At 69.0% G+C, this 57,671-nt stretch carries 49 protein-coding genes and 1 tRNA gene (1 of these 50 running past the window's edge); 30 read left to right on the top strand and 20 right to left on the bottom strand.

Going from position 1 to position 57,671, the window contains the following annotated elements; genetic code table 11:
* A protein-coding gene (locus MFF22_RS22000) for a phytoene/squalene synthase family protein (RefSeq protein WP_238252737.1) crosses the window boundary here: on the top strand, positions 1-442 show its 3' end. Its footprint begins 635 nt before the window's first position; 442 of the gene's 1,077 nt are visible here — the last part of the coding sequence; its start codon lies off the left edge, out of view; the stop codon is at positions 440-442.
* Positions 443-458: 16 nt separating this feature from the next.
* Here MFF22_RS22000 and hemC read toward each other — a convergent pair whose 3' ends face one another.
* Entirely contained in the window at positions 459-1,382 is a 924-nt protein-coding gene (gene hemC / locus MFF22_RS21995; protein ID WP_238252736.1) for a hydroxymethylbilane synthase, read from the bottom strand.
* A gap of 192 nt (positions 1,383-1,574) precedes the next feature.
* Here hemC and MFF22_RS21990 point away from each other — a divergent pair, with 192 nt between their 5' ends.
* Together MFF22_RS21990 and MFF22_RS21985 are read left to right on the top strand one after the other, a co-directional pair.
* On the top strand, positions 1,575-2,489 hold the full coding sequence (locus MFF22_RS21990; protein ID WP_238252735.1) for a metallophosphoesterase: 915 nt from the start codon (positions 1,575-1,577) through the stop codon (positions 2,487-2,489).
* 148 nt (positions 2,490-2,637) lie between these two features.
* Positions 2,638-3,090, top strand: coding sequence for an ABC transporter ATPase (locus MFF22_RS21985; protein ID WP_238252734.1), 453 nt, complete (start codon positions 2,638-2,640; stop codon positions 3,088-3,090).
* A 9-nt stretch (positions 3,091-3,099) separates the two neighbouring features.
* Here MFF22_RS21985 and MFF22_RS21980 read toward each other — a convergent pair whose 3' ends face one another.
* On the bottom strand, positions 3,100-4,632 hold the full coding sequence (locus MFF22_RS21980) for an acyl-CoA carboxylase subunit beta (protein ID WP_238252733.1): 1,533 nt from the start codon (positions 4,630-4,632) through the stop codon (positions 3,100-3,102).
* 138 nt (positions 4,633-4,770) lie between these two features.
* A tRNA-Val gene (locus MFF22_RS21975) sits at positions 4,771-4,845 on the bottom strand.
* Between the two features lie 180 nt (positions 4,846-5,025).
* On the opposite strand from MFF22_RS21975, the gene MFF22_RS21970 reads away from it, so the two are divergent.
* A complete protein-coding gene (locus MFF22_RS21970; RefSeq protein WP_238252732.1) occupies positions 5,026-5,355 on the top strand; it encodes an Rdx family protein in 330 nt (109 codons plus the stop codon).
* 58 nt (positions 5,356-5,413) lie between these two features.
* Positions 5,414-7,624, top strand: coding sequence for a sensor histidine kinase (locus MFF22_RS21965; RefSeq protein ID WP_370877531.1), 2,211 nt, complete (start codon positions 5,414-5,416; stop codon positions 7,622-7,624).
* A 253-nt stretch (positions 7,625-7,877) separates the two neighbouring features.
* On the opposite strand, the gene MFF22_RS21960 is transcribed toward MFF22_RS21965, so the two are convergent.
* Genes MFF22_RS21960 through MFF22_RS21925 form a run of 8 tightly spaced genes read right to left on the bottom strand, consistent with a single transcriptional unit; the run spans position 7,878 to position 19,042 of the window.
* The gene (locus MFF22_RS21960) at positions 7,878-9,023 is read right to left on the bottom strand and encodes an ABC transporter permease (RefSeq protein ID WP_238252731.1); all 1,146 of its coding nucleotides are present in this window, start codon (positions 9,021-9,023) and stop codon (positions 7,878-7,880) included.
* The gene (locus tag MFF22_RS21955) at positions 9,020-10,036 is read right to left on the bottom strand and encodes an ABC transporter permease (protein WP_238252730.1); all 1,017 of its coding nucleotides are present in this window, start codon (positions 10,034-10,036) and stop codon (positions 9,020-9,022) included. The genes MFF22_RS21960 and MFF22_RS21955 overlap by 4 nt, the downstream gene beginning before the upstream one ends.
* A complete protein-coding gene (locus MFF22_RS21950) occupies positions 10,033-11,928 on the bottom strand; it encodes an ABC transporter substrate-binding protein (RefSeq protein WP_238252728.1) in 1,896 nt (631 codons plus the stop codon). The genes MFF22_RS21955 and MFF22_RS21950 overlap by 4 nt, the downstream gene beginning before the upstream one ends.
* The gene (locus tag MFF22_RS21945) at positions 11,925-12,794 is read right to left on the bottom strand and encodes a hypothetical protein (protein WP_238252727.1); all 870 of its coding nucleotides are present in this window, start codon (positions 12,792-12,794) and stop codon (positions 11,925-11,927) included. The genes MFF22_RS21950 and MFF22_RS21945 overlap by 4 nt, the downstream gene beginning before the upstream one ends.
* The gene (locus MFF22_RS21940; protein ID WP_238252726.1) at positions 12,794-14,635 is read right to left on the bottom strand and encodes an ABC transporter ATP-binding protein; all 1,842 of its coding nucleotides are present in this window, start codon (positions 14,633-14,635) and stop codon (positions 12,794-12,796) included. Before MFF22_RS21940 ends, MFF22_RS21945 begins: the two co-directional genes overlap by 1 nt.
* Positions 14,632-16,554, bottom strand: coding sequence for a glycosyltransferase (locus MFF22_RS21935; RefSeq protein WP_238252725.1), 1,923 nt, complete (start codon positions 16,552-16,554; stop codon positions 14,632-14,634). The genes MFF22_RS21940 and MFF22_RS21935 overlap by 4 nt, the downstream gene beginning before the upstream one ends.
* The gene (locus MFF22_RS21930; protein ID WP_238252724.1) at positions 16,551-17,810 is read right to left on the bottom strand and encodes a glycosyltransferase; all 1,260 of its coding nucleotides are present in this window, start codon (positions 17,808-17,810) and stop codon (positions 16,551-16,553) included. Before MFF22_RS21930 ends, MFF22_RS21935 begins: the two co-directional genes overlap by 4 nt.
* Positions 17,807-19,042 (bottom strand): glycosyltransferase family protein, encoded by a 1,236-nt coding sequence (locus tag MFF22_RS21925; protein ID WP_238252723.1) that lies wholly within the window; start codon positions 19,040-19,042, stop codon positions 17,807-17,809. The genes MFF22_RS21930 and MFF22_RS21925 overlap by 4 nt, the downstream gene beginning before the upstream one ends.
* Before the next feature lie 242 nt (positions 19,043-19,284).
* Between MFF22_RS21925 and MFF22_RS21920 the strand changes: the two genes are divergently transcribed.
* Positions 19,285-20,577: a glycosyltransferase family 87 protein gene (locus MFF22_RS21920; protein ID WP_238252722.1), complete on the top strand. Its 1,293-nt coding sequence runs from the start codon at positions 19,285-19,287 to the stop codon at positions 20,575-20,577.
* Here MFF22_RS21920 and MFF22_RS21915 read toward each other — a convergent pair.
* Positions 20,543-21,373, bottom strand: a complete 831-nt coding sequence (locus MFF22_RS21915; protein WP_503128769.1) for a carotenoid 1,2-hydratase family protein — start codon at positions 21,371-21,373, stop codon at positions 20,543-20,545. The two genes, MFF22_RS21920 and MFF22_RS21915, sit on opposite strands and share 35 nt — an antisense overlap.
* Positions 21,370-22,929: a 1-hydroxycarotenoid 3,4-desaturase CrtD gene (gene crtD, locus MFF22_RS21910; protein WP_238252717.1), complete on the bottom strand. Its 1,560-nt coding sequence runs from the start codon at positions 22,927-22,929 to the stop codon at positions 21,370-21,372. Before crtD ends, MFF22_RS21915 begins: the two co-directional genes overlap by 4 nt.
* 101 nt (positions 22,930-23,030) lie before the next feature.
* Between crtD and MFF22_RS21905 the strand changes: the two genes are divergently transcribed.
* The 15 genes from MFF22_RS21905 (at position 23,031) to MFF22_RS21835 (ending at position 37,874) form a co-directional block, all read left to right on the top strand.
* Positions 23,031-23,900, top strand: coding sequence for a polyprenyl synthetase family protein (locus tag MFF22_RS21905; RefSeq protein WP_238252715.1), 870 nt, complete (start codon positions 23,031-23,033; stop codon positions 23,898-23,900).
* 14 nt (positions 23,901-23,914) lie between these two features.
* Positions 23,915-25,048: a methyltransferase gene (locus MFF22_RS21900; protein WP_370877543.1), complete on the top strand. Its 1,134-nt coding sequence runs from the start codon at positions 23,915-23,917 to the stop codon at positions 25,046-25,048.
* A 98-nt stretch (positions 25,049-25,146) separates the two neighbouring features.
* Complete coding sequence (gene bchC / locus MFF22_RS21895; protein WP_238252712.1) at positions 25,147-26,085, top strand: chlorophyll synthesis pathway protein BchC; 939 nt, start codon at positions 25,147-25,149, stop codon at positions 26,083-26,085.
* Positions 26,082-27,086 carry a chlorophyllide a reductase iron protein subunit X gene (locus MFF22_RS21890; protein WP_238252711.1) on the top strand — a complete coding sequence of 335 codons (1,005 nt, stop codon included), beginning with the start codon at positions 26,082-26,084 and terminating at the stop codon, positions 27,084-27,086. The genes bchC and MFF22_RS21890 overlap by 4 nt, the downstream gene beginning before the upstream one ends.
* A gap of 5 nt (positions 27,087-27,091) precedes the next feature.
* Positions 27,092-28,621 (top strand): chlorophyllide a reductase subunit Y, encoded by a 1,530-nt coding sequence (gene bchY / locus MFF22_RS21885; RefSeq protein ID WP_238252710.1) that lies wholly within the window; start codon positions 27,092-27,094, stop codon positions 28,619-28,621.
* A complete protein-coding gene (gene bchZ / locus MFF22_RS21880; protein ID WP_238252709.1) occupies positions 28,621-30,087 on the top strand; it encodes a chlorophyllide a reductase subunit Z in 1,467 nt (488 codons plus the stop codon). The genes bchY and bchZ overlap by 1 nt, the downstream gene beginning before the upstream one ends.
* A gap of 28 nt (positions 30,088-30,115) precedes the next feature.
* Positions 30,116-30,337: a hypothetical protein gene (locus MFF22_RS21875; RefSeq protein ID WP_238252708.1), complete on the top strand. Its 222-nt coding sequence runs from the start codon at positions 30,116-30,118 to the stop codon at positions 30,335-30,337.
* A gap of 160 nt (positions 30,338-30,497) precedes the next feature.
* Entirely contained in the window at positions 30,498-30,734 is a 237-nt protein-coding gene (gene pufB / locus MFF22_RS21870; protein WP_238252707.1) for a light-harvesting antenna LH1, beta subunit, read from the top strand.
* 10 nt (positions 30,735-30,744) lie between these two features.
* Positions 30,745-30,933: a light-harvesting antenna LH1, alpha subunit gene (pufA, locus tag MFF22_RS21865; RefSeq protein ID WP_238252706.1), complete on the top strand. Its 189-nt coding sequence runs from the start codon at positions 30,745-30,747 to the stop codon at positions 30,931-30,933.
* Between the two features lie 68 nt (positions 30,934-31,001).
* On the top strand, positions 31,002-31,826 hold the full coding sequence (gene pufL / locus MFF22_RS21860) for a photosynthetic reaction center subunit L (protein ID WP_238252705.1): 825 nt from the start codon (positions 31,002-31,004) through the stop codon (positions 31,824-31,826).
* A gap of 147 nt (positions 31,827-31,973) precedes the next feature.
* The gene (gene pufM, locus MFF22_RS21855) at positions 31,974-32,954 is read left to right on the top strand and encodes a photosynthetic reaction center subunit M (protein WP_238252703.1); all 981 of its coding nucleotides are present in this window, start codon (positions 31,974-31,976) and stop codon (positions 32,952-32,954) included.
* 10 nt (positions 32,955-32,964) lie between these two features.
* The gene (pufC, locus tag MFF22_RS21850) at positions 32,965-34,077 is read left to right on the top strand and encodes a photosynthetic reaction center cytochrome PufC (protein ID WP_238252702.1); all 1,113 of its coding nucleotides are present in this window, start codon (positions 32,965-32,967) and stop codon (positions 34,075-34,077) included.
* Between the two features lie 210 nt (positions 34,078-34,287).
* Complete coding sequence (locus tag MFF22_RS21845) at positions 34,288-34,440, top strand: DUF3096 domain-containing protein (protein WP_238252701.1); 153 nt, start codon at positions 34,288-34,290, stop codon at positions 34,438-34,440.
* A gap of 219 nt (positions 34,441-34,659) precedes the next feature.
* Entirely contained in the window at positions 34,660-37,380 is a 2,721-nt protein-coding gene (gene ppdK, locus MFF22_RS21840) for a pyruvate, phosphate dikinase (protein ID WP_370877532.1), read from the top strand.
* Between the two features lie 239 nt (positions 37,381-37,619).
* On the top strand, positions 37,620-37,874 hold the full coding sequence (locus tag MFF22_RS21835; protein ID WP_238252700.1) for a hypothetical protein: 255 nt from the start codon (positions 37,620-37,622) through the stop codon (positions 37,872-37,874).
* 315 nt (positions 37,875-38,189) lie between these two features.
* Here the strand turns inward: MFF22_RS21835 and meaB are convergent, their stop codons facing one another.
* Entirely contained in the window at positions 38,190-39,176 is a 987-nt protein-coding gene (gene meaB, locus MFF22_RS21830) for a methylmalonyl Co-A mutase-associated GTPase MeaB (RefSeq protein WP_238252699.1), read from the bottom strand.
* Positions 39,177-39,500: 324 nt separating this feature from the next.
* Between meaB and MFF22_RS21825 the strand changes: the two genes are divergently transcribed.
* The 9 genes from MFF22_RS21825 (at position 39,501) to MFF22_RS21785 (ending at position 50,360) form a co-directional block, all read left to right on the top strand.
* Positions 39,501-40,529, top strand: a complete 1,029-nt coding sequence (locus MFF22_RS21825; protein WP_238252698.1) for an alpha/beta hydrolase — start codon at positions 39,501-39,503, stop codon at positions 40,527-40,529.
* Between the two features lie 141 nt (positions 40,530-40,670).
* The gene (locus tag MFF22_RS21820) at positions 40,671-41,009 is read left to right on the top strand and encodes a hypothetical protein (RefSeq protein ID WP_238252697.1); all 339 of its coding nucleotides are present in this window, start codon (positions 40,671-40,673) and stop codon (positions 41,007-41,009) included.
* 214 nt (positions 41,010-41,223) lie between these two features.
* Positions 41,224-42,255, top strand: coding sequence for an alpha/beta hydrolase family protein (locus MFF22_RS21815; protein ID WP_238252696.1), 1,032 nt, complete (start codon positions 41,224-41,226; stop codon positions 42,253-42,255).
* 107 nt (positions 42,256-42,362) lie between these two features.
* Positions 42,363-42,518, top strand: coding sequence for a hypothetical protein (locus tag MFF22_RS21810; RefSeq protein WP_238252695.1), 156 nt, complete (start codon positions 42,363-42,365; stop codon positions 42,516-42,518).
* Between the two features lie 138 nt (positions 42,519-42,656).
* A complete protein-coding gene (locus MFF22_RS21805; RefSeq protein WP_238252693.1) occupies positions 42,657-43,310 on the top strand; it encodes a protein-L-isoaspartate O-methyltransferase family protein in 654 nt (217 codons plus the stop codon).
* A 305-nt stretch (positions 43,311-43,615) separates the two neighbouring features.
* Positions 43,616-44,935: a TolC family outer membrane protein gene (locus MFF22_RS21800; RefSeq protein WP_370877626.1), complete on the top strand. Its 1,320-nt coding sequence runs from the start codon at positions 43,616-43,618 to the stop codon at positions 44,933-44,935.
* A gap of 147 nt (positions 44,936-45,082) precedes the next feature.
* The gene (locus MFF22_RS21795) at positions 45,083-45,754 is read left to right on the top strand and encodes a PopZ family protein (RefSeq protein ID WP_238252691.1); all 672 of its coding nucleotides are present in this window, start codon (positions 45,083-45,085) and stop codon (positions 45,752-45,754) included.
* Positions 45,755-45,841: 87 nt separating this feature from the next.
* Entirely contained in the window at positions 45,842-48,559 is a 2,718-nt protein-coding gene (locus MFF22_RS21790) for a valine--tRNA ligase (RefSeq protein ID WP_238252690.1), read from the top strand.
* 283 nt (positions 48,560-48,842) lie between these two features.
* Positions 48,843-50,360: a Do family serine endopeptidase gene (locus MFF22_RS21785; protein ID WP_238252689.1), complete on the top strand. Its 1,518-nt coding sequence runs from the start codon at positions 48,843-48,845 to the stop codon at positions 50,358-50,360.
* 90 nt (positions 50,361-50,450) lie between these two features.
* Here the strand turns inward: MFF22_RS21785 and MFF22_RS21780 are convergent, their stop codons facing one another.
* The 6 genes from MFF22_RS21780 to hpnA form a co-directional block, all read right to left on the bottom strand.
* Positions 50,451-51,158 carry a phosphorylase family protein gene (locus tag MFF22_RS21780; protein ID WP_238252742.1) on the bottom strand — a complete coding sequence of 236 codons (708 nt, stop codon included), beginning with the start codon at positions 51,156-51,158 and terminating at the stop codon, positions 50,451-50,453.
* Positions 51,159-51,410: 252 nt separating this feature from the next.
* The gene (gene shc, locus MFF22_RS21775) at positions 51,411-53,408 is read right to left on the bottom strand and encodes a squalene--hopene cyclase (protein WP_238252688.1); all 1,998 of its coding nucleotides are present in this window, start codon (positions 53,406-53,408) and stop codon (positions 51,411-51,413) included.
* Positions 53,409-53,449: 41 nt separating this feature from the next.
* Positions 53,450-54,736, bottom strand: coding sequence for a hydroxysqualene dehydroxylase HpnE (hpnE, locus tag MFF22_RS21770; protein ID WP_370877625.1), 1,287 nt, complete (start codon positions 54,734-54,736; stop codon positions 53,450-53,452).
* Positions 54,736-55,587: a presqualene diphosphate synthase HpnD gene (gene hpnD, locus MFF22_RS21765; protein WP_238252687.1), complete on the bottom strand. Its 852-nt coding sequence runs from the start codon at positions 55,585-55,587 to the stop codon at positions 54,736-54,738. Before hpnD ends, hpnE begins: the two co-directional genes overlap by 1 nt.
* Entirely contained in the window at positions 55,584-56,480 is an 897-nt protein-coding gene (gene hpnC, locus MFF22_RS21760) for a squalene synthase HpnC (RefSeq protein ID WP_238252686.1), read from the bottom strand. The genes hpnD and hpnC overlap by 4 nt, the downstream gene beginning before the upstream one ends.
* Positions 56,477-57,505 (bottom strand): hopanoid-associated sugar epimerase, encoded by a 1,029-nt coding sequence (hpnA, locus tag MFF22_RS21755; RefSeq protein WP_238252685.1) that lies wholly within the window; start codon positions 57,503-57,505, stop codon positions 56,477-56,479. The genes hpnC and hpnA overlap by 4 nt, the downstream gene beginning before the upstream one ends.
* Positions 57,506-57,671 lie beyond the last annotated feature (166 nt).

Genomic DNA, 57,671 nt, shown 5'->3' with positions numbered 1-57,671 from the left:
GGCCGAGGTCGTCGCCCGCGTGCTCGCCGAGGCCGACCGGCTCTATGCCTGCGCGGAACCGGGCATCGCGGCGCTGCCGCCGCGCTGCCGCCCGGCGATCCGCGCCGCCTCCCGCATCTATGCCCGGATCGGCCGTGAGGTCGCGCGGAACGGCTATGACAGCGTGACCTGCCGGGCGAGGGTCGGCGGCCTCGCGAAGCTCGGCCATGCCCTCGGCGCCGCGGTGCCCCGCCCGACCGCCGGTCGGCTGGCTGACCCGCCTCTTGTGCAGACGGCGTTCCTCGTGGCGGCGGTCGTGGCCCATCCGGCGCCCCGGCCTTCGGCCGGTCTGCCGTCGTGGTGGGACCTGCGGGGACGGGTGCTTCACGTCCTCGATCTGATCGAGCGCCTCCGCGAGCGCGAGGCCTTCGCGCAGACCGCTCAATCAGAGATCGCGCGATAGGTCGACGGGGCACCCCCTATTGGAGGTGCCGCGCATAGGTGTCGCCGGCCTGGGCCTTGAGGGCCGCGCCGGCCTCCCGGCCAATGCGCTCCGCGTCGGCGATCGGACCTTCGCCCGAGGCGGCCCAGTGGCGGCTGCCGTCGGGGAGGAAGAGCAGGCCGTCGAGCCGGAGCATCCCGTCCGCGATCCGCGCCAGGGCGGCGATGGGCGTCCGGCAGGAGCCGTCGAGTTCCGCCAGGAGGGCGCGTTCCGCGGCGATGGCGGTGGTCGTCGTCTCGCAGGCGATGGGGGCGAGCAGCGCCCGGATCTCGGAATCGTCCGCCCGGCATTCGATCCCCAGGGCGCCCTGGGCAACGGCCGGCAGCATGGTCTCCACCGGCAGAATGCTGCGGGCCATGTCCTGAAGGCTCAGCCTCTGGAGCCCCGCAAGGGCCAGAAGCGTGGCGTCGCACTCACCGGATTCCAGCTTCCGCATCCGGGTGTTGGCATTGCCGCGCAGGGGGACGACCCGCAGGTCCGGCCGGTGCATCAACACCTGGGCCGCCCGCCGCAGGGACGAGGTGCCGACCCGTGCGCCCTCGGGCAGGGCGAGGAGGGTCTCGGCATGGGGGGAGAGGAACGCGTCGCGTGGATCGTCCCGCTCGAGGATGCAGGCGATGGCGAGCCCTTCGGGCAGCCATGTCTCGACATCCTTCATCGAATGCACCGCGACATCGACCGTATGGTCGAAGAGGGCCTGCTCCAGTTCCTTGGTGAACAGGCCTTTCCCGCCGATCTCCGAAAGGGGCCGGTCGAGGATCTTGTCCGCGACGGTCGTGACGACGACCAGTTCGGTCTCGAGGCCGGGATTGGCGGCCACGATCTTGTCCCGGACCATGCCCGTCTGGGCCAGGGCCATCGGGCTGCCGCGGGTGCCGATGCGCAAGGGGCGGTTCAGCATGTCTCGGGTGCGTCGCTTTCACGGACAAGGGGCTCGCCGGACCTTATAGAAGGCCTCGGCCGGCATCCATGACCTTGAGCAATCCGGTTCAGCCGTCGTCAACCGGCGGATGCGACTATCCGACCGCACGCCTCTGCGGTGTGACGCCCCGATGGGATCCGCGAAGCCCATGACACAGGACGGAACCCAGCCATGCTGATCCTGCCGAGCCGTCGCCAGGTTCTGACCGGGCTCGGCGCAGCGGTGGGTGTCGTGGGAGCCACCGGGGTCTATGCCTTCGACATCGAGCCCCTGCACCGCCTGATCGTCACCCGCTACGCACCGGATCTGCCCGGCTGGAAGGACGGGCCCGCCCTGCGCATCGCGGTGCTGGCCGACTTCCACGTCTGCGAACCGTTCATGCCCTTCGACCGGGTGGCGGAGATCGTCGAGACGACCAACGCCCTCAAACCCGACCTCATCCTGATGCTGGGCGACTACCCGGCCGGGGAGGTGGCGTGGCGCAAGCTTCCCCTGGCGGAGTTCGCAAAGCTCGCCGACACCCTGCGCGCGCCGCTGGGAACCTACTCGATCCTCGGCAATCACGATTGGTGGGACGACGAGCACACCCAGGTCTCCCTGGGCGGGACGCCGCAGGTCCGCCGGCTGCTGGAAGCCCGGGGGATCCCCGTCCTCCAGAACGATGCCCTACGCCTCACCAAGGACGGCAAGCCGTTCTGGATCGCCGGCCTCGGCGATCAGGAGCCGTTCAAGGGCCGAATGGAGGGGATGGACGACTTGCCCGGTACCCTTGCCAAGCTGACCGACGAAGCGCCGACGATCCTGATGGCCCACGAGCCGCATATCTTTCCGCAGGTACCTGACCGGGTGGCGCTCACCCTGTCCGGCCACACCCATGGCGGCCAGGTGCGCCTCTTCGGCCGCTCGCCGGCCATCCGGCGGATCGCCGGGCACGACCTCTCCTACGGCCACTGTACCATCGGGGGTCGGCACCTCATCGTGTCCGGCGGCTTCGGCGTCAGCCGGCTGCCCGTCCGCTTCGGCGTCCCTCCGGAAATCGTGATGGTGGAACTGGGACGATCCACTCCAGGCCCGGCCGCGGCCTGAGGCACCGTCACGGCGTGTTGTCCGTGGGAGGCGAGGCCCTTCACATCAAAGCCGTCAATGCGAGCGCAGTGATGTTGGGCGGTGAGGGAAGGGGCGACTGCGCCGTCGCGTCCATCCCATTTCCCGCAACGCGCGCTAGATTGATGGCATGCGCGCACTTCTTCTCCTTCCGATGCTCTGCCTCGCGGCTGGTGCCGCCCGGGCGGACGAATGCGAGACCTTGGTCTCCAAGATCGTGACCGAGACCGGGGCCAAGGTCGACCAGCAGCGGCCGGACTATGCCAGCTTCACCGCCGGCCCCGACATGACGCTGACCCTGGCCTGCGGCACGCCCGACCTGTCATCCGTCGGAGCGCAGTATCGCGGGGCCAACCCGCCTGAGGATTACTACGCGACCTTCGGCAAGGCCGGCCATGCCGTGACCGGCATCGACGCCACGACGATCACCGAAGCGGCCCACAAGGCGAAGGAGACCGCCAGCCGCATGCGCCACAGCAACGTCGACCTCGGCGGTGCCCGGGTGACCTGCTCGGCGATGGTCTCCCCCGACAAAGGGCCCCTGACGCTGTGCGCGGTGATCGAACACAGCGACAGGAGCTGACTATCCCGCTCAGAGCGGGATGTTGTCGTGCTTCTTCCAGGGCTGTTCCATCTTCTTGGTGCGCAGCATGCCCAGCGCCCGGGCGATACGGCGCCGGGTCGAGTGGGGCATGATCACCTCGTCGATGTAGCCCCGCTCGGCCGCCACGAACGGCGAGAGGAAGCGGCCTTCGTACTCGGCGGTGCGGGCGGCAATCTTGTCCGGGTCGCCGAGCTCGTTGCGGAAGATGATCTCCACCGCGCCCTTGGCGCCCATCACCGCGATCTGCGCGGTCGGCCACGCATAGTTCACGTCGGCGCCGACATGCTTTGACGCCATGACGTCGTAGGCTCCGCCGAACGCCTTGCGGGTGATGATCGTCACCAGCGGCACCGAGGCCTGGCTATAGGCGAAGAGCAGCTTGGCGCCGTGCTTGATCAGGCCGCCGTATTCCTGCGCCGTGCCCGGCAGGAAGCCCGGCACGTCCACGAAGGTCACGATCGGGATCGAGAAGGCGTTGCAATACCGAACGAATCGCGCCGCCTTCCGGGACGCGTCGGAGTCGAGCACGCCCGCGAGAACCAGGGGCTGGTTCGCCACGAAGCCGACCGTGCGGCCCTCGATCCGGCCGAACCCGGTGATGATGTTGCGGGCGTAGGCCCCCTGGATCTCGAAGAAGTCGCCCTCGTCCACCACCCGGCGGATCAGTTCGCCCATGTCGTAGGGCTTGTTGGGATTGTCGGGGATCAGGGTGTCGAGCGACATGTCGAGACGGTTCACGTCGTCGAAGGACTCGATCTCCGGCACGCCGTCGATGTTGTTGGCGGGGAGGAAGTCGAGGAGGCGGCGGATCTGCAGGATCGCCTCCACGTCGTTCTCGAACGCGCCGTCCGCGATGGAGGACTTGGACGTGTGGACCTTGGCGCCGCCGAGTTCCTCCGCCGTGACGACCTCGTTGGTGACGGTCTTCACCACGTCCGGCCCGGTGACGAACATGTAGCTCGTGTCGCGGACCATGAAGATGAAGTCGGTCATGGCCGGTGAGTAGACGTCGCCGCCAGCGCAAGGGCCCATGATCACCGAGATCTGCGGGATCACGCCCGAGGCCATGACGTTGCGGCGGAACACTTCACCGTAACCACCCAGCGCCGCCACGCCCTCCTGAATGCGTGCGCCGCCGGCGTCGAAGATGCCGATGATCGGCGCGCGCATCTTCAGCGCCATGTCCTGCACCTTCACGATCTTGGCGGCATGCGTCTCCGAAAGGGAGCCGCCGAACACCGTGAAGTCCTTGGAGAAGAGGAAGACTGTGCGGCCGTTGATGGTGCCCCAGCCCGTCACGACGCCGTCGCCGGGGATCTTCTGGTTCTCCATGCCGAAATCGGTGGAGCGGTGCTGCACGAACATGTCGAATTCCTCGAACGACCCGTGGTCGAGGAGGAGTTCGATGCGCTCCCGCGCCGTGAGCTTGCCGCGCTTGTGCTGGGCCTCGACGCGCTTCTCGCCCCCGCCGAGCCGCGCTTGGTCGCGACGCTCGGCAAGCTTGTCGAGGATGTCTTTCATGGTCGTCGTCCGCCCCTGGCCTGCCCAGCCGCCCGGTAGACCCGGATCGATCTTGAGCGTTTGCTGTCGAAGCGGCCTTAGCACGGGCATTCGGCCCGGCAAACCGATGCGAACGCTCACTGTGCGGGGGGGAGGTGATGGTGGACGGTGCAGGGATCGAACCTGCGACCTTTCCCGTGTGAAGGGAACGCACTACCGCTGTGCTAACCGTCCGTTCCGCAGCCCGATGGCGGCATGCTTGCCGTGCACGGAGCGCTCCGCGAAGGCCGGCCGAGGCCGCCCCGCGATCGGATAGCGGGCTTCTAGGGCGGTCTCCCCCACCCCGTCAAGCCGGGCAGGCGAGGATTGCAGGCCGCGGTTGACTTTCCTCGCTTGCGGGTGCGCTGTGCGGCCATGGGTGAGGTCGAAACGGGTCCGGTTTCGGGGGAGGCCACCGTGGGGGCTGCGACGCCGCGGCTTCGCGTGGCCATCACCTATTGCGTCCAGTGCAACTGGCTTTTGCGGGCCGCCTGGATGGCCCAGGAACTCCTTTCCACCTTCAAGGACGACCTTGCGGAGGTGTCGCTCGTCCCGGCGACGGGCGGAGCGTTTCGCATCGAGGCCGGAGGCACGCTCCTGTGGGAGCGGGTTCGGGACGGCGGCTTTCCGGACGTGAAAGCCCTCAAGCAACGGGTCCGCGACCGGCTCGACCCGGCCCGCGATCTCGGCCATATCGACAGGTGATGATGGTATCCTTCGCGCCAGGACGCAGCGTCAGCCGAAGTCCCGGAGCGTGCAGGCGGTGAGCCCGCGGCACGACCCCGAGAATGCCGCCGCCCTGCCGCCAGCGCGCCGGTCCAAACTCGCGCGCCGCCTCCATTGGTTCGGCCGGAACGGGTTTTCGACGCAGGTCTATCTGGTCGCGCTGGTGGTGGCGCTGATCGGCCCCAGCCTGCTGTTCACCGCCATCCTGCTGATGCGCTACGCCTCCGCCGAGCGGGCGCGGTTCGAACAGGATGCCCGGGAGAACGTGCGGGGCATCAGCCTTTCCCTCGACAGGGACGTGGCCGGGCTGGTCTCGGTCCTGCAGACCCTGGCGACGTCCCCCCGGCTGCGAGACGGTGACTTCGCGGCTTTCGACTCCCAGGCGCGGCTCGTGCGCGGCTCGATCGACCTCGACGTGCTCCTGCGCCGGCCGAACGGGCAGGAGGTGGTGAACACCGGCGTGCCCCGGGGTGCGCCCTTGCCCGTGGCGCCGCTGCCGATCGATGGGGAAATCGGAAAGGGTCAGGTTCGCGCACTGGTCAGCGGATACGTCGCGGCGATGAACTCGGACGATGCGAGCTACGCCGTAGGCGTCCCGGTGATGGTGGACGGCGAAGTCGCCTACATCCTGAGCTTCACCGTGCCCCTGTCCCGCCTTCAGGGCATCCTGGCCCGGGAGGTGGTGCAGGGTTGGACAACGGGTATCTCGGACCGGAACGGTATCGTCCTGGCCCGGCTGCCGGATCCCGGTTCCGTGGTCGGTCACCCCCGCCTCGCCACCCTCCGGCAGAGCCAGACCGGGACCGCGGGCGTCTGGGAGGGGCAGGACCGGCAGCGCCGGCCGGTGGTCGTCATCGAGGCGCGTTCGCGCCTCACCGGCTGGACGGTCGCCACCAGTATCCCGCAGACCATCGTCGACGCCCGCGTCCGGCGTTGGGTCTGGGCTTTTGCCGGATTCGGCCTGCTCGTCCTCGCGACCTCCTCGGTGCTCGCGGTGAGCCTGTGGTCGCGGGTCACGCGCCCCCTCCGGCAGCTCGCGGCGTCCGGGCCGGCGCTGGCCCGGGGCGAGGCGATCCCGCGGGTGGAATCGCCTGTCCACGAGATTCAGCGCCTTGGCACGGTCCTGTCGGACGCGTCGTTGCGGATCCGCACCCGTGAGGAGGAGCGCGACCGCGCCCTCGCCGAGACGAAGCTCGGCCTGTCGGCCCTGAGGGAAAGTGAGGCCCGGTTCCGTCACATGGCGGACTCGGCTCCCGCGCTCATCTGGATGACCGACGAGACCGGCGAGGTGAGCTTCGCCAACCTGCATTTCGACCACATGTTCGGGATGCCGGCCGCCGCCCTCGCCGGCGCCGGCTGGGAGCGGATCATCCACCCCGACGACCTCGAGACCTTCCGAGGCACCTTCGAGGAGGCGTTCGCCGCCCGCGGCCCCTTCCGCCTGGAGACCCGCATCATCGACCGGACCGGGGCCGTGCGCTGGCTGCGCTGTGAGGGCGTCCCCCGGCTCGACGATGGCCAACGGTTCCTCGGCTATACCGGCTGCAACGTGGACATCACCGACGCCAAGCTGGCGGAGGAGCATCTCCTCCTGCTGATCCACGAACTGAACCATCGGGTGAAGAACACCCTCGCCACGGTGCAGTCCATCGCGGCGCAATCCCTGCGCGGCCTCGACGGTCCCGAGGCCGAGACCGCGCGGGCGGCCTTCGAGGCCCGCCTCCTTGCCCTGGCCCGGGTCCACGACGTGCTCACCAAGGAAAGCTGGGAGGGGGCGGAGCTGTCGGCCGTGGTGGCGGATGCGATCCGGCCCCTCGATGGCGGCGGGGGCACAGTCTCTCGCTTCCGCGTCAGCGGTCCGCCCCTGCGGCTGCCGCCGCGGCTCGCCCTGTCGATCGCGATGGCGTTGCACGAACTCGGGACCAACGCCGTGAAGTACGGCGCCCTCTCCAACGAGGCGGGTACGATCTCCATCGACTGGACCGTGCGGCGCGGTGAGCAGACCATGCTGCTGATGCGCTGGCGCGAGAGCGGCGGCCCGCCCGTCACGAAGCCCACCCGCACCGGCTTCGGCTCCCGGCTCATCGAGCGCAGCCTCGCCCGGGAGCTCGCCGGCGAAGTGAACCTCAATTACGAGCCGACGGGTGTGGTCTGCATCATCGAAGCACCCATTCCTCCGCCGGGACTGCTGGAGCGGAAGACGGTGGCGGCTCCCGCGCGGATTGCTCCGCTGCCGCTCGCTGGGTGAATATTGAGGCGAATAGGGAGTAGCGAATAGCGAATAGCGGCCGTCGCGAATGGTCGGATCGCTTCCTCTCCTCCGTCATTGCGAGCGAAGCGAAGCGACCCAGGGATCCGCCACACTCGGAGACGTCCCGCTGCCCTGGATTGCTTCGCTGCGCTCGCAATGACCGAGACGCTTGATGACCTCACGGTTCCAAGGAGGCCTCTGAGGTCATCCCCCTTTTGCTATTCGCTACTCCCTACTCCCTATTCGCTCCTCACTGATACGGATCTGCCGCATCCCGCAGCCCGTCGCCCACGAAGTTGAAGGCCAGCACCGTCACCAGCACGGGCACCACCGGCAGGAGCAGCCACGGGTAGAGCTGGACGGCGGCGAGGTTCTGGGCGTCGTTGAGGAGCACGCCCCAGCTCGTCACCGGCGGCCGCAGGCCGAGGCCGAGGAAGGAGAGGGCCGTCTCGCCCAGGATCATCGTGGGAATCGACAGGGTCGCCGAGGCGATCAGGTGGCTCATGAAGTTCGGGATCAGGTGCCGGCCGATGAGGCGGGCCGGCGACGCGCCCATCAGCTCCGCCGCCTGGACGAAATCCTCCTCCCGGAGGGCGAGCAGCTTGCCGCGCACCGCCCGGGCGAGGCCGGGCCAGTCGAGCAGGCCGAGGATGATCGTGATCCCGAAGAAGACGAGGAGCGGGCTCCAGTTCGCCGGGAGGGCCGCCGAGAGTGCGAGCCAGAGCGGCAGTTCCGGGATTGACCGGACGATTTCGATCAGCCGCTGCACGGCGGCGTCGGCGAAGCCGCCGAAATAGCCGGCAATGCCCCCGAACAGGAGGCCGAGGGCGAAGGAGATCGCCACGCCCACGAGGCCGATCGTGAGGGAGATCCGGGTGCCGTAGACGATCCGCGAGAACAGGTCGCGCCCGAGGCGGTCGGTGCCAAGAAGGAACAGTGTGCCGCCCTCGGGCGGGCAGACGAGATGGAAATCGCTGTGGACGAGGCCGAGCCAATCGTAGCCATCGCCCCGGCAGAGAAATCGCAGGGGTTTCGGCGTGTCCGTCTCCGACCGGTAGTCCCGGCGGAACGTGTCGAGGTCGAGATGCGACCGGTAGGGATAGACGAAGGGGCCGACGAAGCGCTCCCCATGGAACAGGTGCACGCCCTGCGGCGGTGCGAAGAGGAAGTCGCCGTCGCGCCGGGCTTGCCCATAGGGGGCGATCATCTCCACGAAGGGGATCAGCGCATAGAGGAAGAGCAGGACCAGGGCGAAGGCGAAGGCGAGGCGATGGCGCACGAACTTCCGGGCGATCAGCCGCCACGCGGATGACGTGCCGGCAGGGTCGTCGGCCCGCTCGTCGGGCGTGAAGGGGGCCGGATCGACGAAATGCCGGCCCTGGAGCATCCCGCTCATCGGAGCCCCATGCGGATGCGCGGGTCGAGCCAGACCAGGGTGAGGTCCGAAATCAGCATGCCGACAAGGGTCAGGCCCGCCACGAACATCAGGATGAAGCCCGCCATGAACTGATCCTGGTTGCGCAGCGCTTCCAGGAGCAGGGGCCCGACGGTCGGCAGGCTGAGGACCAGCGACACCAGAACCGAGCCCGAGACGAGATGCGGCAGCAGGTTGCCGATATCCGCCACGAACGGGTTCAGCGACATCCGGAACGGGTATTTCAGCAGGGCGCGGGTGGGGGGCATGCCCTTGGCCCGGGCCGTCACCGTGTAGGGCTTGGCGAGCTCATCGAGGAGGTTCGCCCGCATCCGGCGGATCATCGCCGCCGTGCCGCCGAGGCCGATCACTAGGGTCGGTACGACGAGGTGGGCTAGGAGCGAGCGGATCTTCTCCCCGTCCCATGGCTGATTGGTGAGGGCGCTGTCGTAGAGTCCGCCGATGGACAGCCCGAACCAGCGGTTCGCGTAGAACAGCATGATCAGGGCGAGGAGGAAGCCCGGCACGGCGAGGCCGACATAGCCCAGCACGGTGACGACCGCGTCCCCCACCGTGTGCCGGTGCGTGGCCGAGTAGATCGCCGCCGGGATCGCCACGAGATGCACGAAGATCAGGGCCGTCACGTTGACGAGGAGGGTCAGCCAGAGGGCGTCTCCGACCACGTCGGCCACCGGCTTGTCGTATTCGAACGACCAGCCCCAATCACCCTCCAGCAACCCGGAGAAGCCCGCCGGGCCCGGCATCAGCCCGACCCAAATGAGGTATTGCTGCCAGACCGGGCGGTCGAGGCCGTATTGATGGATCAGCAACTCGGCCTTAGCGACCGAGCCGGCCTCACCGGTCGCCCGCAACTCCATGATGCGGTTCGTCAAATAATCCCCCGGCGGGAGCTTGATGACGAAGAAGATCAGTGCCGAGATCACCAGCAGGGTGACCGACATCGTCAGGAGGCGCCGGAGGACCTGGCCGATCATTCGGCCTGCGCCCGCTGATCGGCGGCGTCGTCCCAGAAGACTTCGTCCAGGCGTTGCACGCCGATCATCGCGGTGGGCTCCCAGGAGTAGAGGGCTTTGGCGGGCAGGTTGACCAGCCGGTCGGCGGTGACGACGGGCTGCAGGGCACCGGCCACCGTGCCGATCACCCAGGTGTTCCTGGCGTGGTTCATCAGCATCTCGCGCCAGATCGCGGCCTGCTTGCCGGCGTCGTCCGTGTCGCGCCATTGCCTGTCGAGGTCGATGAGGCGCTGCACCTCAGGGAGGTCGCAGGCTTCGCCGCTGCGCCCGTGGCTCTCGACGTTCAGGGACCAGCGCGGCCAGGAATAATGGTCCGGCTGCGCCGGGCTCAGTTCGGTCGGGGGCATGATCGCCGTCGGCACCGCGAGGTCGAGGCCTTGCGCCGCGACCATCACCGTCAGCCCGCCGAGCGACCGGCGACGGAGGTTGCTGCGCTCCTGCGGCTTGGCGACCAGGCGGATCCCGACCTCGCGCCAGAATTCCGCGATGAGGGTCAGGGCGTCGAGGATCTCGCCGGCCTCGCCGTCGCTCTCCACGACGATCTCCAGGGGGCGCCCGTCGGCCATCACGCGGATGCCTGTTCCGTCGCGCCGGTCGAGCCCGGCCTCGTCAAGTAAGCGGATCGCCTGAGCCGGATCGTAGGTCGCGTTCAGGGTGCGCAACTCGGGCGAGAAGAGCGGCGAGTCGGCCACCACCGTATCGTTGCCCTCCGTGCCGAGGCCGAAGAGCAGAGTGTTGTTGAGCGTCCGCCGGTCCACCGCCAGGGACAGGGCGTGGCGGAAGCGGATGTCGCGGTTCAGGACGCGAAAGGCCGGGTCGAGGGTGGTTAGGTTGGGATAGAGGGCGATTTCCGAACCACGCGCCACCGGCCACAGGTTGGTGCGGTAGCGGTGAACCTTCTCGCCCTCCTTGAGGCTCGGGATGTCGGGCATCGTCAGGCCGCGGAACATCAGGTCCGCCTCGCCGGCGTTGGTCTTGGCGACCATCAGCCCACTGGATGCCACGTCCATGACGATGCGGTCGATGTACGGAAGCTGCGTACCCGCCGTATCAAGCCGGTGGTAGCTGCGATTGCGCTCGAAGGCGAAGCGCGTCGCGGGCGAGCGCGTGCGGGGCACCCACGCCTGGAGCGTCGGGCAATCCGGGTTCATCAGTTCGTAGTTGTCGTCGAGCCTGTTGTGCAGGGCCGCCCAGCTGCGGAGCTTCTGGGCCTTGGCCGCCGCCTCCGCGGCCTCCTTGCCGACGTAGCGGGGGTGGAACGGCTTGAGGTAGTGCGCCGGCCGGTAGATCAGCGGGTCGCGGGGGGCGGCCAGGGCCGGCAGGAACATCGGGTTCGGCCGGTCCCAGGTGTAGCGGACGGTGCGCGGATCGGGATACTCGACCTGTGGCGGCTTGCCCTCGACGAGGAAGAAGGCGGGCGGCCCTTCCGGGCTCAGCTCCTTCTCGTTGGCGACATCTTCCCAGTAGTACCGGAAATCCTCGCTGGTGAATGGGTGCCCATCCGACCAGCGGTGTCCCTCCCGCAGGGTGAAGGTGAAGCGTCCGCCCTGGACATCGACACGTTCCAGCACGTCCGGCCGCAGGTCGAGGGCTGCGTCGTAGCCGACGAGGCGGGTGTAGCCGTAGACAGAGAGGTAGCGGACGTCCCGCGCCTTCGCGATCAGGGTGCGGACCGTGCCGCCGGCCTTTCCGAGGCGCCGGCCGTGGGCGGCGAGGTCGGCCACGAAAGGCGCCGCAGGTGGAGCGGGGACGTCCTCTGCAAACGCGCGGCGGGGAAGCAGCGAGGCCGCGGCGACGCCTGCGAGGAGGGTGCGTCTCGACAGGCCGGGCCCGTCTCGCCCTCCGCCGGTCACGACCCGCCCCCGTGCAACTGGACATAGGTCAGGCGGGCCGGCGAATATCCCGTGGCCCCGTGCATGTCGTCGAAGGCATGGGACCGGGCGATCAGGGAAGCGGCCTCGCGTGCGCCGGCATCCTCCGCGGGCTGCTCGAAGGGACGGCCGTTGCGGATCCATCGGATCGGCTCGGGGGCGCCGTCCAGGGTGGTGATCATCGCGATGGTGGGATAGGCGGGGCCGCCATGGGCGTGGATCCGGTGGGCCGCCACGTCGTCGTCGAACAGCAGGCGGGTGAGCCCGCGGGCATGGGCCTCGACCACCCGGCGGGCCTGGGAGACGTGATCGTCGAAGAACGCCACCGTCGCCGCAGGGTCGATCATCGACCAGTCGGCACCGGCCCAGTCATCCCGGCTGTAGCGGGCCCGGGGATCCCGGTACTGGAGCCCTGACAGGTCGGGGTCGTGGCAGAAGATTTGGGCGTCAGGACAGGCCTGCCGGATCACCCAGGTGGTCAGGCCACGGAACACCCCGGACTCGATGACGAAGCGCGGGCTCAGCACCCGCATCGCCCCGTAAAGTTGCAGGGCGCCGTTGAACCCGCTGCCGCCGCGCCGCTGGCGCACGGGCGCGGTGGGAATGAGATGCCAGAACGTCTCGACGATGGCCCGGACGTCCTCGTCGGCCCCGAGCCCGGAGGCACTCAGGTCCGCTCGCAGGGTGTCCGCCGCCGCATCGAGGAGCCGGGTGACCTCCCGGGGGGATGTCGGCCGATGGCTCCAGTCCGGGGAGGCGGGCACGAGATCGTAGCCGAGCCGGTCGAACAGGGGGCCGAGGACCTTCCTCCGCAGGCGTTCGAGGACGATGGGGGGCCGGGGCTGCATCAGGCCGCCTTCTGGGCGGCAAGGTAACTGAGGCGCACGCGGTGTCCCTCCTCGATCTCCACCATGGTGCCCGCCTCCTCCGGGGCGAGCCGGTACGGCTCCGGCCAGCGGACCGGGTTCGAGGCGTCCCCCGTCACCTTGCGGAAATCCAGGGGGTGGTCGAGGCTTGGGTCGGGAACGGCGGCGAGCAGGGCCCGGGTGTAGGGATGGACCGGCCGCCGGAACAAAGCCTCGCGGCCGGCTTCCTCGACGATCCGGCCCCGGCACATGACGCTGATCGTATCGGCCATATAGTCCACCACCGCGAGGTTGTGGGACACGATGAGGTAGGAGAGACCGAGCGCCTTCTGCAGATCCTTCAGCAGGTTGAGGATCTGTGCCTGGACCGAGACGTCCAGCGCCGAGACCGGTTCGTCCAGGACCAGGAGGCGTGGTTCGAGGCTCAGCGCCCTGGCGATGCCGATGCGCTGGCGTTGGCCCCCGGAGAAGGCGTGCGGGTACCGGTTCAGCGCCGAGGCCTCCAAGCCGACCATGGCCATCAGCTCGGTACACCGCGCCCTCCGGACGCCCTGCGGCACGCCGTGGATCTCCATGGGCTCGGACAGGATCTGCCGCACGGTCATGCGCGGATCGAGGGAGGCATAGGGGTCCTGGAATACGAACTGGACGGTGCGGCGATAGGCGAAGAGGGCCTCCCCCGACAGGGCGTGCACATCCCGAGGCCCGGCGCCCCCGTCGAACAGGATGCGCCCTTCATCGGGTGCCAGGGCCCGCATGATCATCTTGGCGACGGTCGTCTTGCCCGAACCCGATTCGCCGACGAGGCCCAAGGTGCGGCCGCCCTCCAGGCTCAGCGATACGTCGGCCACCGCCCGCACCGTCCGCGGCGGGGCGAAGAACCGGCCGGCCCGCAGGGTAAAGGTCTTGCTGACGCCCTCGACCTGCAGCACCGGACCTGACAGGCTCTGGGCCTCCCGGGCAGGGGGGATCGTCGCCCTGGCCGGGCGGATCGGGGTCAGGCGCTCGCCGGGCGCCATGTCGAAGCGCGGCACGGCCTCGATGAGCGCCTTGAGATAGGGATGGCCGGGCCGCCGCAGGACCTCGGTCTTGGGCCCCGATTCCACCAGCCGGCCCTGGTAGAGCACCGCCACGTCGTGAGCGATGTTGGCCACCACGCCAAGATCGTGGGTGATGAGCAGGATCGCCATGCCGGTCTCGTCCTGGAGCCGGCCGAGGAGGGCGAGGATCTGCGCCTGAGTGGTGACGTCGAGGGCGGTGGTCGGCTCGTCGGCGATCAGCAGGGCGGGCCGCATGATCAGGGCCATGGCGATCATCGCCCGCTGGCGCAGGCCGCCGGACAATTCGAACGGGTAGGTCCGCAGGGCCCGCTTCGGATCGGGGAAGCCGACCTTCCTCAGGGCCTCCGTCGTCCGGGCGTCGGACTCCTGGCGGTCGGCGCCGGTATGGACCCGGAGGGCCTCGCCGATCTGATCGCCCACCGTGTGGAGCGGCGACAGGCAGGTCATCGGCTCCTGGAAGATCATGGCGATCCGACGCCCGCGGATGGAGCGGATCAGGGAACCCTCTTCGCGCAGGCTCGCGAGATCGACGGGCTTTCCCTCGCCGGTGAAGAGCATCTGCCCGCGGGTGATCTCGGCCGAGCGCGGCAGGATCCGCAGGATCGCCTGCGCGGTGACCGATTTGCCCGAACCCGATTCCCCCACGAGCGCGAGGGTTCGGCCCCGGGGAATGTCGAGGGACAACCGATGAAGCGCCTCGAACCGACCCGAATCGGTACGGAAGGCGACGGAGAGGTCGCGGATCGACAGGAGCGCGTTCAACCGGCCCTCGGGCGTTCGGCTGATAGGGAGATAGGCGGCGGCATTCCCGAGTCCATCATCGAACCGAACAGGTCGCGCGGATCGTGCCACCGTACCGCCGGATGGTCGAGGAGGGGGAGGAGATCCGCGATGAAGTCCCACACCGCCTCGTCATGGGCGAGATGGTGGGTGAGGAGGCCGAGCCGTCCGGCCAACCCTTCCTCGGCATGGGCCGCGATGGCCGCGAGAATCGTCTCCGGATCGCGCAGGGAGCGCGTGCCCCGCCAGTCGATGACGTCGAGCGCGGCATCAGCGCGGGCAAGCCCGGGCACGAATGCTCCCCCCGCCGCGGAAAGACCTCCGTAGCCGAGGCGCGGGAGTTCGGCTGCAAGGTCCGGCGCGATCCGGTTCCAGGGCGGCACGAAGACCGGCAGGAGCAGATCCTCCGGCAGCCGCTCCCGGGCGAGGCGGTGGGCGTCCAAGGCGTCCCGGCACAGGTCGGTGAGGGGCCGGTGAGGGCCGAACTCGGCGGATTTCTGGCCGGGCGGCGCATGGTTCTCGTGGGCGAGGCCGTGCACCGCGAGGGTGACACCCTCCGACTGCGCCAACCGGCGATTCAGGGAGGCTTCGGTCCGCGCCGGGATCGCCGCGATAAGGATGGGCCGGCCGGCCGCAAGGGCGAGGAGCCGGTCGAGGGCGGGCGTGGCCGCCACCGCGTCGTCGTCGCGCCACCACAGATGCACCGACCGTCCGGCCTCGGCGGCGCGGTCGAGGGCCCTGCGGAGACGGTCTGCTTCTCTTCCCCGCGCCCTGTGGCGCTGATTGCGAAGCGCTTGCACGATGGCGACGGTGCGGGTGCTGCCATCGAGGGCGGGGCCACCGGGATTAGGTTGCGGGCTGCGGAGGGCCGAAAGGACCGCCGCGAGGAGGGTCTCCGGCGAGAGGGCGTTCTCCGGCACGATCCGGGCCAGGCCCATTGCGGCGAGGCGTTCCGCCCGCAACCGCTGTTCGGTCTCGCGGCCGGCCTCGAACGGGACGAGCACCGCCGGCGTCCCCGTCACCATCAGGTCGACGGCGGTGTTGTAGCCGCATTGGCTCACGGAGACTGCGGCCCCCGCCATGAGCGCGCGGTAATCCGGTCGCGCCCGCATCACCGTGTCCGGTGGAAGCCCTTGCGACAGGCGGGCCAGTTCGGCATCGGGCACGAAATGGCCGACGAGGATGCGCCAGCCGAGATCGGGGCGCAGCCGCGCGGCGGCGATGGCTGCCCGGAACAGGTCGAGCCCCGCTGCGCTCGATCCGGCCGCCACGAGGACGCCCTCCCGACGATCGGGCGCCTGGACCGCACCGCCCTCGTCCACATAGCCGGTATAGCGCAGCATCCCCGCGAGGCCGGGATCGACCGGCCACGATGCGTCAAGGGGTGCAAGCGCCGGATCGCCGTGGACGAGGACGGCGTCGTAGAGAGCCGCGACCCGCGCATGGGCCTCATCGACTTTGGACCGACGGTCCGGTGGCACGAGGATGTCGCGCACGGATGCGAGGATCAGCGGCCGCCCCGGCTGGTTACGGGCGGCCTGTACCAGCGCCATGAACTCGTCCGCGAGCCCCCGGCGGCCGAAGGGGAACAGTTCCGTAAGCACCGCGTCCGGCCGGAGGGTGGACAGGGTATCGAGGAGAAGCGCCTTGCGGTCCGCGAAGACCTGCGAGCCGGCCGTCTCGCCGTCAGGTCCGATCAGTCTCGCGAAATCGAAGCCCTGGATCCGCAGGGGCGGAAGCTGCACGAGACGCACGCTGTCGAGCCGCACCAGCGGCGCCAGGCGGCCCCCGGACACCAGGACGGTCTCGTGCCCCGCCGCCGCGAAAGCCCGGGCCAGGGCGGCGGCGCGGGTCAAATGGCCGGCCCCGAGGAGATGCGTGACGGCGATCAGGACCCTCACGCCGCCTCCTCCCGTGCGGTCAGGATGATGCCCGCCGAGGCAGCGAGGCGGCCCGCGATGAGAGTGATCCCGGCCGCCTCGGAGAAGTCCTGCACGAGCCGGTGGCGGGCGGCACGGCCGAGGCGATGCCTCCGCTCCGGCTCGGCAGCGAGGGCTTGCAGCGCCCGGGCGAGGGCTTCCGGTTCACCCGGCGGCACCAGCACGCCGTGCACCCCGTCGTCGATGAATTCCGGCGTCCCGGCGAAGGCGGTGGCGAGGATCGGGAGTTCCTGGCTCGCCGCCTCCATGAGGACGTTGGGCAGCCCGTCCCGGTCTCCCCCGGGCGCCGGCTTCGTCGGGAGCACGAACAGGTCAGCCTCACGCATCGCCGCGATGATGTCGGGTTGGGGAAGCGCGCCGCGGAAGGCGACCCGGTCCCCGAGTCCGTGCTCCTGCGCCAGGGTCTGCAACTTGCTGCGCAGCTCGCCGCCGCCGATCAGGGCGAGCCGCCAATGCAGTCCGGCGGGGAGGGCGGCCAGGGCCGCGAAGAGGTCGTCATGCCCCTTCTTGGCAACGAGCCGGCCGACGCAGAGTAGCCGCAGAGGTGCGACCGGATCGGACCCATCCCGCGCGGGGCGCATGGCGGGCGGATCCGGGAAACGTCCGAGATCGAGGCCGTGATAGGCCAAGCGAGTGCGGCCGGGCGCCAGGGCGTCGAGGCGCGCGAGCCCATCGCGGGTGCACGTCACCCCCCAGTCCGCCGCCGCGAGCTTCTCCGAAAGCTCCCATGCGGGGGTCGTCCAGATGTCCTTGGCGTGGGCGGAGAAGCTCCAGCCCCGGCCGGTGAGCAGGGACGTGTAGCGGACGACGCTGCCGGGCGTGTGCAGGAAGTGGACATGGAGGTGGCTCACCGCGGGATCGACCTCCCGGGCGAGGACCAGCGCCTGCCCGAGCCGCCGCAGCCGTGAGGCAGTCGGATCGCGCCGCAAGTCGCGGAGGAAGAGGCGGATGAGCGCCGCGAAGCGTGGCCGGCGGCAAGCCCAGGCCAGGCCCCGCAGGACCCGGCGGGGATCGTCCCTGAGGTATTCCGGCAGGTAGGCGACCCGGGCGGAGACCGCGGCGTGCATCGGGTGCCGGAACCGGTCCGTCGGCTTGCGCAGGGACCAGATGTCGATGGCTAGTCCCCGTCGTTCGAGGGCGAGGATCTCCTGGGCGATGAAGGTCTCCGAGAGGCGCGGGTAGCCCTTGAGCACCACGGCGATGCGCGGACCGCTCATGAGATGGCCCGGCAGGGCAGCGCGGACTCTACGGGCACCAGCCGCCGGACCCGGCGGACCACCGCCTCCAACCCATCGAGCAGACCCGGTACGACGACCCGGGAGGGCTCGGGTTGCCCCGGCAGGGCGCGCAGGGCGGCGGCCATCCGTTCGGGCTCCGTCCCGTCCTCTTCCATCAGCACGCGGACGAGGCCGAGCTTCTCCGCCGCGAGGGCCCGGATCGCCTGCTCCCGGCGAGGTTCGGTCCGCGGCACGAGGATGGCGGGGCGGTCGAAGGAGAGGATCTCACAGAACGTGTTGTAGCCGCCCATGGCGACGACTCCCGTCGCCTTGCGCATCAGGCATTCGATCTCGCTATCGAAGGTGATCGCACACACGCGGCCCTCCAGGGCGGCGATTCGCCTGGCGAAGCCTTCCCGGAGGCCGGGGTCCAGGAACGGTCCGAAGGCGACGAGGCAGGGCAGGGGAATGCCGGGATCGTGCTCGTGGGCGGCAATCACCCATTCGATCAGCGCCGCGCCGTCGCCGCCGCCGCCCGTCGTGACCAAGAGGAACGGCCCTGCGGCCATGACCGGCTCCAGACGGCCGGATCGGATCTCCGGAATCGGCCGGCGCAGATAGCCGGTATAAGTCAGCCGCCCGGCGACCCGGGCGGCGATGTCGGGCGGCAGCGCCAGCCCGGCCAGCGGCTCGTGGATTCGGCTGAGCCCGTAGACCCAGATCTCGTCGTAGAAGCGGTCCATCGCCTCGACGGCGCCCTTGCGCTGCCATTCGGGGGCCAGACGGTCGGCCTCGTCCAGGACGTCGCGCAGGCCCAGCACCAGCTTGGTGCCCCGCTCCGCTTCGCGCTCAAGGATCGGGATCATCTCGCCGTGGAAGCCGCAGGGCTCCTTGTCGACGATCACGATGTGCGGGCGGAACGCCTCCGCGGTCCGCGCGATCACCGCCATGCGCTCCGCCACGGTGTCGGACAGGAGGCCCGTCGCGCCGCTGGCGTAACTCCCGTCGGCGAGCTTCGTCACGGGGGGCAGGCGCACCGTCCGAACCTCCCGGGCGAAGGCGTAACGATCGACCACCGGCGATCCGGACACGATCACGACCCTCGCGCCGGGACAGGACGCGACGATGGCGTGCGCGATGGCCCGCGACCGGCGCAGGTGCCCGAGGCCGAACGTGTCGTGGCTGTAGATGAGGACGCGCAGGGTCGATGCCCCGTCCCTCCCGTCCGTCACGGGCGCCTCCGGCGGAAGAGACACCCGCCTTCGCACGGGATCGGCGGTGCTCCGCGGCGGGATTGTGCGGACGATGACCCCATTCCCCTGTCCGATGGGGCGCGTGCTCCCCGACGCACCTTCGCAACCATTGCAGCCACAACCAGGACGCACAAGTGTGACGGCGCGCGGATTTCCACCGTTAACGGCGCCGGAACCCTTCCCCCCTACGCTCTGCCCCTCTTGGACCGGGAGGGCCGCCCTTGCACGCCACCGTCTCGGATGCCGGCCGGAGCCGATTCGCCGCCCTGCGCGCCGATCTCGCCGACATCGTCCTGAACGATGCGCGGCTCCTGGCGTTCGGTCGCCGGGCTTCTTTGGTTCTCGTCCCGCTGACCCTGGCGATCGTCGTCGTGCTGTTCGGCACCGGTCCCGATCCGCGCCACAACTGGTATGGCGATTTCCTCGGCAACGACTTCACGCAGGTCTGGGTGGCGGGCCGGGCGGCGCTGGAGGGCCGGGCAGGCGAGCCCTACGATCTCAGCCGGCACCTCGCGAACCTCGCCGAGGCCTTCGGGCCGGAATGCCGCTTCGCGTGGCATTACCCGCCGGTCTTCCTGCTGCCGGCCGCGGCGATGGCGTGGCTCGACCCCCAGGCGGGCTACATCGTCTGGTGTGCTCTTTCGGCCGCCTTGTTTCTGTTGGCCATGCGGCTGGCGGCGGGGCGGATGGACATCGCCCTCATCGCCTTCGCCCACCCCCTGGTGTTCTGCAACCTGTCCTACGGGCAGAACGGTTTGTTCACGGCGGGGCTGATGACCCTCGGCCTCGTCGCTCTCGACCGCCATCCCCGGCTGGCGGGTCTGTGCTTCGGGCTCCTGGCCTACAAGCCGCAATTCGCGGCGCTCGCACCCTTGCTTCTCCTCGTCACGGGGCGGTGGACGGCCCTCGTCGCTTTGATCGGAACCGTGGTCGCGGCCTGCCTCGCCTCGGTGGCCCTGTTCGGGATCGAACCCTGGCTCGGCTTCTTGCGGACCTTGAGCACAACCAACCGCATCATCCTTCAGAATGCGGCGGCAGGGCTCGATCTCAATGCGAGCGCCTTCGGGGCGATCCGGCTAGTGGGCGGCTCCATCACCCTGGCCTGGGCCTTCCAGATCACCGTCTCTTTGGCGGTGCTGGCTTTCGTGGGGAGGGTCTGGCGGGGCGGGGCCTCGCCGGAGATTCGCGCCGCCGCCTTTCTCGCCGCAACGCCGCTGCTCTCGCCCTACGTGCCGGTCTACGACCTCGCGCCCCTGGTGCCCGCCACGCTGTTCCTCGGCGTCGCCGCCTGGAAGGCCGGCGGCCTCGCGGGGCCGGAGCGCGCCCTCCTCGCCGTCAGCCCCCTCGCGGCCCTGCTCCGGGTGGGGGCGGGGGCGACGGGGTTCTCCTTCGGCCTCGCCTTGGCGCTCGCGACCCTCGGGTGTGTCGCGTGGCGGGCACGCGTGTCCCTCCCCCGCACGGGCGGGAAGGACGGAGCTGCTAAAGCGGCCGCGGCATGCGGAACGGCAGCATGAGCCGCACCATCGGGTTGCGGAACCGGTCGAGCGATAGGCTCTCGTGGACGGCTCGGACGGGCTCGCCCGCCAGCGTCGAAGCGAGGAGCGAGCGCGAATAGAACGGCGTGTCCTCGAAGGTGGTGATGACCCGCGACCGGCCGTCATCGCTCCGGGTCTCCCGGGGCATCCGCCAGAACTTCGTCGGCGGGAGGGATGCACTGAGCGGCGGGCGGATGTCCCGGCGGGTGCCGTCGAAGGCGAACCCCAGGGACAGGTTACGCCCGTCGCCTGCCCGGTGCTTCACGTCGTAGAGGATCGCCGCCCCGTCGGGCAGTTCGGCCCGGCACCATGTCCAGCGGGTGAAGGCATCCTCCAGGGGTTCGTCGCCGTCGTTGGTGTCGAAGTAGCCGCTGCCCTGCCACGAGAGGCCGGGATGAGTCAGATCGACCTCAACTCGCGAGGCCGGCGCCATCGGCCACCAGCGGTGCCGGCCCCCGGGATCGAGATGGAACGGCCCGGCCGTGATGCCGGAGGGCCGCAGGCGGATCGTGCCGCGGATCCGCCGGGGCAGGGGCGCACCGCGCTCGTCGATGTGCACGGTGAGTTCGCTCCCGTCCCATTCCATGGAACTGGGGCCGATGGCGATGTGGTCGGCCCCCCGCGACAGCCGACCGGACTTCCGCTCCGTCATGGCGAAGCGGCCGGGGCGGCCATAGAGCACGACGTTCATCGCGCAGTGGTCGAACGGGTCCTTGTCCCGGCTCCAGGCGTAGTAGGGCGAGAACACGCTGCCGATGAAGGCGATGATCGTCAGGCCGTGGGTTCCGTCGTCGCTGACCGCATCGACGTACCACCACGCATAGCCGTTGCGCCCGACCGGCCCGTCGAACCGAGGTCGGCGAGGATCGCCTGCGCCGCGAGCCTCCCCGATTGCGCCGCCATCGGCACGCCCGGTCCCGGATGGACCGACCCCCCGGCCAGATACAGCCCCGGCACCTTCGTGCGCGAACCCGGACGCTTGAACGTCGCCGCCCAGCCCTGGGGTGCCCGCCCGTACAGGGCGCCCTGGCTCCCCGGGAACAGGGCCGCGAAGTCGTCCGGTGTCGTCACCACCGCCTGCGATTCCCGGGTCAGGGACAGGCCGCAGGCGTGCAGCCGCGCCTTCAGGTTGCTCTCGCATCGGGCGATCTCCGTGGCATCCAGGGGGCGCTCCAGGCCATCGGCGGGAGCGTTGACGAGCATGAGCAGGCGTTCCGCCCCGCCGGCGAAGGCGCCCTCGGCGCTCCGGTCCTGGGCGCAGACATAGACCGTCGGGTCCGTTGGCAGGCGGCGGTCGCGCAGGATCGTATCGAACTCGGCGCGGTAGTCCGGTGAGAAGAACACCGTGTGGTGGGCCAGGGGGAAGCCCGCGGTCTCCGCCCGCAGGCAGAACGTGACCGCCGAGAGCGATCGTTCGGACCGGGCGATCCGGTCGCCCGCGGGCGCGGCGGCCCGGCCGAGAAGCCCCGCCCCGAGCCCTGCCACGTCCCCGTTACAGACGACGACATCCGCCGGGAGGCGGCTGCCGTCCGCGAGCCTCACCCCCGATACCCTGCCGGACGTGACCTCGATCTCGTCCACGCCGACGCCGTAGCGGATCTCGGCCCCCCGTTCGACGGCGAGGTCGGCGAGGGCCGCGGCCAGGGCGCTGAGTCCCCCCTTCACGGTCCAGACGCCGGCCTGCTCCACATGGGCGACCAGCATCAGCGTCGCGGGGGCGGTGAAGGGCGAGGCGCCGCAATAGGTGGCGTAGCGCCCGAAGAGCTGCAGGAGGCGCGGATCGGAGAAGTAGTCCTTCAGACCCGCCCACAGGGTCGCGAAGGGCTGGATCCGCCACAGGTCGCCCATGCCGGAAAGGCCAACCCGCCTGGCGAGACCGGCGGGCCCGGTCCGGCCGCCCCGGATGAAGGGCCCTTCGAGGGTGCGGTAGACCTCCGCGGCCCGGCCGCAGAACCGGCGATAGCCTTCGGCCTCACGTCTTCCGGCGAACTCGCGGATCGCCTCCACCGAGGCGTCGATATCGGCGAACAGATTGAGGCGCTCGTCCCGGCTCCAGGCATGGCGGGCGAGGAGGCTGGCCCCCTGCAGGCTCAGGCGCTCCTCGAGCCGCGCGCCGCATTCCGCCAGCAACTCGTCGAACACCCACCGCATCGTGAAGACCGTGGGACCTGCCTCGATGCGCGTGTCCTCGACGGCCACGGATCGCATCTTGCCGCCGGGCGCCCCGGCCCGCTCCACCACGGTGACCGACAGGCCCGCCCGCGCAAGGCTGAGGGCCGTGGCGAGGCCCCCGATCCCGGCTCCGATCACGACGATGCGCGCGCCAGTCATCGCTTCGAAACCTCCCCCAATCGGGATTGATCTTGTCGCCCGGCAGTGTCAACTATAAGTGACACATAACGCTGACAACCCGTCATGACACGGAGGGCGATATGGAGCCCGGCTCGCGGATCGAATCGGCCCTGGACCGGGCCGTCGCCTATGCCGAAGCGCCCGGTGCGCCTCCGCTCCTGGCGGAGGCCATGCGCTACGCGGTCTTTCCCGGCGGCCACCGCATCCGCCCGCGCCTGTGCCTCTCCGTGGCGAGGGCCTGCGGCGATGACGATCCCGTGGCCGCCGATTCGGCAGCCGCGGCGATCGAGCTTCTGCACTGCGCCTCCCTGGTTCACGACGACCTGCCGTGCTTCGACGACGCACCGACCCGCCGGCAGAAGGACACCGTCCACGTCGCCTACGGCACGCCCATCGCCGTGCTGACGGGCGACGCGCTGATCGTGCTGGCCTTCGAGACCCTGGCACGGGGGGCATGGCGGCACCCGCGCCGTCTCGTCCGGCTCGTGAGCCTGCTCGGGCGGGCGGCGGGCTCGCCCATGGGCATTGCCGCCGGGCAGGCGTGGGAATCGGAGGCCCATGTCGATCTGAGCGCCTACCAGCAGGCCAAGACCGGCGCCCTGTTCGCGGCGGCGACGGTGGCCGGGGCCGCGGCGGCGGGGGCTGAGCCGGAGCCGTGGCGGCGCCTCGGCGAGGCGTTGGGCGAGGCTTATCAGGTCGCCGACGACCTGCGGGACGTCGCCTGCCGTCAGGAGGAGATTGGTAAGCCGGCCGGTCGGGATGCCACCCTCGGGCGGCCCAACGCGGCGGCGCTCCTAGGAACGGGGGGCGCCCTCGACAGGCTCGCGCGGCTTACCCGCGAGGCGGTGGCGGCGGTTCCCGATTGCCCCGGCGCCGACCGCCTGACCGCCGAGATCGAGGCGCAGGCCCGGCTGTTCCTGCCGGCGAGCCTGCGGCCGGTGTCGGCCTGAGCGGCGGCGCTGCCCTGACCGAGCCCCCTGCGGCACGGCGCCTGCCCATCGGCGAGCGCTGGCTGACCCTGCGTAATCGCCTGGTGGCGAGCCCATGCTTCCAGCGCTGGGCGGCGGGCTTCCCGCTGACGCGCCACATCGCCCGGCGGAACACCCGTACCCTGTTCGATCTCTGCGCGGGCTTCGTCTACGCTCAGGTCCTGACGGCCTGCATCCGCCTCGACCTGTTCGGAAAGCTGGCGGACGGCCCGGTGACGGGTGCCGACCTCGCGCTCCGCCTGGGACTGGCGCCGGACAAGGCCCGCACGCTCCTGCTGGCCGCCTGTTCCCTCGACTTGATCCGGGAACTGCCGGGGGATCGCTTCGCCCTCGCCGATCTCGGCGCGGCCGTCACCGGCAATCCGGGCATCGCGGCCATGGTCGAGCATCACGCGCTGCTCTACGCCGACCTCGCCGACCCCGTCGCCCTGCTGCGAGGCGAATCCGGGCCGACCGGACTCTCCCGCTACTGGCCCTATGCCGGCGGCGAGCCCGTCGGCAGTGAGGCGGCGGCGCCCTACGGCGCCCTGATGGGTACGTCCCAGGGAATGATCGCGCAGGACATCCTCGACGCCTGCGATCTGTCCGGCATCCGTCACCTGATGGATGTCGGGGGCGGGGAGGGGGCCTTCATTGCGGCGGCGGCGGCCCGGCTGCCGAACGCGCGCCTCACGCTGTTCGACCTTCCCGCCGTCGCCGAAAGGGCGCGGCTCCGCCTCGACCGGGCCGGACCGGGCGAGCGGATCGTGTGCCGCGGCGGCAGTTTCCACGCCGGTCTCCCCGAAGGCGCCGACGCCATCTCCCTCGTCCGAGTCCTGCACGACCACGATGACGGGGTGGTCCAGGGCCTCCTCCGCGCGGCCTTCGCTGCCCTCGCGCCGGGTGGCCGGCTCATCATCGCCGAACCCCTCGCGGGGACGCCGGGCGCCGAGCCGGTGGGTCATGCCTATTTCGGCTTCTACTTGCTCGCGATGGGGTCCGGTCGCCCCCGGACGGCGGAAGAACTGTCACACATGGCCCAGGCTGCCGGCTTCGAGCGGGTCAAAGAGCACAAAACCCGTCGTCCGCTGCTGGCGCGGGTGCTGCTCGCACACAAAAGCGGCATCTGACTGTTAAGACAGGTTGACGCGGAAAAGTGTCTATCTAGAATGACACTCGGAAGGCCGCCCCCGCGGTACTCCCAATGAGTCGGGCGGAAATTCCAGCCATGGACGCTCTCGCCGTCATCCTCGAACAACCGGAAAGGCTGGCGCTGCGGCGACTGACCCTGACCGATGTGGGTTCGGGCGACGCGGTGGTGGAAGTCGCCTGGAGCGGGATCAGCACCGGCACCGAGCGCCTGCTCTGGTCCGGCCGGATGCCGCACTTCCCCGGAATGGGCTATCCCCTGGTCCCGGGCTACGAGACCGTCGGCCGGGTGGCCGAGGCCCCGGCCGGTTCGCCCGTGCGGGTGGGCCAGTGGGTCTTCGTTCCCGGCGCACGCTGCTTCGGCCCAGTCCGAGGCCTTTTCGGTGGCGCCGCCTCCCACCTCGTTACCCCCGCCGAGAAGCTGCTTCCGGTGGACGCTGCGCTCGGCGAGCGCGCCTGTCTGCTGGCGCTCGCCGCCACCGCCCATCGGGCGGCGGGCGGGATCGGGGAGGGGGATCGTCCGCTGGTCGTCGGGCACGGGGTGCTCGGCCGGCTGATCGCCCGGGTCGCGGTGGCGATGGGCGCCGAACCGACCGTGTGGGAGACAGATACCGCCCGCCGGGATGGCGCCACCGGCTACGCCGCCCTCGCTCCCGAGGCCGATCCGCGCCGGGACTACGCCCGCATCGTGGATGCCAGCGGCGATGCGTCCGGCCTCGACAGTTTGATCGGGCGCCTCGCCCCCGGCGGCGAGATCGTGCTGGCAGGCTTCTACGAGGCGCCGCTCTCCTTCGCCTTCCCGCCGGCTTTCATGCGGGAAGCGCGCATCCGAATCTCCGCCGAGTTCCGCCCGGACGACCTCGCGGCGGTGAGCCGCCTGATCGAGGCCGGCCGCCTGTCCCTCGACGGTCTGATCACCCACCGCGCGCCCGCCGCGCGGGCCGAGGAGGCTTACCGGACGGCCTTCGCCGACCCGGCCTGCCTCAAGATGGTCCTGGATTGGAGGGACGCCGCATGAACGTTCAGCTGAACAAGCTTGCCCTGGCCCAGGCGTCGCAACTGCGCGACGAGGCCGCCATCGAGCCCGATCCCGTCTCCACCGCCCCGGCGAAGAAGGAGACGCAGATCATCGCGATCTACGGCAAGGGCGGCATCGGCAAATCGTTCACGCTCGCCAACCTCAGTTACATGATGGCCCAGCAGGGCAAGAAGGTGCTGCTGATCGGCTGCGACCCGAAGAGCGACACCACCTCCCTGCTGTTCGGCGGCAAGGCCTGCCCGACCATCATCGAGACTTCCACGAAGAAAAAGCTCGCGGGTGAGCAGGTCGCCATCGGCGACGTCTGCTTCAAGCGCGACGGCGTCTACGCCATGGAGCTCGGCGGGCCGGAGGTCGGCCGCGGCTGCGGCGGTCGTGGGATCATCCACGGCTTCGAGCTTCTGGAGAAGCTCGGCTTCCACGAGTGGGGCTTCGACTTCGTCCTCCTCGACTTCCTCGGCGACGTGGTCTGCGGCGGCTTCGGCCTGCCGATCGCCAGGGACATGTGCCAGAAGGTCATCGTCGTCGGCTCGAACGATCTGCAATCCCTCTACGTCGCCAACAACGTCTGCTCGGCGGTCGAATATTTCCGCAAGATGGGTGGCAATGTTGGCGTCGGCGGCCTCGTCATCAACAAGGACGACGGGACCGGCGAGGCGCAGGCCTTCGCGGAAGCCGCCGGCATCCCGGTGCTCGCGTCGATCCCGGCCGACGACGACATCCGTAAGAAGAGCGCGAATTACGAGATCATCGGCAAGCCCGATGGACGCTGGGGCGATCTCTTTTCCGGACTCGCCGCCAACGTGGCTGCCGCCGCGCCGCACCGCCCGACGCCACTGACGCAGGATGGGCTGCTCGGGTTGTTCTCCAGCGAGACGACCGGCCGCGACGTGGTGCTGGTTCCGGCGACCCACGAGGACATGTGTGGCGTCGCCCACGTGTCCAAGCCGTCCCTTGAAGTCGTGTACGACGAGGTCTGACGCGCATGGCCGTCTCCCTCGACATCGCCGAACTGCGGGCCCGCAAGGCGGCCCCCGCCATCGACCTCGCCGCCACCAAGGGCGACGGGCTCGGCTGCCACGCCGGCAAGGACGCGATGCGGGAGGCCGCCGAGGCGGCCGGAATGTCCGAGACCCTGGCGCAGCTGCGCGAGGATTACCCGCAAGGGCCCCACGACCAACCGCAGAGCATGTGCCCGGCCTTCGGGTCGCTCCGCGTCGGCCTGCGGATGCGCCGCACCGCGACGATCCTCTCCGGCTCGGCCTGCTGCGTCTACGGCCTGACATTCACCTCGCACTTCTACGGTGCCCGCCGGAGCGTCGGCTATGTGCCGTTCAACTCCGAGACGTTGGTCACCGGCAAGCTGTTCGAGGACATCCGCGAGGCGGTCCACGCCACCGCGAAGCCTGAGGATTACGACGCCGTCGTCGTCATCAACCTTTGCGTGCCGACCGCGTCGGGCGTGCCGCTGCGGCTCCTGCCGAAGGAGATCGACGGGGTCCGCGTCATCGGCATCGACGTGCCGGGATTCGGCGTGCCAACCCATGCCGAGGCCAAGGACGTGCTGGCCGGCGCGATGCTGAAGGTCGCCCGCGCCGAGGCCGAGCACGGCCCGGTTCAGGCGCCGAAGGGCGGTCGGTCCGAGCGCCCGACCGTTGCGCTGCTGGGCGAGATGTTCCCGGCCGACCCGATGGTGATCGGCAGCCTGCTGGCGCCGCTCGGCCTCGCGGCGGGGCCGGTGGTGCCGACGCGGGAATGGCGCGAATTGTACGGCGCCCTCGATTCCGCCGCAGTGGCGGCGATCCACCCCTTCTACACGGCGAGCATCCGTGAGTTCGAGGCGGCAGGCCGGCCCATCGTCGGCTCGGCGCCCGTCGGCGTCGAGGGCACGGCGGCGTGGCTTGAGCGGATCGGCGGCGCCTGCAACGTGTCTGCGCAGACCATCGACGCGGCCAAGGCCGGCATCCTCGCCGGGATCCGGGGCGCCCTTTCGGCCTCGCCGATCAAGGGACGGATCACGCTCTCGGGCTACGAGGGCTCGGAGCTTCTGGTCGCCCGCCTGCTCGTCGAGAGTGGCGCCGAGGTCCCCTACGTCGGCACCGCCTGCCCACGCACGCCGTGGTCCGAGGCGGACCGGGACTGGCTCGAAGCCCATGGCTGCGAGGTGCGATACCGGGCCTCCCTGGAGGACGACCTCTATGCCTTCGCCCATTTCCGGCCGGACCTCGCCATCGGCACGACGCCGGTGGTGCAGAAGGCCAAGGAGAACGCCACCCCGGCGCTCTACTTCACGAACCTCATCTCCGCCCGGCCGCTGATGGGTGCGGCAGGCGCCGGGTCGCTGGCGACGGTGATCAACGCGGCGCTGGCCAACAAGCCGCGCTTCAATGCGATGCGCGACTTCTTCGAGGGCGTCGGCACCGGCCACGCCGCCGGCGTCTGGCAGGAGGTGCCGCAGAAGAAGCTGTCTCCGAAGGCCGAAGGCCCGAAGAAGCCGATCGGGGAGATGGCATAATGCTGATCCTCGATCACGACAGGGCCGGCGGATACTGGGGCGCGGTCTACGTCTTCACGGCGATCAAGGGGCTGCAGGTCGTCATCGACGGCCCGGTGGGCTGCGAGAACCTGCCCGTCACCTCGGTGCTGCACTACACCGACGCCCTGCCGCCGCACGAACTCCCCATCGTCGTGACGGGCCTCGCCGAGGAAGAACTCGGCCGCCACGGCACCGAGGGCGCGATGAAGCGCGCCCATTCGACCCTCGATCCGGGGCTGCCCAGCGTCGTCGTCACCGGTTCCATCGCCGAGATGATCGGCGGCGGCGTCACCCCGGAGGGCACCGGCCTTCAGCGCTTCCTGCCCCGCACCATCGACGAGGACCAATGGCAGGCTGCCGACCGGGCGATCACCTGGCTCTGGCAGGAATACGGGGCGCGGAAGTTCGCCAAGAAGGGCATCCCGGCCCGCCCCGCCCGCAAGGAGGGCGAGAAGCCCCGCGTCAACCTGATCGGCCCGGCCTACGGCACCTTCAACATGCCGAGCGACCTCGCCGAGATCCGCCGGCTGGTGGAGGGCATCGGCGCCGAGGTGAACCTTACCTTCCCGCTGGGCTCGCACCTCGCGGACGTGCCGAAGCTCGTCAACGCGGATGCCAACATCTGCCTCTACCGGGAGTTCGGCCGTGGCCTCTGCGAGGCGCTTGAGCGCCCGTACCTGCAGGCGCCGATCGGCGTGCTCTCCACCACCAAGTTCCTGCGGGCGCTGGGTGAGATTTTGGGTGTCGATCCCGAGCCGTTCATCGAGCGCGAGCGGCACACCACGATCAAGCCGGTGTGGGACCTCTGGCGCTCCGTGACGCAGGACTTCTTCGGCACGGCGAGCTTCGGCATCGTCGCCACGGAAACCTATGCCCGCGGCGTCCGCCATTTCCTCGAAGAGGAGATGGGCCTGCCCTGCCACTTCGCCTTCGGCCGTTCGGCAGGACTCAAGCCCGACAACGCCAAGGTGAAGGACGCCATCGCCAAGAACCCGCCGCTGGTCCTGTTCGGCTCGTTCAACGAGCGGATGTACCTCGCGGAGGCCGGCGGCCGGGCGACCTACGTGCCGGCCTCGTTCCCCGGGGCGATCATCCGCCGGCACACCGGCACGCCGTTCATGGGCTACGCGGGCGCGACTTACCTCGTGCAAGAGGTCTGCAACGCCCTGTTCGACACGCTCTTCCACATCCTGCCGCTCGCCCGCGACATGGACAAGGTCGAGCCGACCCCGGCCCGCACCCACCGCGAATTGCCCTGGGATGCCGAGGCGCTGTCGGCCCTCGACCGCGCCGTCGAGGCGCAGCCCGTCCTCGCCCGAATCTCCGCCGCCAAGCGCCTGCGCGACGCGGCCGAACGCGCCGCCCGCACGGCCGGCGCCGACACCGTTGCCGCCGGCCATGTGACCGGCGCGCGCACTGACCTCAACGCGGGTGTCACCGCATGAGACGCTTTCCAAGAGAGGAGACCTGAGGATGCGTACGATGGCCCCGACCGCGCGCCAGCATCAGGAGGAACTCCAGTTCCGGCTGATCCTGGCCGCCACCTACCCCTTCTTCCTGGCGGCCGCCGTCTTCGGACGGATGGCGCCGGGCCGCGCCCCCGCCCGTCCCGGCCTGCCCGCGCCGCACCGCTCGGTCTTCGGCGAGGCCCGGGCCATGGCCGTCCAGGCCATCCCGTTCGCCTTCATGGGCTGAAGGTCGGCCGCGCTGACACCCTTCCGGGCGGCGGGCCTTCCGGTCCGTGGCCCCGACACGAGACGCTTCCGTCCGGTGACGCGGGGGAAGTGAGGCCGCTTTCTCCGCGGCAGCACCCGTCGTGCCGAGAGGCGCGGCCAATTCACGGAGGTCTTAAACCATGGCTGGTGGACCCATCACGACAGAAAGACCGAGCAGCCTGTCTGGGCTGACGGAACCGGAGGCCAAGGAGTTCCACGCGATCTTCCTGACGAGCTTCCTCATCTTCACGGCGATCGCCGTGGTCGCCCACATCCTCGTCTGGCTGTGGCGTCCGTGGCTGCCCGGACCGCAGGGCTACGCCTCCCTTGAGGGTGTCCGCGACGCGGCCCACGCCCTCGTCACGATGATCGGCTGAGGAGGATCGGATGCACAAGGTTTGGCTGCTTTTCGATCCGCGGCGCACGCTGGTGGCTCTGTTCACCTTCCTCTTCATCCTGGCGCTGCTGATCCACTTCATCCTGCTCTCGACGGACCGGTTCAACTGGCTGGAAGGCCCGAAGAACAACAAGGCCGCGAGCAACATTACGCTGGCCCTGCCGGAAATGCCGGCCTGATGAGACGACACGGAGGGGCGGTCCGCTGACGCCGCTGCCCCTCCGATTGCCGAACGGGAGGTCTCGCCATGGCGATGCTAAGCTACGAGCGCAAATACCGGGTCCGCGGCGGCACCTTGCTCGGCGGCGACCTGTTCGACTTCTGGATCGGCCCGTTCTTCGTCGGCTTCTTCGGCGTGACGGGCCTGTTCTTCACCGTGCTCGGCACGGCGCTGGTGATCTACGGCGCGGCCATCGGCCCGACCTGGAACATCTGGCAGATCAACATCGCCCCGCCGGATATCAGCTACGGCCTCAAGCTCGCGCCCCTGAAGGAGGGCGGGCTCTGGCAGATCATCACCATGTGCGCGCTGGGCTCGTTCGGGTCATGGGCTTTGCGCGAGGTCGAGATCTGCCGCAAGCTCGGCATCGGCTACCATGTGCCGATCGCCTTCAGCATGGCGATCTTCGCGTATTTCACCCTGGAGGTGATCCGTCCCCTGTTGATGGGCGCCTGGGGATACGGCTTTCCCTACGGGATTCTCTCGCACCTCGATTGGGTGTCGAACACCGGATACCAGTACCTGCACTTCCATTATAACCCGGCGCATATGCTGGCGGTGACGTTCTTCTTCACCACGACACTGGCGCTGGCCATGCACGGCGGCCTGATCTTGTCCTCGACCAATCCGGGCAAGGGCGAGATGGTCAAGACCCCCGAGCACGAGGATACCTTCTTCCGCGACACGATCGGTTACTCGATCGGCACGCTCGGGGTGCACCGCCTCGGCTGGTTCCTTGCGCTCGCCGCCGGATTCTGGAGCGCGGTCTGCATCGTGATCAGCGGTCCGTTCTGGACCCAGGGCTGGCCCGAATGGTGGGGCTGGTGGCTCAACCTTCCCGTGTGGCGCTGAGGATCATTGCACAGCCGGCATTTTCCAGCGCCGAACCGGCATCCTCTTCGGCGGAAAGTGCCCTGAAATCCCGCAGTCCGCGCGGGGCATGTCGCGGACGCTGCGAGCCGGGTCGGATCGACCGGCCGGCTTCGGGGGGATCGGACGATGGCGTATTACCAGAATTTCTTCACGCAGGTTCAGGTCCGGCCCCTGGAGCCGGAGATGGGGGTGCCCGTCGCCGTCAACGACCGCGTGGGCAAGCCGTTCAACAGTTACTTGTTCGGTCTTATCGGCAACAGCCAGGTTGGGCCGATCTACATCGGCTACATCGCCGCCCTGTCGATGGTTTGCGGGCTCATCGCCTTCGAGATCATCGGGCTCAACATGTGGGCCTCGGTGAACTGGGACCCGGTGCAGTTCGTGCGCCAGCTGCCCTGGCTTGCCCTGGAGCCGCCGCTGCCGAAATACGGCCTGCGGATCCTGCCGCCCTTGAACGAGGGCGGGTGGTGGCTCATCGCCGGCTTCTTCCTCACCACGTCGATCCTGCTGTGGTGGATCCATCTCTACCGGCGCGCGCGGGCGCTCAAGATCGGCGCCCACGTGCCGTGGGCCTTCGCCAGCGCCATCTGGCTCTACCTCGTGCTTGGCTTCATCCGGCCGATCATGATGGGCTCGTGGTCGGAGGCGGTGCCCTTCGGCCTGTTCCCGCACCTCGATTGGACGGCGGCCTTCTCGCTGCGCTACGGCAACCTGTTCTACAACCCGTTCCACATGCTCTCGATCACCTTCCTCTATGGGTCGGTGCTGCTGTTCGCGATGCATGGCGGGACGATCCTCGCCTGTTCCCGCTACGGGGCGGATCGCGAGATCGACCAGATCGTGGACCGGGGCACGGCCACCGAGCGCGCTGCCCTGTTCTGGCGCTGGACCATGGGCTTCAATGCCACGATGGAATCGATCCACCGCTGGGCGTGGTGGTTCGCGGTGCTCACGACGCTCACGGGAGGTATCGGCATTCTGCTGACCGGGACCGTCGTGGACAACTGGTACCTCTGGGCGGTCAAGCACGGCGTCGCGCCGTCCTACCCGCAAGTCTACGGGCCGATCGTCGATCCGGCCCATCTCAGCCCCGTCGTCAGGCCGTGAGGAGGGCGCCATGAAGACCGTTCTCTCCGTCGCCGGGGCCGCCCTGGCCCTCTTCCTCACCATCGCGATGTTCGGCGGGGCGGGCTGGACCCACCCCCCGATGGCCAACAAGCAGACCGGCTTCCGCGGCACCGGCATGGACCTCATCCGGACCAGGGCCGGCAACGAGGAACTCGCCGAGGCCAACCGGGCGCCCCCGCCGGCCGACCCCGCCGACGCGTCCGGCGACAAGGCGTCCGCCGTCTACGAGAACGTGCAGGTACTCGGCGATCTCTCGGCGGAGCAATTCAACCGGGTGATGGTGTCGATCACCGAGTGGGTCGCGCCGCAGCAGGGCTGCACCTACTGCCACAGCACCGAGAACATGGCCTCCGACGAGCTCTATCAGAAGCGCGTTGCCCGGCGGATGCTGCAGATGACCCAGTACGTCAACTCGACGTGGAAGGAGAACCACGTCCACGAGGCGGGCGTAACCTGCTACACCTGCCACCGGGGCAACCCCGTTCCGGCCAATATCTGGTTCGACACGCCGCCCCCGGGGGCCAGCAGCAAGTTCATCCCGCGCAACAACGGCCAGAACCGCGCTTCGGCCAATGTGGGCCTGACCTCGCTGCCCTACGGCGTCTTCGACGAGTACTACGCGAAGAAGGACCTTCCCGACTCCTTCGTCCGGGTCAACGCCACGACAGCCTTGCCCGAATCGAAGAGCAAACCGATCCAGGATGCGGAGCGGACCTTCGCGATCATGATCACCATGTCCCAGGCGCTGGGGGTGAACTGCACCTTCTGCCACAACACCCGCTCGGTGGCCCAATGGGAGACCAGCACCCCGAACCGGGTGCATGCATGGTACGGTGTGAAGATGGTCCGGGAACTGAACGCGGATTACATGCGGCCCCTGACCACGACCTTCCCGGCGGCCCGGCTCGGCCCGACGGGGGACGTGGCCAAGATTAGCTGCGCCACCTGCCACAACGGCGCCAACAAGCCGCTGAACGGCGCCAAGGTGATCGAGCCCTATCCGGAGCTCGCCCACCCGACGACGCAGGTGAGCCTGCCGGTGGGCGAAGCCAAGGACCCCATCCCGGGGACCACTACGCCGACCCCGAAGCCTCCGATGTAGCGTGAAGGTCGTGCTCCTCCCTCCGGGAAGGGTACGACGCTCCGTTGTCTTTGCGAGCGAAGCAATTCAGGGGTGCGCCACGGTCGGAAACGGCCCGCTTCCCTGAATTGCTTCGCTTCGCTCGCAATGACGAGGTGCTGTCCGGTGGCGGAACCATTCCCTCCCCACGGGCGTCATACGGTCACGGCCAAGCTTGACCGGGGACGCACCATGACGATCACTGTCTCGCACCTGCAGCCGATCATCGCGATCATTGCCGGCATCCTGATCCTCGTGATGCCGCGGCTGCTGAATTACATCGTCGCGATCTATCTGATTGCCGTCGGCGTCATCGGCCTCGGCCTTTTCCGCGGATTGTCATGACCCGCGGGCTAGCACGGGCGCGATCAGTTTCTTTGGGATAGCCCATCAGTCGGAATGCGGATTCGACGCCTGTCGCAGCCGCGAATGCCGGGCCGAATTCCGCCCGTGGTGGCCTATGCTGTCAGACGGGGGACTTTGTGGCGGAAACGCGGCTGATTGCCTGGGTCGTTCATCTTGCGTTGCGGTACAAGATGGTCCACCCCGCCGGGAAGGGCTCCGATGGCCCAGCGGCAGGCGATGAGCGGGATCGAGATGGCTGGTGACGCGAAGTGGGTCTACGCCTTCGGTGACGGGAAGGCAGAGGGCAAATCGCAGATGCGCGATCTGCTCGGCGGCAAGGGCGCGAACCTTGCCGAGATGTCCAACCTCGGGCTGCCGGTGCCCCCCGGCTTCACCATCACCACCGAGGTGTGCACCTATTACTACGATCACGGGAAGCAGTACCCGCCGGAGCTGAAGGACCAGGTCGCCGCCGCCCTCGCGCAGGTCGGCAAGCTCACCGGCCGCTCCTTCGGGGATGCGAAGGCGCCGCTCCTCGTGTCGGTCCGCTCGGGCGCCCGCGCCTCGATGCCCGGCATGATGGATACGGTGCTCAACCTCGGCCTCAACGACGAGACCGTCTCGGCCCTGGCCCGGGAAGCCGGGGACGAGCGCTTCGCCTACGATTCCTACCGCCGCTTCATCACCATGTACTCGAACGTGGTGCTGAACGTGGAGCACCACGCCTTCGAGGAGGCCCTGGAGCAGTACAAGGAGACGAAGGGCTACGACCTCGACACCGAACTCGGCGCCGAGGACTGGAAGACCCTGATCCAGACCTACAAGAAGATCGTCCGCGACGAGCACGGCTCGGACTTCCCGCAGGGCGCCGACGATCAGCTCTGGGGCGCCATCGGCGCCGTCTTCAACTCGTGGATGATTCCCCGGGCCAAGAAGTACCGCGAACTGAATAGCATTCCCGAAAGCTGGGGCACCGCCGTCAACGTGCAGGCGATGGTGTTCGGCAACATGGGCGACACGTCGGCGACCGGCGTCGCCTTCACCCGCAACCCGTCCACCGGCGAAAGGGCGCTCTACGGCGAGTTCCTGATCAACGCCCAGGGCGAGGACGTGGTGGCGGGTATCCGCACCCCGCAGAACATCACGGAGAAGGCAAGGACCGAGGCCAAGAGCGACAAGCCCTCCCTCGAGAGCGCCATGCCGGACTGTTTCGGCGAGCTGACCCGGATCTACGGGATCCTGGAAAGCCACTACCGTGACATGCAGGACATGGAGTTCACCATCGAGAAGGGGAAGCTCTGGATGCTCCAGACCCGCAACGGCAAGCGTACGGCCAAGGCGGCCCTGCGCATCGCCGTGGATCTGGCGGCCGAGGGGCTGATCACCCGCAATGAGGCCATCGGCCGGGTGGAGCCCTCCGCCCTTGACCAGTTGCTGCACCCGACCATCGACCCGAAGGCCGAGCGCAAGGTCATCGCCAACGGCCTGCCGGCCTCGCCGGGCGCCGCCACGGGCGAGATCGTGTTCAACTCGGAGGATGCCGAGGCCCATCGCAAGGCCGAGAGGAAGTGCATCCTCGTCCGTGTCGAAACCTCGCCCGAGGACATCCACGGCATGCACGCCGCCGAGGGCATCCTCACCACCCGCGGCGGCATGACCAGCCACGCGGCGGTCGTCGCCCGCGGTATGGGCAAGCCCTGCGTCTCCGGCGTCGGCACCATCCGCATCGACTACAAGGCGCAGACGATGACCGTCGGCGGCAAGGTCCTGAAGGCAGGCGACAAGATCACCATCGACGGGTCGACCGGCCAAGTGATCCTCGGAGAGGTGGCAATGCTGGAGCCGGAACTCTCCGGCGACTTCGCGACCCTGATGGAATGGGCCGACGGCATCCGCACCATGAAGGTGCGCACCAACGCCGACACCCCCACCGACGCCCGCACCGCCCGGAACTTCGGTGCCGAGGGAATCGGCCTGTGCCGCACCGAGCATATGTTCTTCGACGGTGACCGCATCATCGCCGTGCGCGAAATGATTCTGGCCGACGATGCCGAGGGCCGGAAGGCGGCGCTCGCCAAGATCCTGCCCTACCAGCGGCAGGACTTCCTCGAACTGTTCAAGATCATGTCCGGCCTGCCGGTGACGATCCGCCTGCTCGACCCGCCCTTGCACGAGTTCCTGCCACACACCGATCAGGAAGTCGGCGAGGTGGTGAAAGCCACGGGCGTGACCGAGGACAAGATCCGCCAGCGGATGCGCGAACTCTCCGAGCACAACCCGATGCTCGGCTTCCGTGGCTGCCGCCTCGCTATCGCCTTCCCGGAGATCGCGGAGATGCAGGCCCGGGCCATCTTCGAGGCCGCCATCCAGGCCGCCGAGGAGACCGGCAGCCCGGTGACGCCGGAGGTGATGGTGCCGCTGGTCTTCACCCGCGCCGAGTTCGATCTCGTGAAGGGCCGGATCGACGCCACGGCGAAGGCCGTCGAGGAGGAGAAGGGTGCCAAGCTCGACTATCAGGTCGGCACGATGATCGAGCTGCCCCGCGCCGCGCTCATGGCGGGCCAGATCGCCGAGACGGCGGAGTTCTTCTCCTTCGGCACCAACGACCTGACGCAGACGGCGCTGGGCATCTCCCGCGACGACGCGGCGACCTTCCTCGGGCCCTACACCCAGAAGGGCATCCTGGCCGCCGATCCGTTCATCACCATCGACCAGGAAGGCGTGGGCGAGTTGGTCCGCATCGGCTGCGAGCGCGGCCGGGCGACCCGGAAGGACATTAAGCTCGGGATCTGCGGCGAGCACGGCGGCGATCCGGCCTCCATCGCCTTCTGCCAACAGGTTGGGCTCGATTACGTGTCCTGCTCCCCCTATCGGGTGCCGATCGCCCGCCTCGCAGCAGCGCAGGCGGCCCTCGGGCAGGCCCAGGCCAGCGAGGGCTGACGCCCGGTACCGACCCTCGGAAAAGGCGGGTCCCATTTCCGCGACGGAGAAGGGGCCCGCCCGTCCGGCCAGGACGGGGAAACGGTCCGCGCGTCGGTGTCGATGAATAGCGCGGACAACTTCTCGTAGAAGGTACTGAACCTTTGCTGTTCCGGCACGTTACGTGTTAGCGACCCATCGCCTCCGCAGGAGCTTCGCCGGATCGTCCGGCCGGTGTCGTCGCGGGTGGATTCGGCCTCATGAGCGACCGTAGCACTCCCCCGCTGACCCTCGGCGACTGCGCCGTGGAGACTATCGTCCCTCGTGCGGCTGTCAGGGCCTATCTTGCCCTCAGCGCCGGCCTGGGTGCGACGATCACCGGCCTGATGTTGATGATGTCGGTCGCCGCCAACAGCGGTGGTGAGGCCGAGCGAATCGCTGACACCCGGAACGACGGCTACGCCCTTACCTTGGTCTCGGCCCTGGCCGTGAACCTCGCGAAGCCGTTGCGGTAGAACGCTGTCCGCTCCCCCAGCCTCGGCCACATACTGAAGGTGTGACGGCTAGTGCGGTGTAGGGTTGATTTGAGCCGCGTCACCGTCTTTGCGAGCGAAGCGAAGCAATCCAGGGCAGCGGAACCTAACCGGATGTGGCGGATCCCTGGATTGCTTCGCTTCGCTCGCAAAGACGGTGAAGCGTGCGATCCAGTTCAACCCGAAACCTTTCGAGCGTACCGCAACAGCGCCTCACGACAAGAGACGCGGCGAGGTCTGGCCACGCGATCAGATCGGTCCCAACCACGAACGGCCGTTAAGCGCGGGCGCGAACCGTCAGAGACCGATCATCTCAGCGATGGCCGCTGCCCCAGCCGCGGGCGAGACCTCCCCGCGGGACACGCCGGCTTCGGCTTCGGCCGTCCTGTGACGCACCTCGGCCGTGCCGACGAGGCGCTGGTGCAGGCGTTCGTGCACCAGGGCCCACATCCACTTCACATCCTGACCCCGCCGCTTCGCAGCGATCTCGCCGGTGGCGGTGAGCTTCTCCCGGTGGTCCACAATCTTCGCCCACAGGGCGTCGAGGCGGAGATTGTGGAAGCCGGAGATCGTCACCACCGGCGGCGTCCACGTCGCCGAGGCGGGGGTGAGGATGTGGAGCGCGGCGCGGTATTCCGAAGCCGCCGCGTTTGCCCGCCTTTCGGCCTCGCCTTCATCCGCCTTGTTGACGGCGATCATGTCGGCGAGTTCCAGAATACCCTTCTTGATGCCCTGCAACTCGTCGCCCGCGCCGGGGAGCATCAGAACGAGAAAGAAATCCGTGAGATCGGCCACAGCCGTCTCCGATTGCCCGACGCCGACCGTCTCCACGAGGATGACGTCGAAGCCGGCGGCCTCGCATAGCAGCATCGTCTCCCGGGTCTTGGCGGCCACACCGCCGAGGGTCCCGGACGATGGCGACGGCCGGATGAAGGCGTTCGGATCGTGCGCCAACCGGGCCATTCGCGTCTTGTCGCCGAGGATGGACCCGCCCGTGCGCGACGAGGAGGGATCGACGGCCAGCACCGCAACCCGATGGCCCGATGCGGTGAGATTCGAGCCCAAGGCGTCGATGGTGGTCGACTTCCCCACCCCCGGCACGCCTGTGATGCCCACCCGGATGGCGCGCCCCGTCTGCGGGAGCAAGGCGTCGATCAGCGCCGCTGCCGCCGCCCGGTGATCGGCGCGTTTCGATTCCACCAAGGTAATCGAACGGGCCAGGGCCGCCCGGTCGCCGGCGAGCAGCCGTTCCCTCAGGGCTTCGATGTCGATCGCAGGTGCCATGCCCCTTCATGGCCGGGGAAAAGCCCAGCGTCGAGAGGCACTTTCCGGCCTCCGCGGCGAAAGCCGGCGGACAGCTGCCGCGGGGTTACGGCAAATCCCCTCCATTCCGGCGACCCGCCGGTAAGCTTAACAATTCGACGTTCGCACGAAGATCGGCGCAAGCGACTGAAGTCACGTTGGATTTGCCTCATCTTGTGCCAGTTTTGCGCCGCGCCGGAGCGACGGGACGCGCGTCAATCATGCCGCGTGCCCCGCCTTGGTCACGATCGTGGAGCTACGGTCGCGCTTCAAGGGCGGCGCGGCCGCTCGTGCACATCTCGGATCATGTCGTCTCGGCTCCCCTCTCGCCGCTTCCTCCTCCGGGCCGGCGCCCTCACGGCCGCCGCAGGCCTTGCTCCGTCGCTTGGCGGATGCGTCACCGATGACCTCGGGACGGGTCAGTCTTTGCCCGAGAAGCAATCGGCCCTCGACGTCATGCCGGTGCTCCTCGTGGCCACCACCCGGAAGCCGGTGGGAAACCCGCCGCATTCCCCCTGGTTCTCCGCCGATCGGGGCAAGGGCTTGAGCTTCGCCGAGGTGCGCCTCTCGCCCCCCGACCGCTCTCTGCTCGGGAAGGTCTCCTCCGTGATCACAGGAGACTGGACCGTCGGCGCCGTGCCCAAGGTCGAGTCCGGCCCCGGGGCGGCGGACGCCTTCACCCAGGCCGCCCTCGGACGGGACGTACTGATCTACGTCCACGGCTACCGCGAATCGTTCGACTCGGCCGCCGTGAGCGCTGCGCGCCTTTCGGACGGCATCCGATTCAAAGGTGTCTCCGGCCTGTTCACGTGGCCCTCGGCCGCCGCGACCCTCGATTACGCCTACGACCGCGAGAGCGCGATGTGGTCGCGGGATGCCTTCGAGGACCTGCTGCGATCCCTCGCGGCGGCGCCGAGTGGGGGCCGCATCTTCATCGTCGCGCATTCCATGGGGACGCTGCTGACGCTTGAGACCATCCGCATGCTCCGCGCCGAAGCGGGGGAGGCGGCCATGGCGCGCATCGGCGCCGTCGTGCTCGCCGCGCCGGATATCGACTTCGACCTGTTTTCCAACGGAGTCGCCCGACTCGGTCCCGACGTGTCGAAGATCACCGTCATCTCGGCCACCAACGACCGCGCCCTCGAACTGTCGGCGGCGATCGCCGGGGGGACCCGGGCAGGTGCCGCCGACCGGGCCAAGCTCGAGGCCCTGGGCGTGCGTGTCGCCGACGCCTCGGACTATGCCGGAGGCCTCATCAACCACGATCTCTTCCTCTCGAATCCGGAGGTCCAGGCCGTCGTGAAGCGCGCCGTGGCCCGGGGTGCCGGAGTGTAAGTCGCGCCGGGACGGGGTTGGCCCGCGCCGGCTTCCCCCCTACAGCAACCGCGTGCGGCAGGACGCTTCCAAACGGGGGCACGCCGCATCACGCGGCCCGCTCGGGAGCGTGCAGGCGCGGTCGAAGAGAGGATGCCGGCCATGTTCACCCTGGAAATCGAGGGCACGGCGGTCGCAGTCATCAACAGCGATGAGGCCTCCGCCAAGGACCTCTTCACCTGCGACGGCTTCAAGGAAGACATCCAATCGATGACGAGCGGCGGCAAGCCGCTCTGGGACGGGAAAGCGCCCCTCCTCGTCCGCCCGGCGAAGGAGGACGAGATCGAGGTGTTCGAGGACGCACTCGCCGAGGATGACGGCGAGGGCGAATTCGTGGACGACCCCCGCTACACCGATGCCGAGACCGAAGAGGGGGACGAGGACGAGGCGGATATCGTCTTCCTCGTGGACATCGACGAGGAAGACACCGCTCACGCCTGAGGACCAAGGCCTGCGCCCCCTGCGGGGAGGCGGGCCGCGCCGATGGTGGCAAAGTACCGGGACCGGCCGTTCCGTCATGGAATGGCCGGTCCGGCCCTCGCCGGACCAATCTGCGCCGTGGCATGAAGAATACGCGGCCGGGCCGATCCCCGCGCCGCCGCAGCCGCGACGTCGGACTGTGTGGATCCGGCGAGGTTCGTGAACGGTGATCCCGATGCTGCGCGTTTTCGCCTTGTGCCTGGCGGCCTTCGCCGCGGCATCCCTGCCGGGTCATGCGGCGGATGCGCCGTCGCCGCCGCTTACCCTTTCCGAGCAGGGAAGCTTCTTCGTGGGTGGCCGGGACGTCTCTTCCGAGACCCTGTCGACCCTGCCGGCCTACGCTCCGTCCGGAACCGTCACGGTCGACCAAGTCTATGTCCACTACCAGATCCCGGTCTCGCCGGTCCGGACGCCCCTCGTGCTGATCCACGGCTGCTGCCTGACGGGCAAGACCTGGGAAACCACGCCCGACGGGCGGATGGGCTGGGACGAATACTTCGTGCGCCGGGGCTTCCCGACCTATGTCATCGATCAGTCCTGGCGCGGCCGCTCGGCGGGAAACCCGAGCGCGATCAATGCCGTGAAGTCGGGCAAGGCCGGTGCGGACACCCTCCCGCCGGTCTTTTCCGCGGGTCGAGAGGCGGCCTGGGCCATCTTCCGCTTCGGACCCGAATACCCGAAGGTCTTCCCCGGGATGCAGTTCCCGCTGGAGGCGCAGGCCGAGTTCTGGAAACAGATGGTGCCGGACTGGTCGGCGGCCCTGCCCGTCCCAAATCCTACCGTGCCCGCGCTGTCTGAACTGGCGAAGCGCCTGAAGGGCGCCGTGCTCGTCTCGCACTCGCAATCCGGCATCTACCCGTTCCAGACGGCGGCCCTCGACCGGGGCGGCATCCGGGCGATCGTCGCCCTTGAGCCCGCCGCCTGCCCCGATCCGGCCAAGGAAGACCTCGCTCCCTACAAGGACCTGCCGATTCTCGTCCTGTTCGGCGATTACGTGGATCAGTCCCCGCGCTGGGCTCCCCGCCTCAAGCTGTGCCGCGCCTTCGTGGCCGCCGCGAATGCGGCGGGCGGACGTGCGGAGCTGATCCTGCTGCCGGAGATTGGTTTCCACGGCAATTCGCACATGCTGATGCAGGACAAGAACAGCCTCGACATCGCCGACTGGCTCACCGGCTGGCTCGACAAGCGCGTGCCGGCCAAGGACTGAACGGACCGGGTGCGGGCCCGCACACGGGCGGCTTGGCCCGTCGTAACGCGCGGTGATGCGACGGCGAAGACACCCCAGATGGATATCCTTCATCGGGGGAGCAGGTCATGGATCGTCGTCTCGAACGCACCGAAACTGGGCGCTTGGCCTTGGATGGTCTGGCACGGTTGGTTATCGCCCTGGCGACCGGCCTCCCCCTGCGCTCGGCCGGTAAGCTGGTGCCGCGGGCGGATGACGGACGGGACCCGTTCTTCGGCGTGTGAGCGAGGGGTAGGGGCCCTGTCCCTCAGCCCGTCCTTGCCTTTTGCAGAGCGATCTTCGAAAACCCGCCGCGAAGGCTCAAGCTTGCGCCATCGACGGCGGGCGCGGCTTGCCGGACCGGTTCGGGAACGAGGTATCCGATGCTCGATTACGCGCAGGCGCGGCGGCTGATGGTCGACTGCCAGTTGCGGACCTTCGACGTGAACGACAACGCCGTTCTCGATGCCTTCGATTCGGTCCCCCGGGAAACCTTCGTTCCGAAAAACCAGGAGCCCTTCGCCTATATCGATCAGCCGATCCGGCTTGGAACCGCTGGTGAGGATCTCCGCGTCACCCCTGCGCCGATGGTCCTGGGGCGGATGATTCAGGCCCTGAAGCTTCAGCCGGGTTCCATGGCCCTCGATGTAGCGACGGGTTACGGCTACGCCGCCTGCGTGATGAAGCGCCTGGGGGCGACCGTCACCGCCCTCGAACCGATTCCCGACCTCGCCGCCGCCGCCCGCGAGCGTCTCGCCGGGCAGGCGACCGTCCTCGACGGCCCCCTTGCGGCGGGCGCCCCTCAACAGGGGCCGTTCGACGCCATTCTCATCAACGGCCGGGTGGAAACCCGGCCGCAGACGCTCCTCGAACAGCTGAAGGACGACGGACGGCTGGTCTGCGTTTTCGGCCCCGACAAGGGGGCGAAGGTGACCGTCTTCGTCCGGGCCGGTGACGCCTACGGCTCGCGACCGCTCTTCGACGCGTCGCTGCCTGCCCTAGCCGCCTTCGCCGAGGCGAAGACCTTCGCCTTCTGACAGGTGCGGCGGAGAGACGGACGGCTCGTAAGCCCGGTCCGAGTGTCGCCTTTATGCGCCACCCCCCGATGAATCCGGTGTGACGGTGCTGAGAGCGCGTGCCGAATTAACGACTTCCGGCTAAGGTCCCCGTAGGGCGGGCTTGTTCGGAGGTACGCGTGTCAGCGCACGACCACCATGCTGGTGGCGGACATCCGAAGCATCGAGGGCCGCAAGGGTTGAGCACTGTGAGTTTACGAGTGCCGAGAAACCGCTTCGCGTATTGCCGTGCCGGCGTTGCCGCCACGGCCGTCGCCGCGGTTCTGATGGCAAATCAGGCCAGCGCCGAGACATTGGAGGGAGCCCTCGCGAGGGCTTACCGTGGTAACCCGACTCTCAACGCCAGCCGCGCCACCACACGCTACACCGACGAGAACGTCGCCATCGCCCAGTCCGGCTATCGCCCGACGGTGGCGTTGAGCGCCGATATCGGCACGTCCTACACGCAGGGGCGGTTCTCGAGCATCAACCTGAACCAGACCACCACGCCCGGCGGCGCCGGCGTGACGATCAATCAGACGATCTTCAACGGCTTCCAGACTGACAACAACGTCCGGCGGGCCGAATCGACGGTCTTCAGCCAGCGCGAGACGCTGCGCTTCACAGAGCTGACGGTTCTGTACAACGCCGTTCAGGCGTACATGAACGTGCTTAGCAATACCGCGACGCTGGAGCTGAATCGCAACAACGTCGAAGTGCTGGAAGAACAGCTCCGGCAGACGCGCGACCGCTTCAATGTCGGCGAAGTCACGCGCACGGACGTCGCCCAGGCCGAAGCGCGCCTCGCCGGCGCCCGCTCCCAAGTCAGCGCGGCGGAGAGCGCGCTTCGCACCTCCATCGGCATCTACCGGCAGAACATCGGTGTCGAGCCGCGCTCCCTCGCGCCTGGCCGCCCCCTCGACCGTTACGTGCCAGGCAGCCTCGACGCGGCGATCGCCATCGGTCTGCAGGAACATCCGCAGATCAGCTCGGCTATCCATGCCCTGGATGCCGCTGAAGCGCAGGTGAAGGTCTACGAAGGCCAGCTCTATCCACAGGCGAGCGTTCAGGGCACCGTCTCACAGCGGTACGATAGCTCTTTCCCGGGCGATAACGGCGTCAGCGCCTCGCTCGTCGGCCGGGTGACGATCCCGATCTATGAGGGCGGCCAGGTCTACGCCCAGGTTCGACAGCAGAAGGAGCTGGTGGGCCAGTACCGGATCCAGGTCGATCAGATCCGCGATCAGATCCGAGCCCAGATCGTTGATTTCTGGGGTCGCCTCGAAGCCGCGAAGGCGCAGGTCATCGCCGCGCAGGCCCAGGTCCAGGCCAACGAAGTGGCCCTGAACGGCGTGCGCGAGGAGGCCCGCGTCGGCCAGCGCACCACCCTCGACGTGCTCAACGCCCAGCAGGAATTGCTGAACTCGCGGGTGAACCTGATCGTCGCCCAGCGCGACCGGGTGATCTACTCGTATGGCGTGGTGCAGGCGATGGGCCAGCTGACGGCGCGGTTCACGGCGTTGCCGGTGGAAGCCTACAGCGCGAAGATCCACTACGATCAGGTCAAAGATCTGTGGTTTGGGTTGCGCACGCCTGACGGGCGGTGAGACGGCGCGATCGCCTGTGAGCGGCGGTCGTTTTTTGCGAGCACTGTGCCTTTCGCCGGCTTGTCGTCGCTCCACGGCGTGAAATACTGAGTTGCGGCTCGTCGCGAGCCGCGTTCCGGTCTCTTTTCATCCGAGCACGCCGCCGTCATGAGTGCAGCAAGCCCGCAGTTTCAGGACAAGGCTGCCGAGAAGGCGCAGGAACCCTCCATGGAGGAGATCCTGGCCTCCATCCGGCGGATCATCGCCGATGATCAGGCCGCCAAGCCCGCCGAGCCCGAGCCCGAGCCGGCCGACATGGACGACATCCTCGACCTCGCCGAGGTCGCGGAGCCGGTTCCGACCCCCACGCCGCCCATTACCCTCGTGAAGCCCGCGCCGCCCCCTGTGGAGGAGCCCGCTCAGACGCCGGTCTCCCTGGATTTCGACGAGATCAGCTTCGAGGATCTGGCCGACGAGCCGGAGATGATGGCACCTCCGCCGCCTCCGCCGGCGCCCCCGGCCGCGAAGGCACCGGAGCCGGTCGCGCCTGCGCCGGAGCCGAAGCCCGCGCCGCAGGTCGAGCCTGCCCCGGATGTTCGCCCGACCCCCGACCCTCGCCCGGCGATGGACCGCCTCATCTCGCCCACCACGGACGCGAGCGTCGGCAACGCCTTCAACCTGCTGGCGCATACGGTTCTGACCAACAACGCCCGCACCCTGGAAGACATCGTGCAGGACATGCTGCGTCCGATGCTGAAGGCGTGGCTGGACGACAACCTGCCGGTGGTCGTCGAGCGTCTCGTGCGGGCGGAGATCGAGCGGGTATCCCGGGGCCGCTGAGCCGCATCCCGTGTTGACGCGGGGCGCCTGACGGCCGAAAGCGGGGCTCGATCCTTAGGACAGCCCGCTTCCGGCCCGACTTTCGCGATGATGGACAAAACCTTCGATCCGGCTTCCGTCGAGGCGCGCATCCGCGCCGCCTGGGAGGAGGCCGGCGCTTTCCGTGCCGGCCGCCCCGAGCGGGCCGGGGCTGCGGCCTATTGCATCGTAATCCCGCCGCCGAACGTGACGGGCTCCCTGCATATGGGGCACGCCCTCAACAACACGCTGCAGGATGTGCTCTGCCGCTTCGAGCGCATGCGCGGGCGCGACGTACTCTGGCAGCCGGGCACCGACCATGCCGGCATCGCCACCCAGATGGTCGTCGAGCGGCGCATGGCCGAGCGCAAGGAGCCCGGCCGACGGGAGATCGGCCGCGAGGCGTTCCTTGAGAAGGTCTGGGCCTGGAAAGCCGAATCCGGCGGCGCCATCGTCGAGCAGCTGAAGCGGCTGGGCGCCTCCTGCGACTGGACGCGGGAGCGCTTCACCATGGACGAGGGCCTGAGCCGCGCCGTGCTCAAGACCTTCGTGGACTTGCACAAGGACGGCTTGATCTATCGCGACAAGCGCCTCGTGAACTGGGACCCGCGGTTCCAGACGGCGATTTCCGATCTTGAGGTCCAGCAGATCGAAGTGAAGGGCCACCTTTGGCACTTCGATTATCCTGTCGTGGATGCCTCCGGCGCGGAAACCGGCGAGGTCATCACGGTGGCCACCACACGCCCGGAGACCATGCTCGGCGATACGGCCGTGGCCGTGCACCCCGAAGACGAGCGCTACACGGGTCTGGTCGGGAAGTCCGTGCGCCTGCCCCTGGTCGGGAGGCTGATCCCCATCGTGGCCGACAGCTACTCGGATCCCGAGAAGGGGACTGGCGCGGTCAAGATCACCCCGGCTCATGACTTCAACGACTTTGAGGTCGGCCGCCGGCACGGCCTGCCCATGATCAACGTCCTCGACCCCGAGGGCCGGATGTTGGTCGACGGGAACGAGGCCTTCCTCGCCGGCGCCTCGCCGGAGCAGGAGGTGCTCGCGCTACACGGGATCGACCGGGCGGCGGCGCGCAAGCGCGTGGTGGAGCTGATGGAGCAGCGCGAACGCCTGCGCACCATCGAGCCCAACACCCACATGGTCCCGCACGGCGACCGCTCCGGTGTGGTGATCGAGCCGTATCTCACCGACCAGTGGTACGTGAACGTCAAACCCCTGGCCGAGCGTGCCATGCAGGCCGTCCACGACGGCAAGACCAAGTTCGTCCCCGAGAACTACGAGAAGATCTTCTTCCAGTGGCTCACCAACATCGAGCCGTGGTGCATCTCGCGCCAGTTGTGGTGGGGCCACCAGATCCCGGTCTGGTACGACGACGAGGGCGGCATCTTCGTCGCCGAAAGTGAGGAGAAGGCCCACGACGCGGCGGCGGCCAAGCATGGCCGGCCCGTGTCCCTGACCCGCGACGAAGATGTCCTCGACACGTGGTTCTCGTCCGGCCTCTGGCCGTTCTCCACCCTCGGCTGGCCCGACAAAACGCCGGAACTCGCGCGCTTCTACCCGACCAACACCCTGGTGACCGGAAAGGACATCCTGTTCTTCTGGGTCGCCCGCATGATGATGCTCGGGCTGCACGTCACGGGTGATGTCCCCTTCGATACCGTCTACCTGCACACGCTGGTGCGCGACGCCTCCGGCGCCAAGATGTCGAAGTCGAAGGGCAATGTGGTCGATCCCCTCGACCTCATCGAGCAGGTCGGCGCGGATGCCCTGCGCTTCACCCTCTGCGCCCTCGCCGTCCAGGGACGGGACATCAAGCTCTCCACCGACCGGGTGCAGGGTTACCGCAACTTCGCGACGAAGCTCTGGAATGCGGCCCGGTTCGCGGAGATGAACGGCTGTCGCCTCGACGCGGCCTTCGATCCGCGCGCCGTAAAGGGCGCGATCAACAGATGGGCGTTCGGCGAGGCGGCCCGTGCCGTGGCGGAAGTCGAGGCCGCCTTGGCCGCCTACCGCTTTAACGACGCCGCGAACGCCGCCTATCGCTTTACCTGGAACATCTTCTGCGACTGGTACCTGGAACTGGCGAAGCCTGTGCTGCAGGGGGAGGGGGCCGATCCGGCCGCCCGCGCGGAGACGCAGGCGAGCATCGCTTTTCTCATCGACCAAGTCGCCAAGATTTTGCATCCCTTTATGCCGTTCCTCACCGAGGAGCTCTGGGGCATCAAGGGCGAGGGGATCGAGGGGCGCGGTCTCCTGGCGCTTGCTCCCTGGCCGGACCTCGCCGGTCTCGCCGATTCGGTCGCTGAGGAAGAGGTCGGCTTCGTGGTCGATCTCATCGGGCAGATCCGATCGGCCCGCTCGGAGACCAACGTGCCGGCTGGCGCGCAGATTCCATTGGTGCTGGTCGGCGCCGATGCGGCGGTGCGGGCCCGGGTCGAGGCATGGCGGGAGACGCTGGTCCGGCTCGCCCGCCTATCGGAGATCGGCTTCGCCGACGCGCCGCCGGCCAAGTCTGTGCAACTTCTGGTCCGCGGCAGCGTCGCGGCCCTGCCGCTCGAAGGCATCGTGGACCTCGCCGCGGAAGTCACCCGCCTGAAGAAGGAGAAGGCCAAGGCCGAGGGCGAGATCAAGAAGGTCGATGCCAAACTCGCCAACGCCGACTTCGTCGCCCGTGCCCCCGAAGAGATCATCGAGGAGAACCGCGAGCGCCGCGAGGCCGAGAGCGCGCGGCTCGTGAAGATCGACGAGGCGCTGGCACGGTTGGGCGGGGAGTAGGCTTCCGCTCCGCCATCACGAGCGTAGCGAAGTGATCCAGGGGCGCGTGAGGTCAATCGCGGTCGCGCTACCCTGGATGGCTTCGCTCGTGAAGGCCGGAAAGGATCGTCGTCTTTCCGATCGGACTCACGGATGATGTGGTGAGGGAGACGCAGCTTCGGCCTCGTCACCTGACAAAACGGTAATCTGCCCGCCACACCGGGGTGAGGGCCGGGCGCCTAGAACGATCCCATCGACGGCCGCGACAGGCGTCGTCCAGATCGTTTCCAGGTGTGAGAGCCCCATGACCGAGCCCCGTACCGCCCGCCGCCATACCAACCGTGCCCTCGCCTCCGTCGCCGCCGCGGCGTTGATCGCTGGTGGCGCCGTCGGGTCCGGCTACCTGCCGGCCGCGACGCCTGCCTTCGCCCAGGCCCTGCCGAAGTCGCCCATCGAGGCGCCGGAGCATCCGCCGGGCTCGTTCGCAGGCATCGTCAACAAGGTGAAGCCGGGTGTCGTCTCGGTGAAGGTGAAGCTCGACGATTCGGCGAGCAGCGACGACGACGACGGCCCCAGCCAGGGCCGTAATCTCCAGAACGTCCCGCCGCAGCTGCGTGAGTTCTTCAAGCGCTTCGGCGAGAACGGCCCGAACATGCAGCCCCAGCATCGGGGCAGCCGCGGCGCGGTCGGCTCGGGCTTCATCATCTCGGCGGACGGCTACGTCGTGACGAACAACCACGTCGTGGATCATGCCAAGACCGTGCAGGTCACCCTGGATGATGGCCGTACCCTTGATGCGAAGGTCATCGGCAAGGATGCCAAGACCGACGTGGCACTGCTGAAGATCAACGAGGGCAGCAACTTCCCCTACGTGCAGTTCGGTAAGGCTGTGCCGCAGGTCGGTGACTGGGTCGTGGCCATCGGCAACCCGTTCGGCCTCGGCGGGACCGTGACCGCGGGTATCGTCTCGGCCCGGGGCCGCGATATCGGCGCCGGCCCCTACGACGACTTCCTGCAGATCGACGCCCCCATCAACAAGGGCAATTCCGGCGGCCCGACCTTTAACGTCAACGGCGAGGTGGTCGGCATGAACACGGCCATCGCGTCGCCCTCGGGTGGTAGCGTCGGCCTCGCCTTCGCCATTCCCGCCGAGACAGTCCAGGCGGTGGTGGATCAGCTGCGCACGGACGGCAAGGTGGCCCGCGGCTACCTCGGCATCCAGATCCAGCCGGTGACGCAGGACATCGCCGAGGGCCTCGGCCTCGACAAGGCGAAGGGTGCCCTGGTCGATCATGCCGAGAACGGCACGCCCGCTGCCAAGGCTGGCCTGAAGTCCGGCGACGTCATCGACAAGGTGAACGGCGAGGCCGTGGAGAGCGCCCGCGAGCTGTCCCGCCGCATCGCGTCGATGAAGCCCGGCGCGAAGGTGGAGCTGAGCTACCTCCGGGGCGGCAAGTCGGATACCGCGACGGTGACCCTCGGCACCATGCCCAACGACGGGACCAAGGTGGCGAGCCGTGAGGAGGATGGATCTGGTCAGGTCCGCCTCGGCCTGGGCCTCGCCCCGGCGGCGCAGGTCGGCTTATCGGATGAGGGTGTCGCCGTGGTGCAGGTTGACCCGGATGGCCCGGCCGCCGCGAAGGGCATCGAGCAGGGCGACCTGATCCTCGATGTGGGCGGTCAGTCGGTCTCCAGCCCCTCGGACGTGGTGAACCAAGTCCGCGCCGCCGAGAGCAGCGGCCGCAAGGCGGTCCTCATGCGGGTGAAGAGCGCCAAGGGGCAGACCCGCTTCGTGGCGATCTCCCTCGGCAAGGCCGGCTGATCCGGCTTCCGGACCGGGCCTTCCGAGGCCCGGCCCCGCTCATGGCATTCCCCCACTGGCGCCGGTCTCAACGACCGGCGCCTTTTTCGTTCAGGGGTTCGCGGAAGGCGGCGGGGGAAAGCCAAGGCCAACCCCCAAGCACTGGCGACAGCGCGCCAGAACGGCGAAGGCGGCGTTTGAATCCCGGCCAAGGCGCATCAGATCGCCGATCCGGGCGCGCCCGAATACCAGTGCCGAGACCACCCCTCTGATATCCGGCTCGCCGTCCGGGGTGAGGGCGTTGGCCGCGAAGGCCGGCAAGGCCCGGTCGGCGGGATCGCAGATGACCCGGAGGGCGGCGAAGGGCAGGCCGTGCCGGCCGGCGAAGGCGGCGGCTACGTGGGATTCCATATCGACGGCGGCGGCCCCTGTCTTCCCGCGGAGCTCCTCCTTGGCGGAGACTTCCAGGACAGCGGCATCGACCCCCGCAATGTCCGCGGAGATCACCCGGTTCGGCAAGCCGGCGAGGAGCCCCACCATGGCCGCCGCGGCACCGAGGTCGGCGGAGCGTCGCCCCTCGGCCGAGACGACGCCCGTACCGACCACGACGTCGCCGGGCTTGAGGCTCGGATCCAATCCCCCCGCGATGCCGAAGCTCACCACCGCCCGGCAGCCAGGAACGGTGCGGGCGTCGAGGAGCGCGCGTAGGCGCACGGGATCACCACCGGCCCCGATCGGTTCCACGGCGGTTCCGGCCGCGATACGGCGCTCGCGGGCGAGGCCTGTGACGGCGAGGACGGGTGAGGAGGGGTCGATCATCGCGCGGGGCTGGATCAGGCCCGCGAGGGCGCCGGGTACGCGCCGAGGCCGGGGCTCATCGGGGTCGGGGGAAGGCACGAAACTCGTCGGTTGCTCAAGCCGCCGCGGGGGCGGTTCGGCGCCGTCTTACCAGCCCCAAGGCCCGGCGTCGTCACGCCATTCGGCGCATGAGGCCGGCTGAGACGCTTCCGGGCGGCGCACGGTCGATGTGCGCCACCCGGCCGGGCATGGCTGAGCTTGAGGACTTGCCGGTCACATCCCGAAGGCAACGTGCCCGGTGTTGCTCTGCTTCAGGTTGCGATAGCGGGCGAGCGCCCAGAGCGGGAAGAACTTCGGATACCCGTGATAGCGCAGGTAGAACACCCGCGGGAACCCGGTCGCCGTATAGCGCTCCTCGCTCCACAACCCGTCGGCATCCTGCGTGCGGGTGAGGAAGTTGATGCCCCGCGTCACCGCCGGGTCGTCGGTCGCCCCGGCCGCCATCAGGGCCAGCAGCGCCCAGGCGGTCTGGGAAGCCGTGGACGAGCCCGCCTCGAAGGCCGGATCGATCTTGTAGGACGAGGCATCCTCACCCCAGCCGCCATCCGGATTCTGGATGCGGATGAGCCACGACACGGATTTCTGGATCCGTGGGTCGGCGTGGCTAATGCCGGCGGCGTTAAGGGCGTTCAGGACGGACCATGTGCCGTAGATGAAATTCATACCCCAGCGGCCGTACCAGGAACCGTCCTCCTCCTGGTCGTTCAGGAGGTAGTTCACGCCCCGGTCGAGGGCGCGGCAGCTTTCCCGGGTCTCGCCGAGCTGCGCCAGCATGCCCACGACCCGGGCGGTGACGTCCGCGGTCGGCGGATCGAGGAGCGCACCGTGATCCGAGAACGGGATGTGGTTGAGGTACATGTAGTTGTTGTCGGCGTCGAAGGCCGCCCAGCCGCCATCGGCCGACTGCAAGCCTACGACCCATTCCCGCGCCCGCGCGATGGCCGCCTTGTAGTCCGGCATGCCGGCCACGAGGCCGTGCTGACGCATCGCCCGGTCCATCGCCATGACCACCACGGCGGTGTCGTCGAGATCGGGGTAGTGGGCGTTGGCGTACTGGAAGGCCCAGCCGCCGGGGCGGACTTTCGGTTTGCGGGCCGCCCAATCGCCGACGATGTCGAGCACCTGCCGGGGCTTCAGCCAATCCAGCCCTTCGCGGGCCTTGGCCTCCGCCTCCGGGCCACCGGCTTCGAGGAAGGCGTGGCTCGCCAGGGCAGTGTCCCAGACCGGCGATACGCAGGGCTGGACGTAGGCTTCGTCGTCCTTGACCACCACGAGCTTCTCGATGGCCTCAAGGGCGACCTTCACCTGTGGATGATCGGGCGTGTAGCCCATAATCTCGTACATCAGCACCGAGTTGACCATCGGCGGGAAGATGGCGCCGAGGCCGTCTTCGCCGTTGAGCCGCTCGCTGACCCAGGCGCGGGCCTTCTCCATCGCCCGCCGCCGGGGCTTCTGCGGAAACAGGTGCTCGGTGCTCTGGAGGATGCGGTCGATGAAGCCGAAGATCGGCGTCCACGGCCACGTGGCATGCGGCGAGGCCGGCCAGGAACGGACGCGCTCCGGCGGGGTGACGAACAGTTCCTGCACGCCGATGCCCCGGGAGTTCTTGGCCCGCGGCTTCGTGGCCTGCAGGACGAACATCGGCACCATGGTGCAGCGCGCCCAGTAGCTCACCTTGTCGATGTGGAAGGGAAACCACTTGGGAAGGAACATGATCTCGACCGGCATCACCGGCACCGCCCGCCACGGCACCTCGCCGTAGAGGGCCAGGAGGAAGCGGGTGAAGACGTTGGCGTTCGCAGCGCCGCCGCGGGTCAGGATGGCCTCGCGCGCCCGGCGCATGTGCGGCGCCTCGATGTCGTCGCCGATCATCTTCAGGCAGAAATAGGCCTTGACCGTCGCGCTCATGTCGAAGGGCCCCTCGTGCACGAGGGCCCAACCGCCATGCGGCCCCTGCCGGCGACGGAGGTAGTTGCCGATCTTGCGCTCGAGGTCCGGGGCCGGAGGATAACCGCGGAAGTGGTGGAACAGGATGTATTCGGACGGGATGGTTGCGTCGGCTTCGAGCTCGAAGCAGATATGCCCGTCGGCCTGCGCCATCGCGCTCAAGCCCTGCGTCGCGGCGCTCACGCTGCGCTCGACCACGTCCAGGGTGATGTCCTGGGTCTTCGGACGCTGCAGCGCCTCTATCTTGTTCACGGCCTCTCTCATCGATCCTCGCCTTGCGGTCGCCGTCTCGCGCCCGCCATGCCTCAAGCTGCGCCGCGCGCAGGTGATGCCGCACACATCACAGCGTGCGCGGCCGTCTTGCCGGAACGGATCGCCCCCTCGATCGTCGAGGGCAGACCCGTTGCCGTCCAGTCGCCTGCCAGGACGAGATTCGTGTGGCGGGTGCGCGCCTCTGCCCGCCGCGCGGCCTCGGCCGGTGTCGCGGCAAAGGTCGCACGCTTCTCCTTGACGATTTGCCAGCGAGGCAGTTCCGGCGCAAGATTGCCGAGGGTGGCGATCTCCCCCCAGATCTGCCGGGCGAGGTCTTCCCGGGGAACGTCGAGCAGGCGATCCGCGCCGGATATCGTCACCGAATAACGGTCCGAATAGGCGAAGAGCCACTCCGTCAGACTGTTCACGACGCCTAAGAACAGCGGGCTTCCTGGCTTCGGGACGACCGCGAAATGCGCGTTGACGATGGAGCGGAACTCCAGCGGTGTGGGGATTTCGGGCAACAGGTCCGCTACCACCCACGGCGGCAGGGCGAGCACCACCGAATCGCTCGTTCCAAGGGTCTCTTCGCCATCGGAGAAGGTCAGGGCCGTGATCCGCCCCCCGTCGTGAGCGAGGCTGCGCAAGCGCCGGCCGAACCGGATGTCGGCACCGCGCTTCTGGAGCGTGCGCACCGCCGGATCGACGAAGGCATAGGACAGGCCCTCCATCGCGATGAGCGGCTTGCAAGCTCGCCCTCCCGCGCCCAGCGTCTCGCGCAGGATCCGGGCGGCGAGTCCCACATCGCTGTCGCGGGGCTCGGTATTGAGGGCGGCGAGCAACACGGGATGCCAGAGGCGCTCGTAGAGCGGCCCGGTGCATTCCATGGTCTGCCCGATCGTTCCGCCTGCGCCCTCGGCCTTGCCGGCGGCGGCACGGAGGATGCTCAGCGGCGCGAGGTAATCGCGGGCGCGGGTACCAGGGACTCTGCGCGAAGGACTGAGCACCCACCACGGAAGCCGCCCGGCATTGGGCCGGAGCTTCCAGCGCTGCCCGGATTTCAGATCCGCGAAATCGAAGACTGCTTCGTCCGGTCCGACCAGAGCGTCGGCGGGGGCGTCCACCCCCCGGAGGAAGCCGAGGGCGTCGGCATTTCCCGAGAGCAGCAGATGATTGCCGTTGTCGATCGTCAGCCCGAGGGTGGGATCGTAGTAGGACCGACAGCGTCCGCCCGCTTGCTTGGCGGCCTCGTGCAGGACGACCGCGTGGCCGCCCTTACTCAACGAGACGGCAGCCGAAAGCCCGGCGAGGCCGGCGCCGACGATGTGGACGGTGGCCATCAGATCACGCCGTGCCGCAGGGCGACGAGGATCAAGGACAGCTTGCCGGGCTTCACCCTGGCACGGGGCGGCACCCAGCCCCGGGCGACGACGGCCTTGAGATAGAGGTGGTAGGCCGCCGCCATCAGCCGCGCGGCCTTCGTGGCCTTCCGCGGGTTGCGGCGGATGATCTCCCAGCTCGCCCGGTAATGCGCCTCGGCCTCCCGGGCCAAGGCTGCACAGACCTCGCCGATCCGCGGGTGCATGATCGCCTGCCGGGGCGTCGGGGTCGTAAGCCCGATGGCCTCAAGCTTCTCCCGGGGCAGGTAGAGGCGGTTGCGCTCGGCATCCTCGTCGATGTCGCGCAGGATGTTGGTCAATTGCAGGGCCCGGCCCTGGTGCCAAGCCAGCTCGATCCCGTCCGCCTCGGGCATGCCGAAGATGCGCACGGACAGGCGCCCGACGGCGCTCGCCACCCGGTCGCAGTACAGGTCGAGGGTCGCCTCGTCGGGGGCGACGATGTCCTCTTCCGCGTCCATCGCCATGCCGTCGATGATGGCCTGGAAGTCCTCCCGCTTCAGGTCGAAGCGTGCGACTGGCTCCACGAGGTCGCGGGTCCGCGCCATCGGCCGGCCGGCATAGAGGGCGTCGATATCCGCGCGCCAGCGGTCGAGTTCCGCCCGGCGGACGTCCCGGGGGCCACCGTCGTCGGCGACGTCGTCCACCGCCCGGCAGAAGGCGTAGACAGCGTACATCGCCTCCCGCCGCTCCTTCGGCAGAAGCCGCATGGCCGTGTAGAACGACGAGCCCGAGGCAGGCAGCGCCGGAGCCTCGGCCTCGCCTGCGGAAGCGGGCGTCGCGGTGGCGCTCAACGGGGTGCTCCCTGCATGGCGGCGCGGACGACCCGGCCGCGGAATGGGCGCCGGGCGAGGGTGGCGGCCACCCCCCGGAGGGCGAAGAGGGCGAAGGCGGCCTTGCCGTGGTGGACCTTCTCGGACAGCGGATCGCGCTCCAGCAGGCCCCGCGACAGCACCACCGCGAGGCGGTGGATGGCGGCGATCTCCAGGGAAAGGCGGGTGTCGTCGATGAGGTCGGGCAGGACAGCACCCTCGTCCAGGAGGTCGAGGCAGCGGCCCGCCAATTCGCGAAACACCGCGCGCAGTTGCGGCGGCGCCTTCGCCTCGCCGAGCATGGCGATGGTGGCGCCGTGGCGGTCCAGGCAATCCTGCGGCAGGTACACCCGGTCGAGATCGCGAAAATCCTTGCCGCAATCCTGGAGGTGGTTGATCACCTGAAGGGCCGCGCAGACCGCATCGGACGGCCCCCAAACCCGGGCCGGGTCTTCGCCGTGGATGTCGAGGACGAAACGCCCCACCGGCATGGCCGAGTAGCGGCAATAGTGGATCAGCTCGTCCCAGTCGGCGTAGCGGTTCTTGCGCGCGTCCATCCTGAAGGCGTCGAGCAATTCAAGGGCGTGCCGGGGCGGCAGCCTGCGGACGGACAGTTCGGCCTTCAGCGGCTCGGCTTCCGGATCCGTGGGACCCGCACCGGTCAGGGCGTCGGCGAGCCCGTCGAGCAGGGCGATCTTGCGCTCCGGCGGGAGACCCGCGTGGTCGGCCACGTCGTCGCCTGCGCGGACGAAATTGTAGAAGGCGAGGATCGCGCCCCGGTGGCGGGGGTGGATCAGGTGTGAGGCGACGGGGAAGTTCTCGTCCCGATGACCCTTGCCGGAGCGGGTGGCGGTCGCGGTATCGAGGCTCGTCATTTCAGGTATCCCGCGCCCCGGAACCAGTCGATCGCGTCCGACAGGCCCTCGCGATAGGGCCGCGCGGTGTAGCCCAGTTCGGCCCGCGCCTTCCTGTCGGAGAAGAACATCCGATAGCGGGACATGCGGATGCCGTCGATCGTCGCGAAGGGCTGGTTGCCGGTGAACCGCGCGGCGAGCTGCGCGAAGAACGCGACCGGATAGACCACGGCCCGGGGCAGGTTCACGGTCGGCGGCTTGCGCCCGACCATCCGGGCGATGTCCGCCAGCATCTGCGACAAGAACACGTCCTCGCCGCCGAGGATGTAACGCTCGCCGATCCGTCCCTTCCGAAGGGCGAGGAGGTGCCCGGCGGCCACGTCGTCCACATGGGCGAGGTTCAGGCCGGTATCGACGAAGGCCGGCATCTTGCCAAGCGCCGCCTCCTGGATGATCCGCCCCGTGGGCGTCGGCTTCACATCCCGGGGCCCGATGGGCGTCGAGGGGTTGACGATCACCGCGGGCAGCCCGTCCCGGGCGACCATCTCCTCCACCACCCGTTCGGCCACGACCTTGCTGCGCTTGTAGGCGCCGATCGCCGTCTCGGGCGTGAGGGGCATGGTCTCGTCGGAGGGCGTCCTGCCGTCCGCGGGCGGGCGGATCGTGGCGACGCTCGACGTGTAGACGACGCGCTCCACGCCCGCGTCGAGGGCAGCACGCATCATCAGCCGGGTCCCGTCGCGGTTGGTGCGGACGATCTCCTCCATGTCCGGCGCCCACAGCCGGTAGTCGGCGGCGGCGTGGATCAAGTAGCGCTGCCCGCGCATCGCCTCCGCGACGGAGGCGGGGTCGCGCATGTCGCCGGTCACGATCTCGACGTCGGACCACGTCAGGTTGGTGCGAGGGCTCGTGGCGCGCACGAGGATGCGCACCGGGAAGCCGGCCCGGCGGAATACGTCGACCAGGGCGGAGCCGAGGAAGCCGCTCGCGCCGGTAATCAGCACGGGGCCGGCCTCGGTCGGGCCGGGAAGGGTGGCCTCAGCCATCGCTCGTCTGAAAGGTTGCAGGACGCCGGCGCGGAGGGGGAGCCCCGCCGCGCCGCGCTTGTGTCATCGAACCGCCTCAGCGGCAAGTTTCCGGGCGCCGTCTGGCTAGGCGAGGCGCAGGCGCGACCGGCCATCCTTGCGCTCGGGCAGGGCGGCGGTGACGGCC

Origin of the sequence: Methylobacterium persicinum, assembly GCF_022179525.1 — a bacterium.
Taxonomy (GTDB): domain Bacteria; phylum Pseudomonadota; class Alphaproteobacteria; order Rhizobiales; family Beijerinckiaceae; genus Methylobacterium; species Methylobacterium persicinum.
The sequence above is the reverse complement of the archived record's forward strand: the minus strand, read 5'-3'. Positions and strand labels throughout refer to the sequence as shown.

Bases quoted from the DNA above. Each gene is read 5' to 3' on its own strand.
- pufB (WP_238252707.1), top strand. From the start codon at position 30,498: ATGGCTGGTGGACCCATCACGACAGAAAGACCGAGCAGCCTGTCTGGG.
- MFF22_RS21815 (WP_238252696.1), top strand. From the start codon at position 41,224: ATGCTGCGCGTTTTCGCCTTGTGCCTGGCGGCCTTCGCCGCGGCATCC.
- MFF22_RS21820 (WP_238252697.1), top strand. From the start codon at position 40,671: ATGTTCACCCTGGAAATCGAGGGCACGGCGGTCGCAGTCATCAACAGC.
- MFF22_RS21845 (WP_238252701.1), top strand. From the start codon at position 34,288: ATGACGATCACTGTCTCGCACCTGCAGCCGATCATCGCGATCATTGCC.
- bchY (WP_238252710.1), top strand. From the start codon at position 27,092: ATGGCCGTCTCCCTCGACATCGCCGAACTGCGGGCCCGCAAGGCGGCC.
- hpnA (WP_238252685.1), bottom strand. From the start codon at position 57,505: ATGGCTGAGGCCACCCTTCCCGGCCCGACCGAGGCCGGCCCCGTGCTG.
- pufL (WP_238252705.1), top strand. From the start codon at position 31,002: ATGGCGATGCTAAGCTACGAGCGCAAATACCGGGTCCGCGGCGGCACC.
- MFF22_RS21970 (WP_238252732.1), top strand. From the start codon at position 5,026: ATGGGTGAGGTCGAAACGGGTCCGGTTTCGGGGGAGGCCACCGTGGGG.
- MFF22_RS21890 (WP_238252711.1), top strand. From the start codon at position 26,082: ATGAACGTTCAGCTGAACAAGCTTGCCCTGGCCCAGGCGTCGCAACTG.
- ppdK (WP_370877532.1), top strand. From the start codon at position 34,660: ATGGCCCAGCGGCAGGCGATGAGCGGGATCGAGATGGCTGGTGACGCG.
- pufM (WP_238252703.1), top strand. From the start codon at position 31,974: ATGGCGTATTACCAGAATTTCTTCACGCAGGTTCAGGTCCGGCCCCTG.
- MFF22_RS21930 (WP_238252724.1), bottom strand. From the start codon at position 17,810: ATGAGCGGTCCGCGCATCGCCGTGGTGCTCAAGGGCTACCCGCGCCTC.
- bchC (WP_238252712.1), top strand. From the start codon at position 25,147: ATGGACGCTCTCGCCGTCATCCTCGAACAACCGGAAAGGCTGGCGCTG.
- MFF22_RS21780 (WP_238252742.1), bottom strand. From the start codon at position 51,158: ATGATCGACCCCTCCTCACCCGTCCTCGCCGTCACAGGCCTCGCCCGC.
- MFF22_RS21810 (WP_238252695.1), top strand. From the start codon at position 42,363: ATGGATCGTCGTCTCGAACGCACCGAAACTGGGCGCTTGGCCTTGGAT.
- MFF22_RS21980 (WP_238252733.1), bottom strand. From the start codon at position 4,632: ATGAAAGACATCCTCGACAAGCTTGCCGAGCGTCGCGACCAAGCGCGG.
- hemC (WP_238252736.1), bottom strand. From the start codon at position 1,382: ATGCTGAACCGCCCCTTGCGCATCGGCACCCGCGGCAGCCCGATGGCC.
- MFF22_RS21945 (WP_238252727.1), bottom strand. From the start codon at position 12,794: ATGCAGCCCCGGCCCCCCATCGTCCTCGAACGCCTGCGGAGGAAGGTC.
- MFF22_RS21955 (WP_238252730.1), bottom strand. From the start codon at position 10,036: ATGATCGGCCAGGTCCTCCGGCGCCTCCTGACGATGTCGGTCACCCTG.
- MFF22_RS21985 (WP_238252734.1), top strand. From the start codon at position 2,638: ATGCGCGCACTTCTTCTCCTTCCGATGCTCTGCCTCGCGGCTGGTGCC.
- MFF22_RS21805 (WP_238252693.1), top strand. From the start codon at position 42,657: ATGCTCGATTACGCGCAGGCGCGGCGGCTGATGGTCGACTGCCAGTTG.
- bchZ (WP_238252709.1), top strand. From the start codon at position 28,621: ATGCTGATCCTCGATCACGACAGGGCCGGCGGATACTGGGGCGCGGTC.
- MFF22_RS21790 (WP_238252690.1), top strand. From the start codon at position 45,842: ATGATGGACAAAACCTTCGATCCGGCTTCCGTCGAGGCGCGCATCCGC.
- MFF22_RS21825 (WP_238252698.1), top strand. From the start codon at position 39,501: ATGTCGTCTCGGCTCCCCTCTCGCCGCTTCCTCCTCCGGGCCGGCGCC.
- MFF22_RS21905 (WP_238252715.1), top strand. From the start codon at position 23,031: ATGGAGCCCGGCTCGCGGATCGAATCGGCCCTGGACCGGGCCGTCGCC.
- MFF22_RS21960 (WP_238252731.1), bottom strand. From the start codon at position 9,023: ATGAGCGGGATGCTCCAGGGCCGGCATTTCGTCGATCCGGCCCCCTTC.
- hpnC (WP_238252686.1), bottom strand. From the start codon at position 56,480: ATGACGAGCCTCGATACCGCGACCGCCACCCGCTCCGGCAAGGGTCAT.
- MFF22_RS21785 (WP_238252689.1), top strand. From the start codon at position 48,843: ATGACCGAGCCCCGTACCGCCCGCCGCCATACCAACCGTGCCCTCGCC.
- pufC (WP_238252702.1), top strand. From the start codon at position 32,965: ATGAAGACCGTTCTCTCCGTCGCCGGGGCCGCCCTGGCCCTCTTCCTC.
- MFF22_RS21875 (WP_238252708.1), top strand. From the start codon at position 30,116: ATGCGTACGATGGCCCCGACCGCGCGCCAGCATCAGGAGGAACTCCAG.
- MFF22_RS21835 (WP_238252700.1), top strand. From the start codon at position 37,620: ATGAGCGACCGTAGCACTCCCCCGCTGACCCTCGGCGACTGCGCCGTG.
- shc (WP_238252688.1), bottom strand. From the start codon at position 53,408: ATGAGAGAGGCCGTGAACAAGATAGAGGCGCTGCAGCGTCCGAAGACC.
- hpnE (WP_370877625.1), bottom strand. From the start codon at position 54,736: ATGGCCACCGTCCACATCGTCGGCGCCGGCCTCGCCGGGCTTTCGGCT.
- pufA (WP_238252706.1), top strand. From the start codon at position 30,745: ATGCACAAGGTTTGGCTGCTTTTCGATCCGCGGCGCACGCTGGTGGCT.
- crtD (WP_238252717.1), bottom strand. From the start codon at position 22,929: ATGACTGGCGCGCGCATCGTCGTGATCGGAGCCGGGATCGGGGGCCTC.
- meaB (WP_238252699.1), bottom strand. From the start codon at position 39,176: ATGGCACCTGCGATCGACATCGAAGCCCTGAGGGAACGGCTGCTCGCC.
- MFF22_RS21795 (WP_238252691.1), top strand. From the start codon at position 45,083: ATGAGTGCAGCAAGCCCGCAGTTTCAGGACAAGGCTGCCGAGAAGGCG.
- MFF22_RS21990 (WP_238252735.1), top strand. From the start codon at position 1,575: ATGCTGATCCTGCCGAGCCGTCGCCAGGTTCTGACCGGGCTCGGCGCA.
- MFF22_RS21800 (WP_370877626.1), top strand. From the start codon at position 43,616: ATGGCAAATCAGGCCAGCGCCGAGACATTGGAGGGAGCCCTCGCGAGG.